The organism is Marinococcus sp. LNSP9103-4 (assembly GCF_056034345.1).
On record NZ_JBQLIA010000013.1, the window covers coordinates 1 to 57,538 of the forward strand.

Annotated in this window: 54 protein-coding genes, 7 tRNA genes and 1 riboswitch (1 of these 62 cut by a window edge); of the genes, 23 read left to right on the top strand and 38 right to left on the bottom strand. The window is 47.1% G+C overall.

Annotated elements, in window-relative coordinates:
• Window positions 1-638 precede the first annotated feature (638 nt).
• Complete coding sequence (locus ACTRXG_RS10040; protein WP_474284819.1) at window positions 639-1,631, top strand: C40 family peptidase; 993 nt, start codon at window positions 639-641, stop codon at window positions 1,629-1,631.
• 72 nt (window positions 1,632-1,703) lie between these two features.
• On the opposite strand, the gene ACTRXG_RS10045 is transcribed toward ACTRXG_RS10040, so the two are convergent.
• Entirely contained in the window at window positions 1,704-2,552 is an 849-nt protein-coding gene (locus tag ACTRXG_RS10045) for a Cof-type HAD-IIB family hydrolase (protein WP_474284820.1), read from the bottom strand.
• A gap of 181 nt (window positions 2,553-2,733) precedes the next feature.
• On the opposite strand from ACTRXG_RS10045, the gene ACTRXG_RS10050 reads away from it, so the two are divergent.
• The gene (locus ACTRXG_RS10050) at window positions 2,734-3,177 is read left to right on the top strand and encodes an ASCH domain-containing protein (RefSeq protein ID WP_474261137.1); all 444 of its coding nucleotides are present in this window, start codon (window positions 2,734-2,736) and stop codon (window positions 3,175-3,177) included.
• A 48-nt stretch (window positions 3,178-3,225) separates the two neighbouring features.
• On the opposite strand, the gene ACTRXG_RS10055 is transcribed toward ACTRXG_RS10050, so the two are convergent.
• On the bottom strand, window positions 3,226-3,513 hold the full coding sequence (locus ACTRXG_RS10055) for a putative quinol monooxygenase (protein ID WP_474284821.1): 288 nt from the start codon (window positions 3,511-3,513) through the stop codon (window positions 3,226-3,228).
• Window positions 3,514-3,686: 173 nt separating this feature from the next.
• Here ACTRXG_RS10055 and ACTRXG_RS10060 point away from each other — a divergent pair, with 173 nt between their 5' ends.
• The 3 genes from ACTRXG_RS10060 (at window position 3,687) to ACTRXG_RS10070 (ending at window position 7,015) form a co-directional block, all read left to right on the top strand.
• Window positions 3,687-5,360 carry a M20/M25/M40 family metallo-hydrolase gene (locus tag ACTRXG_RS10060; protein WP_474284822.1) on the top strand — a complete coding sequence of 558 codons (1,674 nt, stop codon included), beginning with the start codon at window positions 3,687-3,689 and terminating at the stop codon, window positions 5,358-5,360.
• 96 nt (window positions 5,361-5,456) lie between these two features.
• Window positions 5,457-6,131 (top strand): transposase, encoded by a 675-nt coding sequence (locus tag ACTRXG_RS10065; RefSeq protein WP_474284823.1) that lies wholly within the window; start codon window positions 5,457-5,459, stop codon window positions 6,129-6,131.
• 41 nt (window positions 6,132-6,172) lie between these two features.
• Window positions 6,173-7,015: an IS3 family transposase gene (locus ACTRXG_RS10070; RefSeq protein ID WP_474284868.1), complete on the top strand. Its 843-nt coding sequence runs from the start codon at window positions 6,173-6,175 to the stop codon at window positions 7,013-7,015.
• Window positions 7,016-7,077: 62 nt separating this feature from the next.
• On the opposite strand, the gene ACTRXG_RS10075 is transcribed toward ACTRXG_RS10070, so the two are convergent.
• Both ACTRXG_RS10075 and ade read right to left on the bottom strand, forming a co-directional pair.
• The gene (locus ACTRXG_RS10075; protein WP_474284824.1) at window positions 7,078-7,548 is read right to left on the bottom strand and encodes an N-acetyltransferase family protein; all 471 of its coding nucleotides are present in this window, start codon (window positions 7,546-7,548) and stop codon (window positions 7,078-7,080) included.
• A gap of 21 nt (window positions 7,549-7,569) precedes the next feature.
• A complete protein-coding gene (ade, locus tag ACTRXG_RS10080) occupies window positions 7,570-9,309 on the bottom strand; it encodes an adenine deaminase (protein WP_474284825.1) in 1,740 nt (579 codons plus the stop codon).
• Window positions 9,310-9,383: 74 nt separating this feature from the next.
• Window positions 9,384-9,483: riboswitch (purine riboswitch) on the bottom strand.
• 141 nt (window positions 9,484-9,624) lie between these two features.
• Here ade and ACTRXG_RS10085 point away from each other — a divergent pair.
• The gene (locus ACTRXG_RS10085; RefSeq protein ID WP_474284826.1) at window positions 9,625-10,128 is read left to right on the top strand and encodes a VOC family protein; all 504 of its coding nucleotides are present in this window, start codon (window positions 9,625-9,627) and stop codon (window positions 10,126-10,128) included.
• A gap of 42 nt (window positions 10,129-10,170) precedes the next feature.
• On the opposite strand, the gene ACTRXG_RS10090 is transcribed toward ACTRXG_RS10085, so the two are convergent.
• From ACTRXG_RS10090 to sigW, 11 genes are all read right to left on the bottom strand, one after another.
• Window positions 10,171-11,874 (bottom strand): methyl-accepting chemotaxis protein, encoded by a 1,704-nt coding sequence (locus ACTRXG_RS10090; protein ID WP_474284827.1) that lies wholly within the window; start codon window positions 11,872-11,874, stop codon window positions 10,171-10,173.
• Between the two features lie 131 nt (window positions 11,875-12,005).
• The gene (locus ACTRXG_RS10095) at window positions 12,006-12,533 is read right to left on the bottom strand and encodes a D-lyxose/D-mannose family sugar isomerase (protein WP_474284828.1); all 528 of its coding nucleotides are present in this window, start codon (window positions 12,531-12,533) and stop codon (window positions 12,006-12,008) included.
• A 19-nt stretch (window positions 12,534-12,552) separates the two neighbouring features.
• Complete coding sequence (locus tag ACTRXG_RS10100; RefSeq protein ID WP_474284829.1) at window positions 12,553-13,422, bottom strand: SDR family oxidoreductase; 870 nt, start codon at window positions 13,420-13,422, stop codon at window positions 12,553-12,555.
• Between the two features lie 144 nt (window positions 13,423-13,566).
• On the bottom strand, window positions 13,567-14,523 hold the full coding sequence (locus ACTRXG_RS10105) for a calcium/sodium antiporter (protein WP_474284830.1): 957 nt from the start codon (window positions 14,521-14,523) through the stop codon (window positions 13,567-13,569).
• A 79-nt stretch (window positions 14,524-14,602) separates the two neighbouring features.
• Complete coding sequence (locus tag ACTRXG_RS10110) at window positions 14,603-15,355, bottom strand: hypothetical protein (RefSeq protein WP_474284831.1); 753 nt, start codon at window positions 15,353-15,355, stop codon at window positions 14,603-14,605.
• A 275-nt stretch (window positions 15,356-15,630) separates the two neighbouring features.
• Window positions 15,631-17,433 carry a glutamine--fructose-6-phosphate transaminase (isomerizing) gene (gene glmS, locus ACTRXG_RS10115; protein WP_474284832.1) on the bottom strand — a complete coding sequence of 601 codons (1,803 nt, stop codon included), beginning with the start codon at window positions 17,431-17,433 and terminating at the stop codon, window positions 15,631-15,633.
• A gap of 542 nt (window positions 17,434-17,975) precedes the next feature.
• A complete protein-coding gene (gene glmM, locus ACTRXG_RS10120) occupies window positions 17,976-19,322 on the bottom strand; it encodes a phosphoglucosamine mutase (protein WP_474284833.1) in 1,347 nt (448 codons plus the stop codon).
• Between the two features lie 43 nt (window positions 19,323-19,365).
• On the bottom strand, window positions 19,366-20,916 hold the full coding sequence (locus ACTRXG_RS10125) for a CdaR family protein (RefSeq protein WP_474284834.1): 1,551 nt from the start codon (window positions 20,914-20,916) through the stop codon (window positions 19,366-19,368).
• Window positions 20,909-21,727, bottom strand: a complete 819-nt coding sequence (gene cdaA, locus ACTRXG_RS10130) for a diadenylate cyclase CdaA (protein WP_022794289.1) — start codon at window positions 21,725-21,727, stop codon at window positions 20,909-20,911. Before cdaA ends, ACTRXG_RS10125 begins: the two co-directional genes overlap by 8 nt.
• 187 nt (window positions 21,728-21,914) lie before the next feature.
• Window positions 21,915-22,553 carry an anti-sigma factor gene (locus ACTRXG_RS10135; RefSeq protein ID WP_474284835.1) on the bottom strand — a complete coding sequence of 213 codons (639 nt, stop codon included), beginning with the start codon at window positions 22,551-22,553 and terminating at the stop codon, window positions 21,915-21,917.
• Between the two features lie 17 nt (window positions 22,554-22,570).
• On the bottom strand, window positions 22,571-23,137 hold the full coding sequence (sigW, locus tag ACTRXG_RS10140; protein WP_474260897.1) for an RNA polymerase sigma factor SigW: 567 nt from the start codon (window positions 23,135-23,137) through the stop codon (window positions 22,571-22,573).
• Window positions 23,138-23,415: 278 nt separating this feature from the next.
• Between sigW and ACTRXG_RS10145 the strand changes: the two genes are divergently transcribed.
• Window positions 23,416-23,595, top strand: a complete 180-nt coding sequence (locus ACTRXG_RS10145; protein WP_474284836.1) for an aspartyl-phosphate phosphatase Spo0E family protein — start codon at window positions 23,416-23,418, stop codon at window positions 23,593-23,595.
• A gap of 128 nt (window positions 23,596-23,723) precedes the next feature.
• Here the strand turns inward: ACTRXG_RS10145 and ACTRXG_RS10150 are convergent.
• The 10 genes from ACTRXG_RS10150 to ACTRXG_RS10195 all read right to left on the bottom strand — a co-directional run bounded on the left by ACTRXG_RS10150 (window position 23,724) and on the right by ACTRXG_RS10195 (window position 28,194).
• Window positions 23,724-23,799, bottom strand: a tRNA-Ala gene (locus tag ACTRXG_RS10150).
• A gap of 25 nt (window positions 23,800-23,824) precedes the next feature.
• A tRNA-Gly gene (locus tag ACTRXG_RS10155) sits at window positions 23,825-23,898 on the bottom strand.
• Window positions 23,899-23,959: 61 nt separating this feature from the next.
• Window positions 23,960-24,034, bottom strand: a tRNA-Gly gene (locus tag ACTRXG_RS10160).
• Between the two features lie 24 nt (window positions 24,035-24,058).
• Window positions 24,059-24,134: transfer RNA gene (locus tag ACTRXG_RS10165), tRNA-Lys, on the bottom strand.
• Window positions 24,135-24,141: 7 nt separating this feature from the next.
• Window positions 24,142-24,226 (bottom strand) — tRNA-Tyr (locus ACTRXG_RS10170).
• Between the two features lie 3 nt (window positions 24,227-24,229).
• Window positions 24,230-24,305, bottom strand: a tRNA-Thr gene (locus ACTRXG_RS10175).
• Between the two features lie 47 nt (window positions 24,306-24,352).
• A tRNA-Glu gene (locus ACTRXG_RS10180) sits at window positions 24,353-24,427 on the bottom strand.
• Between the two features lie 163 nt (window positions 24,428-24,590).
• A complete protein-coding gene (locus ACTRXG_RS10185) occupies window positions 24,591-25,802 on the bottom strand; it encodes a D-alanine--D-alanine ligase family protein (protein ID WP_474284837.1) in 1,212 nt (403 codons plus the stop codon).
• A gap of 21 nt (window positions 25,803-25,823) precedes the next feature.
• The gene (locus ACTRXG_RS10190) at window positions 25,824-27,416 is read right to left on the bottom strand and encodes a UDP-N-acetylmuramoyl-tripeptide--D-alanyl-D-alanine ligase (protein WP_474284838.1); all 1,593 of its coding nucleotides are present in this window, start codon (window positions 27,414-27,416) and stop codon (window positions 25,824-25,826) included.
• Window positions 27,409-28,194, bottom strand: coding sequence for an alpha/beta fold hydrolase (locus tag ACTRXG_RS10195; protein ID WP_474284839.1), 786 nt, complete (start codon window positions 28,192-28,194; stop codon window positions 27,409-27,411). Before ACTRXG_RS10195 ends, ACTRXG_RS10190 begins: the two co-directional genes overlap by 8 nt.
• Before the next feature lie 320 nt (window positions 28,195-28,514).
• Here ACTRXG_RS10195 and ACTRXG_RS10200 point away from each other — a divergent pair, with 320 nt between their 5' ends.
• From ACTRXG_RS10200 to prpB, 5 genes are all read left to right on the top strand, one after another.
• A complete protein-coding gene (locus ACTRXG_RS10200) occupies window positions 28,515-29,906 on the top strand; it encodes an MFS transporter (protein ID WP_474284840.1) in 1,392 nt (463 codons plus the stop codon).
• Between the two features lie 70 nt (window positions 29,907-29,976).
• A complete protein-coding gene (locus ACTRXG_RS10205; protein WP_474284841.1) occupies window positions 29,977-30,633 on the top strand; it encodes a GntR family transcriptional regulator in 657 nt (218 codons plus the stop codon).
• A gap of 116 nt (window positions 30,634-30,749) precedes the next feature.
• Complete coding sequence (gene mmgD, locus ACTRXG_RS10210; protein ID WP_474284842.1) at window positions 30,750-31,868, top strand: citrate synthase; 1,119 nt, start codon at window positions 30,750-30,752, stop codon at window positions 31,866-31,868.
• 8 nt (window positions 31,869-31,876) lie between these two features.
• A complete protein-coding gene (locus tag ACTRXG_RS10215; protein WP_474284843.1) occupies window positions 31,877-33,310 on the top strand; it encodes a bifunctional 2-methylcitrate dehydratase/aconitate hydratase in 1,434 nt (477 codons plus the stop codon).
• Between the two features lie 14 nt (window positions 33,311-33,324).
• On the top strand, window positions 33,325-34,242 hold the full coding sequence (prpB, locus tag ACTRXG_RS10220) for a methylisocitrate lyase (RefSeq protein WP_474284844.1): 918 nt from the start codon (window positions 33,325-33,327) through the stop codon (window positions 34,240-34,242).
• Between the two features lie 29 nt (window positions 34,243-34,271).
• Here the strand turns inward: prpB and ACTRXG_RS10225 are convergent, their stop codons facing one another.
• Window positions 34,272-35,132, bottom strand: coding sequence for a M15 family metallopeptidase (locus ACTRXG_RS10225; protein WP_474284845.1), 861 nt, complete (start codon window positions 35,130-35,132; stop codon window positions 34,272-34,274).
• Window positions 35,133-35,301: 169 nt separating this feature from the next.
• Between ACTRXG_RS10225 and motA the strand changes: the two genes are divergently transcribed.
• Window positions 35,302-36,114 carry a flagellar motor stator protein MotA gene (motA, locus tag ACTRXG_RS10230; protein WP_474284846.1) on the top strand — a complete coding sequence of 271 codons (813 nt, stop codon included), beginning with the start codon at window positions 35,302-35,304 and terminating at the stop codon, window positions 36,112-36,114.
• Window positions 36,107-36,865 (top strand): flagellar motor protein MotB, encoded by a 759-nt coding sequence (gene motB / locus ACTRXG_RS10235; RefSeq protein WP_474284847.1) that lies wholly within the window; start codon window positions 36,107-36,109, stop codon window positions 36,863-36,865. The genes motA and motB overlap by 8 nt, the downstream gene beginning before the upstream one ends.
• A 49-nt stretch (window positions 36,866-36,914) precedes the next feature.
• Here motB and ACTRXG_RS10240 read toward each other — a convergent pair whose 3' ends face one another.
• The gene (locus tag ACTRXG_RS10240; protein ID WP_474284848.1) at window positions 36,915-37,730 is read right to left on the bottom strand and encodes an MBL fold metallo-hydrolase; all 816 of its coding nucleotides are present in this window, start codon (window positions 37,728-37,730) and stop codon (window positions 36,915-36,917) included.
• Between the two features lie 496 nt (window positions 37,731-38,226).
• On the opposite strand from ACTRXG_RS10240, the gene ACTRXG_RS10245 reads away from it, so the two are divergent.
• From ACTRXG_RS10245 to ACTRXG_RS10275, 7 genes are all read left to right on the top strand, one after another.
• Window positions 38,227-38,685 (top strand): MarR family winged helix-turn-helix transcriptional regulator, encoded by a 459-nt coding sequence (locus ACTRXG_RS10245; RefSeq protein ID WP_322526611.1) that lies wholly within the window; start codon window positions 38,227-38,229, stop codon window positions 38,683-38,685.
• Between the two features lie 131 nt (window positions 38,686-38,816).
• The gene (locus ACTRXG_RS10250) at window positions 38,817-40,049 is read left to right on the top strand and encodes a DNA polymerase IV (protein WP_474284849.1); all 1,233 of its coding nucleotides are present in this window, start codon (window positions 38,817-38,819) and stop codon (window positions 40,047-40,049) included.
• Window positions 40,050-40,135: 86 nt separating this feature from the next.
• Window positions 40,136-41,194, top strand: a complete 1,059-nt coding sequence (locus ACTRXG_RS10255) for a M20/M25/M40 family metallo-hydrolase (RefSeq protein ID WP_474284850.1) — start codon at window positions 40,136-40,138, stop codon at window positions 41,192-41,194.
• Between the two features lie 160 nt (window positions 41,195-41,354).
• A complete protein-coding gene (locus ACTRXG_RS10260; RefSeq protein WP_474281250.1) occupies window positions 41,355-41,717 on the top strand; it encodes a hypothetical protein in 363 nt (120 codons plus the stop codon).
• Between the two features lie 31 nt (window positions 41,718-41,748).
• Entirely contained in the window at window positions 41,749-42,726 is a 978-nt protein-coding gene (locus ACTRXG_RS10265) for a Gfo/Idh/MocA family protein (protein WP_474284851.1), read from the top strand.
• A gap of 6 nt (window positions 42,727-42,732) precedes the next feature.
• On the top strand, window positions 42,733-43,041 hold the full coding sequence (locus ACTRXG_RS10270) for a hypothetical protein (RefSeq protein ID WP_474260879.1): 309 nt from the start codon (window positions 42,733-42,735) through the stop codon (window positions 43,039-43,041).
• A gap of 108 nt (window positions 43,042-43,149) precedes the next feature.
• Window positions 43,150-44,421 carry a multidrug effflux MFS transporter gene (locus tag ACTRXG_RS10275; RefSeq protein WP_474284853.1) on the top strand — a complete coding sequence of 424 codons (1,272 nt, stop codon included), beginning with the start codon at window positions 43,150-43,152 and terminating at the stop codon, window positions 44,419-44,421.
• Window positions 44,422-44,528: 107 nt separating this feature from the next.
• Here ACTRXG_RS10275 and dhaM read toward each other — a convergent pair whose 3' ends face one another.
• From dhaM to ACTRXG_RS10295, 4 genes are read right to left on the bottom strand one after another with little or no spacing between them, the layout of a single operon-like run.
• On the bottom strand, window positions 44,529-44,930 hold the full coding sequence (gene dhaM, locus ACTRXG_RS10280; protein WP_474260876.1) for a dihydroxyacetone kinase phosphoryl donor subunit DhaM: 402 nt from the start codon (window positions 44,928-44,930) through the stop codon (window positions 44,529-44,531).
• Window positions 44,930-45,550 carry a dihydroxyacetone kinase subunit DhaL gene (gene dhaL / locus ACTRXG_RS10285; RefSeq protein ID WP_474284854.1) on the bottom strand — a complete coding sequence of 207 codons (621 nt, stop codon included), beginning with the start codon at window positions 45,548-45,550 and terminating at the stop codon, window positions 44,930-44,932. Before dhaL ends, dhaM begins: the two co-directional genes overlap by 1 nt.
• A 7-nt stretch (window positions 45,551-45,557) precedes the next feature.
• Entirely contained in the window at window positions 45,558-46,526 is a 969-nt protein-coding gene (dhaK, locus tag ACTRXG_RS10290) for a dihydroxyacetone kinase subunit DhaK (RefSeq protein ID WP_474281254.1), read from the bottom strand.
• Between the two features lie 18 nt (window positions 46,527-46,544).
• Window positions 46,545-47,027: a DinB family protein gene (locus ACTRXG_RS10295; RefSeq protein ID WP_474284855.1), complete on the bottom strand. Its 483-nt coding sequence runs from the start codon at window positions 47,025-47,027 to the stop codon at window positions 46,545-46,547.
• A 180-nt stretch (window positions 47,028-47,207) separates the two neighbouring features.
• Between ACTRXG_RS10295 and ACTRXG_RS10300 the strand changes: the two genes are divergently transcribed.
• Window positions 47,208-47,654 (top strand): DUF4385 domain-containing protein, encoded by a 447-nt coding sequence (locus tag ACTRXG_RS10300; protein WP_474260871.1) that lies wholly within the window; start codon window positions 47,208-47,210, stop codon window positions 47,652-47,654.
• Window positions 47,655-47,676: 22 nt separating this feature from the next.
• Here the strand turns inward: ACTRXG_RS10300 and ACTRXG_RS10305 are convergent, their stop codons facing one another.
• Window positions 47,677-48,852, bottom strand: a complete 1,176-nt coding sequence (locus tag ACTRXG_RS10305) for an aminotransferase class I/II-fold pyridoxal phosphate-dependent enzyme (protein WP_474284856.1) — start codon at window positions 48,850-48,852, stop codon at window positions 47,677-47,679.
• 231 nt (window positions 48,853-49,083) lie between these two features.
• Here ACTRXG_RS10305 and ACTRXG_RS10310 point away from each other — a divergent pair, with 231 nt between their 5' ends.
• Window positions 49,084-50,022: an ABC transporter substrate-binding protein gene (locus tag ACTRXG_RS10310; protein ID WP_474281260.1), complete on the top strand. Its 939-nt coding sequence runs from the start codon at window positions 49,084-49,086 to the stop codon at window positions 50,020-50,022.
• Window positions 50,023-50,066: 44 nt separating this feature from the next.
• Here the strand turns inward: ACTRXG_RS10310 and ACTRXG_RS10315 are convergent, their stop codons facing one another.
• From ACTRXG_RS10315 to ACTRXG_RS10340, 6 genes are all read right to left on the bottom strand, one after another.
• Window positions 50,067-51,245 (bottom strand): iron-containing alcohol dehydrogenase, encoded by a 1,179-nt coding sequence (locus tag ACTRXG_RS10315; RefSeq protein WP_474284857.1) that lies wholly within the window; start codon window positions 51,243-51,245, stop codon window positions 50,067-50,069.
• On the bottom strand, window positions 51,238-52,761 hold the full coding sequence (locus ACTRXG_RS10320) for a sodium:solute symporter family protein (RefSeq protein WP_474281264.1): 1,524 nt from the start codon (window positions 52,759-52,761) through the stop codon (window positions 51,238-51,240). Before ACTRXG_RS10320 ends, ACTRXG_RS10315 begins: the two co-directional genes overlap by 8 nt.
• Window positions 52,762-52,872: 111 nt before the next feature.
• Window positions 52,873-53,355 (bottom strand): hypothetical protein, encoded by a 483-nt coding sequence (locus ACTRXG_RS10325; protein ID WP_474260864.1) that lies wholly within the window; start codon window positions 53,353-53,355, stop codon window positions 52,873-52,875.
• Between the two features lie 12 nt (window positions 53,356-53,367).
• Complete coding sequence (locus tag ACTRXG_RS10330; protein ID WP_474284858.1) at window positions 53,368-54,795, bottom strand: aldehyde dehydrogenase family protein; 1,428 nt, start codon at window positions 54,793-54,795, stop codon at window positions 53,368-53,370.
• A gap of 63 nt (window positions 54,796-54,858) precedes the next feature.
• Complete coding sequence (locus ACTRXG_RS10335) at window positions 54,859-55,872, bottom strand: LacI family DNA-binding transcriptional regulator (RefSeq protein ID WP_474260861.1); 1,014 nt, start codon at window positions 55,870-55,872, stop codon at window positions 54,859-54,861.
• A gap of 136 nt (window positions 55,873-56,008) precedes the next feature.
• Window positions 56,009-57,538 carry the 3' portion of a Lon protease family protein gene (locus tag ACTRXG_RS10340; protein WP_474284859.1) on the bottom strand. The gene runs 894 nt beyond the window's last position, so 1,530 of the gene's 2,424 nt are visible here — the last part of the coding sequence; its start codon lies beyond the right edge, outside the window; the stop codon is at window positions 56,009-56,011.

Below are 57,538 nucleotides of genomic sequence, written 5' to 3' on the forward strand. Positions count from 1 at the left end.
TTTCTTTGGTCGGAAATTCATCTTGAGTGTATCACGAGTGATTTTTTTCGTTGTCTAGCTTAATTTTACAATCGGCGTTATAAAAAAGATAATTGGATAGCTACTGAATTATTGCAAAAATAAAACATGCATATTTAACACTTATTATGATTATTCATTTTATATTACAAAAACATTACAAGTATATTACTGTTCACCTTCAAAGGTTTTACTCATTTCCCTTAATAATTGCATGAAAAACGTCATATTACAGTTCGCTTCCATTTTTATACATAGTCTTTTTTACCTAAATAACAGCCTTTAGATTCATTTATTAAAAATTCAAAATATTAATAAAGCAATTGAAATTTTTTGCTTTGATTATTTCATAATTCCTTTTATGAAAGCCTTTTTATTAAAACTATATTACAAAACTTACACATTATTGAATTGTCTCTCACATTCTTATAGAATTGGGTTTATAGAAAAACACATACTAAAGACTCACAAAAATACATTTAGGAGGTGCAGCTTCACTTCGCTACATCCATTACTCTGTCTACTACTTATACTTATAAATTCCAGTATTCATATCGAAAAACTTATCATTATACTCCTACATATAAGACAGCGGATGACCAAGCAGGTGAACACACATAATGAAAAAATACTTATTCGGAACAGCAGTAACAGCAGGAGTACTATTCGCAGGCCCCCAGGCAGCGGATGCAGCAATTGACGACCACGGGTCTTTATCTTACGGCGATAGTAATTCTTCCGTAAACGATCTTCAGGAAGCTTTAAAGGAGGAAGGACACTTTGAAGGCTACACTGGTTCCCGTTTCGGTCCTAAAACACTTCAGGCCGTGAAGGACTTCCAGTCTGCAGAAGGAATTTCCTCTCCTTCCGGAAGCTATTACGGCGTAGCAGGACCTTCGACTCAGTCTGCTTTAATGGATGCCATTGGTTCCAGCTCTTCTTCGAACACATCGAGCAGCTCGAACTCCACTTCCATTGGAAGCCACGGGTCTTTATCTTACGGCGATAGTAATTCTTCCGTAAACGCTCTTCAAAAGAAATTAAAGGAGCACGGCTTCTTCGAGGGCTACACCGGATCCCGTTTCGGCCCTAAAACACTTCAGGCCGTTAAGGATTTCCAGTCCGCCACAGGTCTTTCGTCTCCTTCCGGCAGCTACTACGGAGTAGCAGGGCCATCTACGCAGAGCGCTCTGATGGATTACGACGGTTCCTCTGCGAGCAGCTCGAGCAGCAATGAACAGGTAGCCGGCGCTTCAACTGGCACTAGTTCGGACATTGTAAGCACAGCGAAGCAGTACATGGGCACTCCTTACGTATGGGGCGGCATGTCCCCAAGCGGGTTTGACTGCAGCGGTTTTATTAACTACGTATATGATAAGCACGGCAAAAGCATGCCGCGTACAGTTGCATCCATTTACAGTGCAAGCACAAAGGTTTCCAGCCCTTCTGTTGGCGACATCGTTTTCTTTGATACACGAGGCGGCGCATCACACGCAGGTATTTATATTGGAAACAACGAATTCATCCACGCTGGTGCTTCCACTGGCGTTACCATCTCAAGCATGGACAATTCCTATTGGGCACCACGCTACATGGGCGCCGGCCAAATTTAAACAGTACCAGCACAAAGAGCCAGAAGATCCCTATAGAAGGGTTCTCCTGGCTTTTTATTTTTTGCTGGATATTTACAAATAATTTTCAAGGGCGTACGCCACTCCGTTTTCCATATAGCTTTTAGTCACGTAATCCCCGGCCTCAATCACTTCTTCCACCGCATTTCCCATCGCAACACTGGTACCGGCAACTTCAAACATCGGCAGATCATTTAAGTTGTCCCCGATAGCTGCTGTGTTTTCGAGCGGCACTCCCATTTCCTCTGCCATCCGGCGCAAAGCGTAGCCTTTGCTTACGCTTGGGTGGGCGATTTCAAGCTTTGTAATTCCCGAGGACGTCAGAGAAACGTCTGTGCGCGGGGCCAGCCGGTCCCTCAGTTTTTTTAATCTTTTCCGGTCAAAGGACAATACAAATATTTTGTATATTTCTGCCGTAGCCGGGTTCACGTCCCGGTAGTCTTTCATATACCCCGTGCCGTGCTGGGCATACTGGATGCCCATCTCCTCTTCCGACCAGGCTTCTGTTACCTCTTCGTCCTCTTCCTGTACGTTTCGCACTTCTGCTCTCAGCCGCTCCTTCCCCTCTTTTAGCAGTATTACTCCCTGGTTCGTATATATCTCGTAGTACCATTTTTCATTTTCAAGCTCGGGGAGCAGCTCTTCCGTAATCCCTTCAGGCATGACCAGCTGATCAATGCTCTCCCCGTCCTGGTACGTCCACGCTCCGTTTCCAACCATCATCGGGCAGTCCAGTCCGGCGCGCTTCAAAATATCCTCAGTGTCCTGCAGCGACCTTCCTGAGCAGACAGCTACTGTATCTCCGTTTTCCTGTGCGGCCTTTATCGCCTTCACATTTTCTGCACTGATGGAACGATCTTTTTTAATGAGTGTCCCGTCTAAATCAACAGCGATTAGCTTCATTTCTGTTTTCCTCCAATGTAAGAACGATATAAATCTTTCTTATTTACTTTTATCATAAACTTTTAACGGTGTCGCGAATAAATTTACAGGAGGATTCTATTAATATGCTCTTCAAAGTTATATATTCCTGCAGAAGTATGTTTTAATGAAAGAAAGACCATCACAGAAACGGGGAGTTGCAATGAACCAGGCAGCAGATACTTATTGGAAGAATTTTTGGCAGCAGCGAAACGAAGCCCCTCCCGAACAGGTAACAGCCTGGTCCTTTGGCGTGGATCCCGATGAGCTCGCAGAGCTTGTCGTCTCCGGAATCAAAACGGCTACATGTTCTGCTTACATGTTTTATGAGATAGAAAATGAACCTCTTCCTTCGATAGGGGACTACAGCATCGTTTTAAACAGAGCCGGCGATCCGGTATGTATTATCCAAACCACCAGTGTCAAAATTATGCCGATGAACGAAGTGCCCAAAGAATTTGCTGAGGCTGAAGGGGAAGGAGATCGTTCATACGAGTATTGGTGGAATGCACATGAACAATTTTTTACCGAAGCGCTCGAAGAGGTTGGAGAAATATTCCGGGAGGATATGACGGTCGTATGTGAACGGTTCGAAGTAGTGAAATAAGGAAAAACCAGTAAAAAAGAAGCTGTCGGCAAACAGCTTCTTTTTCGTTTATTCTACAGGTTTTAATTTATACACTTCTCTTGATACGACGAGATTTTCTGTGTTTTCCCGATAGGCCTGATAATGCTCGGTCTGAATATGCTGCTGCACGGCTTCTTCATCCTTCCACTTCTCTGAAAAGATAAACACCCCGTCCTGTGCTTCTGATTCATAAAGAACATATTCTATGCAGCCCGCTTCTGCCCGCGAAGGAGCCACCACCTTTTTCAGCTCTGTTTTCAATGCTTCCTCTTTTCCCGGCTCTGCCTGCAGAAATGCTTTAATGGTTACTGTCATACTTTCTCCTCCTTTATATAGTTATTATACGGCTCTCCTGCCTGTTTCTGCACGGTTCAGGACTTGAGGCACAAAATAATCTTTCGCAGGAAAATTCACTTCTTTGCTTACTTTGGAAGATTCATACAGTAGAATAAGAGACAACAGCAATTATTGCGGCGAGGTGATCAGCAGTGTACGAAAATTTGAAATCTCTTACCACAGCAGAACAGGCGGAGTATCTTACAGAATATCTGGTGGAGTGGAACAGTGTGAACGCTTCAGATGGAGAAGTATCCATCGCCCGGGAGCTCTACCGCATCCTGCGTACGTTTCCTTATTTTCAACAGTTCCCGGAACGCGTCTGGCTGGAGCCAGTTCACGGGGACCCTCACGGACGCCAGAATGTGTTTGCCTTTATTAAAGGACTGCCTTCTTCAGCCCAGACAATTCTTTATCATTCCCACATCGATACTGTAGGCATCGAAGATTACGGAAACATTAAACACCAGGCCTGTTCGCCGAAAGAACTGCTTCCTTACTTTCAAGGCTATACAAATGATCCTGAAGTGCATGCAGACGCCCAAAGCGGGGACTGGATGTTTGGCCGGGGGTCTGTTGATATGAAAAGCGGCATCGCCGTGCATATCGTGAATCTGCTTTATTTCTCGGAGCATCCGGAAGAACTCGAAGGTAATATTCTGCTTTTACTGAATCCCGATGAAGAAAGCGAGCACTGCGGCCTCATCGGCGCGCTCCCTGTTCTTCGTGATTTAAAGCGTTCTCACGGCCTTCAGTACCTGCTCGCAATTAATAACGACTTTATCGCCCCTCTGTATGAAGGGGATACTACAAAATACATCTATACAGGAACCGCCGGAAAACTGCTGCCTGCCTTTTTCGTTTTTGGGCGCGAAGTGCACGTCGGTGATACGCTTGTCGGCGTAGACCCCAATTTCGTTGCCGCTAAACTGACGGAGCGCATTCACAACAATTATGATTTAACCGAGCATATTCCCGGGGAACTGATTCTGCCTCCGACATGTCTTTATCAGCGTGATACGAAGGAAAGCTACACTGTTCAGACTGCTTCAGGCAGCCGTGTGTATTTTAATTATTTTTTATACGAAACCACCGCAGAGCAGGTGACCGAACAAATGCTGCAGGCAGCCAGAAGGGCAGCGGAAGAATCGGAGCAGTACTTTGCTTCTCAATACGATAGATACATCGAGGTGACCGGCATGCCTCCGAAAAATATTTCCTGGGAAATAGACGTTAAGACGTATGAAAACTACCGCCTCGAGCTAGAACAAAAGGGACTCGACACGCAGGCAGCCATTCAAAAACGGCTGTCTGAAACAGCAGGCATGGACCTCCGGCTGCGAAGCTTTGAACTAGTGCACGCTCTGCGTGAACTTGACCCGGATAAAACACCGCAGATCATTTTCTTCTACGCTCCGCCGTTTCTGCCGCACAATTATTTAACAGACACCAATAGCCGGCACCGGGAAATGAAGACATTCCTCTCCTTTATTCTGCAGAACAACTCGGCCAGTACCGGAGAAATATTTGAGATGCGCAATTTCTTTCCCTATTTATCCGATGGCAGCTTTTTATCCATTCAGGAGTCGGATGCGGAGCTGGAGCCGCTGCTGAAAAACTTGCCGGAGGGAGACACTCTTTATCCGGTGCCGGTCAATGCTATAAAACAGCTGAATATCTCCTCCATCAACATGGGTGTTTACGGAAAAGATGGGCATAAATGGACCGAGAGAGTCTACAAGCCATACTCCTTTCACGTTCTCCCCGGCTTGATCCGGGAGACCACTACCCGGATTCTGCGCGAATTTGCCGCTGTAAAAGAATAAATAGCGAAAGCCGGCTCTCCGTAAAAAGTGATATGCTCCCCTTTAAGTAGACAGATGAAATAAATCATCTGTTTTGCTTAGAGGGGAGCATTTTTTATGTCTTATCGAGGGTATACGAACGAGCAGAAAATAGCGGTGATTCACGCTTTTCACCAACGGACGGAGAGGGTGGAAGATTTTTGTGATCATTGGGGTATTCGCGAAACAACGTTAAGGGATTGGATTAGTCGGTACGAACGCCATGGAGCCGAAGCACTGACGAAAGCCACCCAGTGGAAGCGATATTCCCAGGAACAGAAGCAAGAAGCCGTGGAAGCGTACCTGAACAACGGGATATCCCAGCGGGATATTATTCATCTCTACGGCATTTCAAGTAGATCCGTGCTTCGGAGGTGGATTGTGCAGTATCATGAAGGGACCCTACTATCTACGAAACGAGGAGGTTCCCCAATGACACACGCACGCTCCACCACCTTGCAGGAACGAATCACTATTGTGCAGGATTGCCTGACCCAACAGAAGAATTACCGCCGTGTCGCCGAGCAGCATCAGGTTTCCTACAATCAGGTATACCGATGGGTCCAGAAATACGAGCAGGGCGGCTGGGAGGCCCTGGAGGACCGGCGCGGCCACTCCCGGCAACCCAAAGGGTTAACCAACGAGGAGCAAGCCGAACAGGAGAAACGACGGATCGAGAAGGAAAACGAACAATTACGCATGGAGAATGCCTTTTTAAAAAAGCTCCAGGACATCGAAAGGAGGGATCGCTGACCCGGATACGTTATGCGTCCCGGTTTCGAGCCATTCAGGAGCTGCAGGAGGAACAGGGGTTTCCGGTGCAGGCGTTGTGCCGGATCGCTGGGGTTTCCCGGGCGGCCTATTACAAATGGCGGAAGCGCACCCCCACGGCGGAGGAAAAGCGCAATGAGGCATTAATGGTGCTTGTGCGGGAGGTGCAGACCCGGGTGCGGGGCATTTATGGCTATCGGCGGATGGCACAGCATTTGAGCCGGGAGCTGGGGCATTCGATCAACCGAAAACGCCTGTACCGGCTCATGAAGATCTACGATCTTCAGGCCGTGATCCGACGAAAGAAAAAGCGCTCGCCGGCCGCTTCACCTCAACACGTGGAGGCGAACAAGCTCAACCGGGACTTTCAGGCCTCCCGGCCCAATGAGAAATGGCTGACGGACATCACGGAATTCGTGGATGCCACCGGGCGAAAAGCGTTTCTCAGCGCCGTATTCGACCTGCATGATCGGTCCATTGTTCACTATGAGATCATTCCGCTTAATAATAATCCGCTGGTCTTTCAGACGATGGAACAAGCTCTTCGAGCTTGCCCGGGCGCTCAGCCGATGATTCACAGCGACCGGGGATTCCAGTACACGTCGCGCGGATTTAAGGCCATCGTAGAGGCCCACGGCCTGGACCACAGCATGTCGCGGGTGTCCCGATGTCTGGACAACGGTCCCATGGAAGGGTTTTTTGGCACGCTGAAATGCGAGGAATACTATCTGCCGGACTCGTTTTATGCCACCTATGAGAACCTCGTGGAAGCGATTCGCCGCTACATTCGGTTTTATAACCACCAACGATACCAGGAACATTTAAGCGGCTTGACCCCGATCGAATACCGGAATCAAGCCGCTTAAGAGTTTTACTTATTTTCATTGTCAACTTGACGGGGATCAGTTCAAAAGAGAGGCCGGCTGTTTTACAACTGTTTTTCAAAAAGAATGCGATCCTGCTCTTTTCCGTCGTAGTCAGTATGTACCGGAAGCCCGTTCTCCACTTTATCACCCGTCACCAGGTTAAATCCCATCGCCTGATGAAAAGCCACTGAGCCTTCATTATCAGGAGACGTCACCGCCCGGACGATGCGGCGGCCTTCATCAAGTGCGCAGTCAAAAAAAGCTTCGTACAAGCCTTCCGCGATACCTTCTCCCCGGTTATGCGGATGAACACCGGCGAAATGTATATATGCCTCTTTATCTCTTGTCTGAGATAAAAACCCGACAAGAAAACCTGTCATCCGGCCGTTCACTTCTGCAATAAAGCTTGTTTCCTGAAAATGGTCAAACAGAAACTTCGGCAGCTTACCGGCCATATCTCTTCCGCCCCACCATTCGTTAATAACCTGTTTAACCTTATAGTAATCCCTGGTCTGGGCTCTGCGTATATGCATGTATACCTCCTCCGTTTCAGTTTATGAATGCTCAGCCTCCACCTTCACGTGTGAAAATGAGCGGAAATCAAACAATCCTTTTGCCGTCATTTTCAGCTCCGGAATCACCGGGAGAGCTAAAAAGGAGAGAGTCAGAAATGGATCGAAATCCCGCGGCGCCCCGAGAGAATCAAGAGCCTGATTCAACAGGTTCAGCCGTTCATATACCTCCTCCCACGGTTCTTCCGCCATTAAGCCCGCGACAGAAAGCGGGAGCGAAGCTGATACTTGTTCTTCCTGCACTACAGCCATTCCTCCATTTGACTCTATCACATGTCTGACAGCCGCCAAAATGTCTTTATCTGACGTGCCGGCGGCAATAATATTGTGAGAATCATGGGAAATGGTGGTCGCAATCGCTCCGGATTTAAGATCGAGCCCTTTAACAATGCCAACACCGATATTTTCGCTCGCAGTGTGTCTTTCTATGACTGCTATTTTCAGCTGATCTGCCTCAGTAGAAATACAAAAATGATCGTCTTCCACAGTTACTTGTTCCTTACGCTCTTTAGTCACTATACTGTTTGGTACAATTTCGATTAAACGACAAAAATCCGAAGCAAGCGGCAGAGCGAGATGATTAGCTTTTACTTCACCTGTATTTATTCCCGGAAGCGATGCTGCAGAAGCCCCTCGCTCCGTTTCTTCCAGTGGCCGGACGTTCGCACTAACCACACGCCCTTTTTTGTATACATTATGGATATTGAATCCTTCAAGATCATCCAGCAGCACAAAGTCAGCCTGATACCCCGGTGCTACCGCTCCGAGGTGTTGAAGACCGAAGCATTCAGCGGCGTTTAATGTCACCATCTGCACAGCCGTCACAGGATCAAGCCCTTTACGGACTGCACGCCGCACAATATGGTCCACACTCCCCTCCTCCACTAAATCATCCACCAGCTTATCGTCGGTAACAAACAGGCACCTTCTCGCGTTCCTTGCCGTAATTGCTGGAAACAGCGCGTCTAAATCTTTAGCGACGGTCCCCTCCCGGATCATTAGATACATTCCAAGATCCAGACGCTTTTTTGCTTCTGCAGCTGTAACACTTTCATGGTCTGTGCGAATGCCTGCAGCCATAAAAACATTGAGGCCTTCGGCCGTAAGTCCGGCGGCGTGACCATCTATGGCCTTTCCTTCTGCAGCACCAATAAGCAGCTTCTCCATCATTGCATCCTTTCCTTCTGCCACAGCCGGGAAGTCCATAACCTCGGCCAGACCCAGCACCTCGGGGTTGTTGATAAATGGCAGGAGGTGCTCTGCTTCCAGGATCGCTCCGTTGCTTTCAAACGGTGCTGCCGGGACACATGAAGGAAGCATCACAAACATATCAAGCTCCGTGCGCGCAGCGTCTTCTATCATGTACTCAATGCCACTAGCACCAGCCACATTGGCAATTTCGTGCGGGTCGGTCACTACCGCAGTCACACCGTGGGAGAGCACGACATTTCCAAATTCCCGCGGGGTCAGAAGGGAGCTTTCAATGTGGACATGACCATCAATCATACCAGGAATCATTATTTTCCCCTTCGCATCAATTACTTCCTGTCCATCATAGGAACCGATGCCTGCAAAGTACCCGTCAACGATGGCCACGTCTCCCTCCATCATTTCACCTGTAAACACATTCACGATCAATGCGTTTCTGACGACTGTGTCTGCAGGCTTTTGTCCTCCGGCTACTGCTATACGGTTTTTCAGCATTTCTTTTGTAGTTTTCATTTTTGCTCCTCTCCATTTTGTTTTTTGAAAAAAAGTCCCGGATCCGGCAATAAAAAAATCCTGATCACAAAGACATGCCGGAGCATTTTCTTTGTAATCAGGATTTTACGGTTCCTGGTAGAGACCCCCGTACCATATTAACAGGGTTATACAGTGACTAATTATTACTTATTTTATCCAAAAGGACAGCCGCCTTCAACTCCCCTGCTATATTTTCTGACACCCCTCTTTCTGTACTGCTTTTAACAAAGCAATCGAGAAGAAATACTCCCTCGAGGGTTACGGTATGATTTACGTATAAGGAGGCGAAAGCTGATGACTCAAATCCAAAAAATCACGCCCAATCTTTGGTTCAGCAATAATGCTGAGGAAGCGGTGGACTTCTACACCGGTATTTTTCCTGATTCCAGAATAAAAAGGGTGGCGCGTTATGGAAAGGAAGGATATGACATTCACGGTATGCCCGAAGGCACCGTTCTGACAATTGAATTCGCTCTGGCAGGCCAGGAATTCATTGCTTTAAACGGCGGGGACCAGCCATTTACATTTGATGAATCAATTTCTTTTATCGTCAACTGCAGCAACCAGGAAGAAGTGGATTATTACTGGGAGCACCTTTCTGCCGGAGGTGATGAAAAGGCGCAGGTGTGCGGCTGGCTGAAAGATAAATACGGCGTTTCCTGGCAGGTTGTTCCTGAAATACTAAGCAAATATTTAACCGACACTGACCCTGCCAAAGCAGCGAACGTCATGAAGGTAATGCTCCAGATGAAAAAGTTAAATATTCGCCCTCTTGAAAGGGCTTATGAAAATGCGTAAAAGCACCGGAGCCCTGGGCTTCCGGTACTTCTTTTGCTGATCTTAAACCTTGAATGAGCGTACGGACTGCCCAAGCTCTTCTGCCATATGTGCAAGGGTGCTTGATGCAGATGATATCTCCTGCATGGAAGCGTTCTGCTCTTCAGAGGAGGCAGCAACATTCTGCGTGTGCTCCATGGACTGATCGGCGATATCAGCGACAGCCTGGACAGAATGCATCAATGCTTCTGCCCGGGCCGTCATCTGCTCTACAGCTGCTGAGGATTCCTCGAGCTGAACCGCGATGTCTTTAGTTGACACTGAAATCGACTGGAAGGCACTCTCCGCCTCTTTTACCTGACGGATTCCTCCTTCTACGGCTTCTTTCCCATCCTCCATCGATGTGACCGACTCCTGGATGTCTGCCTGGATATCTTTAATAAGCGAGCCAATTTGACTCGCGGAACTGCCGGACTGCTCCGCAAGCTTCCGCACTTCTTCAGCTACTACTGCAAACCCCTGGCCGCTTTCCCCGGCGCGTGCAGCTTCAATAGCTGCGTTCAACGCAAGTAGGTTGGTCTGATTGGCGATATTGGTGATCAGCGAAATAATATCATTTATCTGACCGGACTTGTTTTCCAATTGATGAATAAACGTCGCAGTATAGTTTGTTTTGTCCTGAATCAATGACATCTGCCCGAGCGTCTGTTGTATAACCCGCGAGCCGTTCTCCGCCGTTTCAACATTTATCGACGATGATTCATTAATTGCATGGATATTTCCTGATATACGATCCATGCCGCCGGAAATTTCGGCGACCAGTGATTTTGTTTCTCCCATGCTCCGGGCCTGGTTTTCTGCCCCGCTGGATACTTCCTGGACCGCACGGGACACTTCGTCTGCGGCCGAGCTTGTTTCCTCCGCACTCGCGCTAAACTGCTCAGAGGAAGCCGCTACCTGCTCAGAAGTATCTAAAATTTGTTTTACAAGCGCGCTTAAATTTTCCCGCATTTGATTGTATCCTGCTGTCAGCCGGCCTATTTCATCATCTGAAGGATCCGAAAGCTCTGTGGTGAAATCTCCCTGCCCCGCTGCTGTCAGGGCACCCGTCACGCGTCCAAGTCTTTTGGATACCCTGCGTGAAAATAAAAATACGCCCCCAACCGCTGCGATGCCGGTGATCATTAAAGCAATTAAAAAGGTAATGAGGGCGTTGCCGGTAATTTCATCAAGTATTTCCTGCGAAGCACCTACATACCACATGCCGATAGGCTCTCCCGCTTCATTGTAAATGGGCTCATACGCTGTTTGATAGCTCGTGCCCACTACGTCTGCTTCTCCTGTATACATTGCTTCATCCTGCAGCACCGTTTCCACCACTTCATCTGAAGCCTGCGTTCCGACAGCACGCTCTCCGTCAAGCATCACGTTTGTCGTTACACGTGTGTCATTCATGAAAATAGTTACGGTCCCCCCGGTCATTTCACCGATGAAATCAACAATATCGGTGTTTCCGCTTATGGTCGTTTCCCCTTTCATTAAATCCCCATCTTCAATACGCCACTCGCCGGGATATTCACTATTTATGTATTCATAGCCTAAATTTAAATCGGAAACCGCTTTTTCTACAGCTGTTTCTTCCACACCCTTTTTTATCTGATCAAACGTAATAAAACCAATCACAATAGAAAAACAAATCAGAACTGCAGCCATAATTATGTTCAGCTTTGTGCCAAGCTTAAGCTTTTGTATTAATCTTTTCACCATTTTCCTCCTTAAACTAATGTCTTACTATTATTATCGTAATAACCACCGCATAGTTTATAGGGAAAATGGATTTTTATGGATAATTAAAAACCTCCAGCCAATACGGCTGAAGGGGTGAATAAGGCATTCGATTAAATATCTTTATGCGTGAAAATATCATGCTCATCAGTGCTCGTCGAGGAGTACTCCGCGGTTACGGCTCCCTCTTCTCCTGCCTGGAACCAATGCTTTGTATTTGGAGGGATCGTGTATTGATCCCCTGCTGTTAGTATTACTTCGCGGGCTGCTGTAAACTGATCTCTGTCCTGTTCCGGGGGATTCGCCTTTGGATTTGGAGTCGCTTCTCCTTCTACATACAAATAAACGGTGCCAAATTTACAGCGAAATGTTTCCTGCTTTCCCGGATCTCCTGATTCTACTGGCGGGTGAAGGTGCTCCGGGCACGTCTGGCGCGGAAAGAGCACCCATTCTTTAGCGCAGTACCGGTCCGTATTAATATACACGAACAGCTGCAGACCCAGTTCGTCCAGGCGCCCGAGACCGAAATCATTAATCTGAATCTTCCGTATTTCTTCATCTTTCAGTTTAATCTCTGCCAACCGGAAGTAGTCATTTACTTTTCTCTGAACTTCAATTTCTGTTAAATCACTCAGCTTCATGCGGTTCCTCCTGGTTCTCTTAAGATGATGTGTACATTCCGCCGTTCACATGAATGCACTGGCCGGTCATATAGGAGCCTTCATTCGACGCAAGCAGCACATAAGGACCCATCAGTTCCGACGGCTGGCCCGGACGTCCCATCGGGGCTGAGGTTCCGAATTCCGCCACCGAATCTTCGTCGAACGTAGACGGGATCAGCGGCGTCCAGATTGGTCCCGGCGCTACCATGTTCACCCAGATACCTTTACCGACAAGGTTGGCTGCCATACTTCGGGTAAAGCCATTAATGGCACCTTTGGTGGCGGTGTAATCAATCAGGTTCGGGTTGCCCGTGTATGGATTAATGGAGGTAGTGTTAATGATAGAGCTTCCTTCTTTTAAATGAGGAATCGCAAACTTGGTCATATGAAAAACGGAATATACATTGGTTTTGAACGTTTTATCCCATTGTTCCAGCGAAATGTCCTGCAAATCGCTCGTTGGAAACTGAATCGCAGAATTATTTACAAGAATATCGAGTTTGCCGAATTTATCCACTGTCTTTTCAATCAACGATTTGCACGTCTCTTCCTCCGAAACATCGCCGGGCAGAAGCAAGGCCTGCACGCCTTCGTTCTCAATCAGTTTTTTCGTTTCATCGGCGTCACTCTGCTCTTCCTCCAGATAATTAATCACTACATGGGCGCCTTCCTTTGCATAGGCAATCGCCACTGCGCGGCCGATACCGCTGTCACCACCGGTGATCAATGCCACCCGGTCTGTAAGCTTTCCGCTCCCTTTGTAATCGAGAGGCTGGATTGGCAATGGGGTCATCTCTGATTCAATGCCCGGCTGTTCGGGCTGGCTTTGCTTCGGCTGTCCACCCAGCTGCTGTTTATTAATATCCATCTATATCAGTGCTCCTTTTCATTGTTAAGGTAATACTTCTTTTAGTTACCTGCTAACAGGAAATAGTAAACATGTGTAACCAGATGCACCTGGAAATGACATCAAAAAACTGCCCGGAACTTCCAGGCAGTTCAACAATTATATTTAGTTTCGAAGAATAATATAAATCAGGTAAATAATATACGCAGCTGCAAGCACCGCTCCCTCCCGGCGGCCAACCCTGAAATTGGTTCTCGAAAAAACGAGCAGCAGCACTGTCAGGATGATCATAAGCGAAATGTCTATAAAAATTTTGCTTTCTACAGCAAGTGGAGAGATCACGGAGGCAGCACCGAGTACAAAGAAAATATTAAAAATATTGCTTCCGACAATATTACCGATCGCTATGTCTGTTTCTTTTTTAAACGCCGCTGTAATCGATGTAATCAACTCCGGCAAAGAAGTCCCAATGGCAACGATCGTCAGACCGACCAGTGTTTCGCTCATACCAAACGCAAGCGCAATTTCAGTCGCGCTGTCGACCACCAGGTCCCCGCCAAAAATGATGGCTGCAAGTCCGCCGACCGTCAGCAGTATATTTTTTGTCCACGGGGCAATTGGGGAGTTCGTTTGGTCAACTGTCTGGGCAGCCCGATTTCTTCGTGCCACTTCAAATATATAGTATAGAAACACGGTAAAAAACAACAGGAATATAAAGCCATCGCTTCTTGTAATTACATTTTCACTAAGCGCCTGAAGAGCAGTGTCACTCATCAGAATAAGAAGCGCAACCCCCGCAAGCAGTGTGAAAGGAATTTCTTTTCTCACTGTTTCATTTTCGACAGCGAGCGGGGCGATTAAAGCAGTAACGCCAATCACCAGCGTAATGTTAAAGATATTGCTTCCAATTACGTTACCAAGGGCGACGCCGGCGTTTCCGTCCAAAGCAGCCAGTACACTCACCGTCGCTTCCGGAGAGCTTGTGCCAAAGGCAACAATCGTCAGCCCGATTAAAAGCGGGGACACTTTTAAATTACCGGCAATTTTCGAGGCACCGTCCACAAAAAAGTCGGCTCCTTTAATCAATAGCGCAAAACCAATAAGTAAAAACAAATACGACAACCGCTCCACCCTCATCTCGATGTACTTAATAAAAATTTACTATATCGTCCGCAGAAACTTTTAGTTTCACCAGCCGCTATTATCTTTCGGGAAAAAGAATGTCTATTTCTTCATTCAAATTCTCATGCTGAAAAACCTCTTCTTCGTCCTCTATTATATCAAATCCCTCTTTCACATTGTCGGGAAACTCCCGGTTTAACATGTAGTACTCAAGCAAATCTGCATCCTGGTCGTAATAATACTCTTCAGCTGCAAAACTCAGCTGATCTGAATAGTCCAACAGCTCTGTCAACGTATACTGATAGGCCGACTGAAATTTTTCATAGCCCTGAGGCTCGTAAACGATTTCTTGTGCTTTGTTTAAAGCTCCGTCGAGAGATAATAATTCTTCATTCGCCCGGTGCCAATAGTCTGAATTTTTATTTTGATTCAACGCTTTCAGCGCTTCCATAGTTGAAGAAAGCTGAATGCTGATGTATTCCATTTCTTTTAAGATTTCCTGTTCGTAGGCTTCATTCACCTCGGAGCTATTCAAAGCCCCTGATTCTACAGCAGCAGTTTTAACGTTTTCTTTTTCACTTCTTATTTGACGAAGATCTGCCGCCCCTGACTCAGCCGTTTCTTCTGCAGAGCCCAATGAGACCTCTTCGAGATAAACCTTACTGTCCTGCTGAATTAAGTAGTACATACTGGATCCGCCTATAAGGAGGCCGGCTGCCATCAAAGAAACGACGATTTTTCTTTGTACTGCGATCAGTAAAATAATGCAGGAGGCAACTAATATAAAGCCAAAAGCGGTACCAACAACCGGCAGTATCGAAGCTATTTCCACAGCCTTTCCCCCTGAATATGATATTTTCACAGCAGTATACTGCTTTCCCATTTTTGTACATCACTTCAATAGCAGCGGTTAAGTACAATATATCTTCCTTATTATACCTAATACCAGTAAAATTTCCTATAAATTATAGTTATTTCAGCCTAGGTTGATTCAGACTCACATTATCGTTTGTTTTTCTGTGTTATTCAGCATTTCCTTTAAAAAAGCCCATTGGATGTCGTCCAATGGGCGCTTAGTGTATATTTGCTATCCTGCCAAACTTTTAGCTATTCGACAGTTACGCTTTTTGCCAGGTTGCGCGGTTTGTCTACATCGCAGCCGCGGTGCATCGCTGCGTAGTAAGAAATAAGCTGCAGTGGAATGACCGAAACGATCGGAGTCATCACTTCATGCATATCCGGAAGCACAATATTATCGCCTTCCTGCTGATTGGTTTCCGAAGCAATAACGCACGGTTTCGCGCCGCGGGCTACCACTTCCTGCAGGTTGCCACGCGTGTTTAGGTTCACGTGGTTCTGCGTCGTTACAGCAATGACCGGCGTGCCTTCTTCAATTAACGCAATTGTGCCGTGCTTCAGCTCGCCGCCGGCAAACCCTTCAGCCTGAATATACGAAATTTCTTTCAGCTTTAATGCACCTTCAAGCACAACGTGATAGTCGAGCGCGCGGCCGATGAAGAAGCAGTTGCGCGTTTCACTCAAATATTCTTTCGCAATGCCTTCCATAACATCTTTTTGGTCACAAAGAGTCTCCATCGCGTTGGCCGCGAGCCCAAGCTGCTGAATAGCATTGAAGTCAGATTCAATACCGCGGGCACGGGCAATGTCCATAGCAAGAATCGACATTACAGCCATCTGCGCAGTGTATGCTTTCGTCGAAGCAACTGCAATTTCAGGCCCGGCGTACGTATGAAGTGTAAAATCCGCCTCCCGGGAGAGCGTCGATCCAGGAACGTTCGTAATTGTGATTGACGGGTGCCCCTGTTTTTTCACGTTTACAAGCACACCACGGCTGTCTGCGGTTTCTCCGCTTTGGGAGATAAAGATAAACAACGGCTTTTCAGAAAGAAGCGGCTGGTTATACAAAAACTCGCTCGCAATGTGTACTTCCACCGGCTTCTGCCCAATTTTCTCGATCATTTCCTTACCTACAAGCCCGGCATGATAGCTTGTACCTGCTGCCAGAATATAAATACGGTCAGAATGATTGATCGCCGCACGAATATCTTCTTCAAGCTTAATGTCTCCATCTTCATCCTGGTATTTCTGGATGATGTTGCGAATAACAAACGGCTGCTCATCAATTTCTTTTAACATAAAATGGTCGTACGTGCCCTTTTCTGTATCGGACTCATCAATGTCTGTCACAAAAGGTTCGCGTGTCTGAACGGCTCCCTCCAGGTCTTTTACCTGAACAGAATCACGTGTCACAATAACGACTTCTTCATCCATAATTTCAATAAACTGCTTCGTCGTATGAAGCATTGCCATCGCATCCGAAGCAATAACGTTTTTCCCTTCTCCTAAACCAACGAGGAGCGGGCTCTTATTTTTTCCGACATAGATGGTTTCTTCATCATCGTTGTCGATTAATGCCAAAGCGTAGGATCCTTTTAGAAGAGCCAAAGTACGCCGGAAGGCAGCTTCTGTTTTGAGCCCTTCCTGGCTGAACTTCTCTACAAGCTGCACGATAATTTCCGTATCAGTCTGGCTGCGAAGAGACACTCTGTCAAGGTAATGCTGCTGAAGCTGCTGATAGTTCTCAATGACACCGTTGTGTACAAGCGTAAAGCGGCCGCTGATGCTTTGATGCGGGTGCGCATTGTCCCGGCTCGGTGCTCCGTGTGTCGCCCAGCGCGTGTGACCGATGCCTATCGTTCCGGAAGCCTGGCCGTTTACCGTTTCTTCAAGAGCGGCAATGCGTCCTTTTTCCTTGTATACACTAACTCCGTCGTTGTCCACTACCGCTATACCTGCAGAATCATATCCCCGGTACTCTAGTTTATGAAGTCCCTTTAACAAAATGTCCGACGCCTGCTCATTTCCAATATACCCTACAATTCCACACATACGTGGATACCCTCCTATAATCGGCGGGGCATAAGCATATGTCGCGGGACATTTACTGATGCCCCACTCGTCTCGTTTAGTTTTTTATTGATGTTATCTTCACGGGTGCTCATTCACAATTCTATTTACCAGTTTTATGCCTGTGTCCTGGCCTTTAGCCACGAAGTCGCCTTCATGATTTGAGCCAGTACTTTCAGCTGAGACATGCAGCCGGGAGGCATCCGCCGATTACTCGATAAACCTCCACCTCGTCAACTGTTTTGTTATTCGTTCCAAAACAGTCCAAGCGCTTTCAATAATGAAACTTTACTCCTGCTCCTTTCTTCACTAGATTTATACATAATAATACGCTATCTGCTTGCTGTAATCAATTGTGAAATTGTGAAATTTTTTCATGCAAATATGTATATTTCCTATTTTTAAGAAACACTTAATATTAGTCGCAATCTGCATGAAAAAGTTACGCCCCCGTATCAACGTTGCCGGAATTAATTTATTTTAAACGTAAAAAAAACACCGGGGGCGGCCCCGGCGCATTATAATTATTTATCCAAGCCCATTTCTGTCTGGACTACGTCAGCAATTTCTTTTACGTAATTGTTGCACAGCTCTTCTGTTTCAGCCTCCGCCATCACCCGGACGAGCGGCTCGGTGCCGGAAGGACGCACAAGAATTCTTCCTTTGTCCCCGGTTTCAGCTTCAATCCGGTCTATCACTTCTTTAACCTTTGGATTATTTTCCACCTCGTATTTATCCGTTACGCGGACATTAACCAGCTTTTGTGGAAACCTCGGCATTTCGGCGGCAAGCTCCGATAATTTTTTGCCTGATTTCTTCACCATATCCACGAGCTGCAATGCGCTCAGCATTCCATCTCCTGTGGTGGTTAAATCAAGGAAAATCAGGTGCCCGGATTGTTCTCCGCCCAGGCTGTATCCGTTTGCCCGCATTTCTTCCATGACGTGACGGTCACCCACCTTTGTCTGTACCGTTTCAACATCAACCTCCCGAAGAGCTTTATGCAGGCCGATGTTGCTCATAATCGTCGTTACTACCGTGTTTTTATTCAGCATCAGCTCCTGCTTCAGATGCTTGCCGCAAATATACATAATCTGGTCACCATCAACAATATCGCCATTCTCATCTACAGCAATCAGCCGGTCCGCGTCGCCGTCAAAGGCAAGACCGAGGTCCGCACCTTTTTCAACAACGAAAGCAGCCAGAGCTTCCGGATGTGTGGAGCCGACGCCCTCGTTAATATTAATTCCGTCCGGGTTGTTTCCAATGGTAGAAATATCAGCCTCAAGGTCTGCCATTAAATGCGGAGCTAAAGAAGAGGCTGCCCCGTTTGCACAGTCGAGAGCAATATGCAGACTCGAGAAGTCCTCACTGACTGTATTTTTCAAAAACTGGAGATACTTCTGACGGCCTTCAAAATAGTCATTGACGCTTCCAAGCTGTCCTCCAACCGGGCGAGGCATCCGGTCGTCTCCTTCAAGATAGCGCTCGATTTCCGCTTCCTGCTCGTCATTCAGCTTGAACCCATCTGCTCCGAAAAATTTGATGCCGTTATCTGCAACCGGGTTATGCGAAGCAGAAATCATAATCCCTGCCTGAGCACTGACTGCCTTGGTTAAATAAGCTACTCCGGGAGTGGTAATGGTTCCCAGGCGCATCACTTCCACCCCAATGGAAAGAAGCCCGGCCACCATCGCCCCTTCAAGCATTTCCCCGCTGATCCTTGTATCCTTGCCTATTAGCACTTTTGGTTGTTCGTGATCTTTCGTTAACAAATAGCCGCCCGCACGCCCAAGCCGGAAAGCAAACTCCGGTGTAAGCTCTGTATTGGCAACACCCCTGACTCCATCTGTACCAAAATATTTCCCCATGGTTAAATCTCTCCTTTATTCTTACACAATTCCCTGATGGTGTTTACTGCTGTTCTTCGTCTGTTTCATTATTTTCGTCCGCAGGAGCTTCCTCTTCATCTTCTGCAGGAGGTTCTTCTGTGTCTCCGGTTCCGTCTTCTTCTGTGTCCCCAGTATCTGTTTGCGGATCTGTTTCTGTATCCTGTTCGTTTGATCCGTTTCCGTCTTCTGCACCTTCTGTCGAATCATCCTGACCGGAAGAGCCGCCGTCCCCTTCATTTTGACCAGACTCTCCGGGGTCATCTGTATTTTCGTTTTGCTGCTCTTCCGGCGCCTCATTTTCCGGCTCTGTTTCTTCTTCCGTTTCGTCTCCGCTTTCTTCCTGCTGAAGGGTTACTTCCACATTCTCCCTCGCTGGAGAAATCTGCACTCCTTGCGGTCCGCCCGCTTCCACAGGAAGAATATAGGACTCTTCATTCGAAGAGCCGCTGCCGCTCCAAAGAGCCTCCAACGTAATATCTTCAGCGCTTACACCTTCAAGTGCCCCCGCATCTCCATATATTTGTACATCCATTTGCCCTGACGAAGGGTTTACCCAGCTCGTCGATGCCCCTGAAGGCAAATTCACAATAGAAATAGGCACATCTTCAAGCGTAGCCTGTTCTTCCCCCTCTATCGTCACAGATGCACTTAAATTTTCAGGATTTGTCCGCTGGATGCCATCCGGAAGCTGTACGTCCAGTTCATACGTTCCGCTTTCACTGATTTCATTCAAGTCGAGAGCCGCATTAATGCTTTCTGTACTCTGCACTGCTTCCTCGCTGCCGTAAATAGTTACTGCTTCATCGGAAACCGTGACTTCACTAATTGCTGTATCTGCACTCAAACTTCCCGTTCGTTCGACGTTCACAGGCACCTCTTTTGAAGGAGCATCAGCAGACAACTCCACTGATGCTTCCTGCGGTTCTATATTGACGTCCAGTTCATTGCCTTCCGTATCGAGCGCCACTATCGGGAAGTTTCCATTGATGTCCCCATCTGCTTCAGATACATCCACCTGGGCAACCACCCGGTCAATTTGTTCGATAATTGTTCCGGCCCCGCTCACCGTCACTTCCTCGGGGCTGACGGTCGGGTTCCCAAAAGAAAACTCTTGATTCTGCTCTTCATTCAAAATTTGTGTTTCAAGCGGAAAGGTCGTTTCCTGCTTTTCCTCAAGCGTCACCGTCGCGTACTCCGGTGACGGAGTCACTTCCAGGTCTGTCGGAAAATCCCGGTGGCTTACCTGAACGTTGTGTGTTCCGGCGCCCAGATTCTGCATATCTAAATATAATTCATAACTGTCCGACCGGGAGAGACGAAACAGCATAATAGCCGTCTGTGAACCGGCGAGCGTAACATCTGCGTTCTCTGTCATATTTGTAACAGCATATTCTTCTTCATTGTACTCCGGGGTAATGTTCACATCTTCGATTGTATATGTTTGATCTTCCCCGTCCGGCACGACCCCGGCATTATTTACCGTAGGATCCATATTCACAATTAAGTAAAGCATCACGGCAAAAGCAAGAGAGATAAAGCGGACAAACCACTTGTTTGCAAAAAGCTTATCCATCTTTTTTCCCTCCCCACTGCCAGATACTTGATGAATTGTTTTCTGCCATCAAATCCTTTTCAAGCATTTTACGGAGTGTTTCCTCATCAACATCACGGTGAAGATCTCCGTTTTTAGTAATGGATATGCTGCCGGTTTCTTCCGACACAGCCAGCGTAAGTGCGTCCGTTACTTCACTCACCCCGAGAGCGGCACGGTGCCTCGTGCCCAGCTCTTTTGAAATAAAGGGGTTTTCTGACAAAGGAAGGTAGCAGGCAGCGGCAGCTATTTTGTTCTCTCTCATCACTACCGCCCCGTCATGAAGCGGAGTATTCGGAATAAAAGTATTAATCAGCAGCTCTGATGTAATGTTTGCATCCATGGAAATGCCGGTTTCAATATAATCATTCATTCCTGTTTCGCGTTCGATGGAAATCAGCGCCCCGATACGCCTTTTCGCCATATACTTTGTTGATTTCATAATGGCATCAATAGTTTTTAACGTTTCGTCTTCTTCTACATAAGAAGCTCTCCCGAAGAGCCTTCCCCTGCCGAGCTGTTCAAGGGCACGCCGGAGTTCCGGCTGAAATATGATAATAATTGCAAGCAGTCCGTATGTAACCGAGTTCCCCATAATCCATTGAAGCGTCCGCAGACCAAAAAAACTGCTTATAAACCAAACAGCTAAAATAACAGCAATGCCTTTTACCAGCTGGACGGCCCGAGTGCCCCGGATAATCGTGATCGCTTTGTAAATGACATACGCCACCAGCGATATGTCTACGACAATTCGTATGATGTTAAGTAAATCGAAATCTTGTCCAGCAAACATGGCACTTCCTCCAATTGATTCTATCGCGTAAGCAAAGTAACGGTTATATTATATCACAATCACTTCTATTCTCTGCGTGCTTTATTTGGATTTTCGGCAAATTTTATTATACAGTTTGTCTCCGGAATAATATGCAAACAGCAGCACGCTCTGCCGAAAGCCTGCTGCTGTTTTATAAACGCCTGTATTATGACGCTTCTTCGTCATCCATATGCCAGGCTTCCTGACTTATTCGTTTCGTATGGTACCAGATCCACTCAAGCACCTGGTCCACTTCCTCAATATTGCCGGAAACGCTGCCCGCCGAAGCCATGTACGGCTCCCCATTGATCACCGTAAGGTCCCCATTTACGTTCCCGTGCACATCAACCTCTCCGTTTCGAACGGTTAAATCACCCTGCACTGTTTCATCCTCCGGTATGATTACTGCATTGTTATCGTAATCAATATTTACGTTCGCCCGGTCGCCAGTGACCGTCATTTCAGCTCCCGCCTGATCATTCCAGGCAAAAAGCACACTTGAAGCCATCAGCACAATAAACATGGAAACTGCAACCAGCACAGGATGCTGCCTGGACCATGTTTTCCAGGCTGTCCGTTTTCTTTTCTTAGGCAGTTCTTTCATGACGCTGTCAGTAAAAGTCTCCGGAGCCCAAACGTGCGACGTTCCCTGCACTATTGTCACTGTCCGCTTCAACTCCTGGAGACGGTGCGCGCATTCCGGATTTTTTTTGATGTACGTATGGAACTTTTCTTTTTCGCGTTCATCCATATCGCCGTCAATGTAGCGCTGGATATACTCTTCCTCCCGCTCGTTTAAAGCCATGGTCCCACCCCCCTCATTCACGTGTTTCCCAAATGTTTTCTTAAAGCTTCGCGCCCCCTGTGCACATGCGTTTTCACCGTATTTTCGGGAAGATCCAGTATGTCACTGATTTCCTGAATGGAAAGATCTTCAATGTAGCGAAGGACGATAGCTGTCCGGTATTTCGGCGGCAGCTTCAATATCCCTTCCTGCACCCACTCCTGCATTTCCATTGTCACAACCTGTTCATCCGGCAGCTTGTCCGGCGAAGAAAGCTGCGAATATCCATCGAGCCCTTCCGCCCCAGGTATTTCTGCGTCCAGGGAATAGTCCGGCTTTTTCTTACGGAGACGATCGATGCAAAGATTTGTCGTAATACGGAAAAGCCAGGTGGAGAATTTTCTTTTTTCGTCATAGCTCTCAATGTTGGCATATGCTCTCAAAAATGCTTCCTGGGCCATATCCTGAGCTTCGTAGGCATTGCCCACCATCCGATAGGCGATTTGATAAACCTTGTCCTTATATAAATCAACCAATTCCCGAAAAGCTTCCTGATCTCCGTCTTTTTTCACTTCTTTCACTAGCCGTTTCACTGTTGCATCCATTTGGCGACCTCCACCTCGTGGGACTATACATACGTTCAATAAGTCTATCCGTTTCATTTATTCAACAGCCTTCGGCTGCTTAAGACATATTTACTATGGTAATTTTTTCAATTCATCCAATTGTAACACGGTTTTCATCTCCTATCTTTATCCATATTACTATTTGTGCACCCTCTAGAACCATAGTCACATTTTGGAAAATATGGCATAAATACCTTTGAAAATGAGTTAAAATGGGTAATAATGTAAACATGAACGAAATAGGAGGTGAAGAACGTTTGTCTCAACAATATTTACGGCAGGAAATAGAACAAACAAGAGACAGACTCCATCAACTGACTTCCACTCATACGGCTTCTCTGGTTTCCGATGATGTCCTGGCTTTAAGTAAAGAACTGGATGTTCTTTTAAATAAATATGAGCTTATGTCCCGTAAAACTCTTATGCACTCGTCGTAAATGCATAAGAGTTTTTCTATGCCCGCGTATTCTACCATGATTCTTTCAGACATTCACCCCCGAAGGGTTAAAAGCCTTAAAATTGACATAAAAAAACAGCCCTTCAGGCTGAATGCGTTCATGTTGTTTGGTGGAGCCTAGCGGGATCGAACCGCTGACCTCCTGCGTGCAAGGCAGGCGCTCTCCCAGCTGAGCTAAGGCCCCCTGAGTATATTTGATTTAACAAAAATGGAGCGGGTGATGGGAATCGAACCCACGACATCAGCTTGGAAGGCTGAGGTTTTACCACTAAACTACACCCGCATAATCTATATATAAATCAATACTGTTCATACTATCACTGCTTATCCTGCTCGTCAAATAATGGAGCGGAAGACGGGATTCGAACCCGCGACCCCCACCTTGGCAAGGTGGTGTTCTACCACTGAACTACTTCCGCAGTTCAAAGCATGGATAATTACAATGGTGAGCCATGGAGGATTCGAACCTCCGACCCTCTGATTAAAAGTCAGATGCTCTACCAACTGAGCTAATGGCTCGTATTAATGGTGGAGGGGGACGGATTCGAACCGCCGAACCCGAAGGAGCGGATTTACAGTCCGCCGCGTTTGGCCAACTTCGCTACCCCTCCACGTGGTGCCGGCCAGAGGACTTGAACCCCCAACCTACTGATTACAAGTCAGTTGCTCTACCAATTGAGCTAGACCGGCGCGTGGAAAACTCGCTACATGCCTTTCGGCAAAAGCAGCTTTATGTATGGTGACCCGTACGGGATTCGAACCCGTGTTACCGCCGTGAAAGGGCGGTGTCTTAACCACTTGACCAACGGGCCGTAAGCTGAATTAAAGTTTTCTTTCATTGCTACAATAAAGTATTCTAAAGCATTTTTTCCTCTCTTGCAACCAAATTACTATATTCAAAAAAGTTTGATATTTTTATATTTTGCTTTGTCAGTATATAAAAAGCCGGCCTGTCGTCACAGGCCGGCTGAACAATTATTGTCGATTGGATGCAGAGCCTGTTTTTGTGGCGCCTTTACTTCCCTGGCCGCTTTGAAGAGAAAACAGGTTGGAATCGATTGAAAACGTCAGTCTTTCTCTTTCCCGTTTCCGCTTTAATGCCAGTTGAATTAACTGGTGAATCAATTCGCTGTAGCTTTTCCCAGCCGGATCCCATAGATAGAAGGAAAGCGAGCCCGGGATCGTATTGATTTCATTTACAAATACTGTTTCGGTGCTGTCCTCAATCAGGAAATCGATTCGGGAGACGCCGCTGCAGCCGAGAATTTGGAACGTATCCTTGGCCAGCTCCCGTACTTCGCCTGCTTTTTCCTCTGTGATGGGCGCCGGGATTTCCCGGTCTGTCGCTTCCATCCCCTTGGATGAACTACCGTTTTTACCGCCCTGATATTTGTCTTTATAGCTCAATATTTCATCTGTTTTGAGCACCTTTTCAATCACTGATGCTTCTACGTCTTCATAGTCGCCAACAACAGAGCAGTTCACCTCTGTCATACCTTCAAGCATTTTTTCCACGAGAATTTTCCCTGCGAATTCAGTGGCTTCTTCCACCGCCTGCTCCAGTTCTTCCCGATTTTTTGCTGTGCCGATACCGACGCTTGAACCAAGGTTAGCCGGTTTTACAATTACCGGATAGTGCACACTTTCTTCAATCATAGCGATGACACTTTCGGTATCCTCTGCCCAGTGGTTGCTGTAGAACCAGACATCATTTAGTACTGGCAGACGGGAGTCTCTTAAAATCTGTTTCATCATCACCTTATCCATGCCTACGGCCGAAGAGGCTACGTCGCAGCCGACGTAAGGCAGGCCGTAAAGCTCAAACAGCCCCTGAAGCGCTCCGTCTTCGCCGAACGTTCCGTGAACAATTGGAAAAGCAACATCAATGGCTGCCACTTCTTTTTTACCAAATTTAGGTGCGGGCTTTTTCTGAAGGACAACATTGTCTTCTTCTCCGTACGTAATCAGCACCTGCTGAGCCTCGTTCAATAATTTCGGCATGTCTTTGTAGGCTTCAATGTCCCTTAAAATATCGCCGGTATACCATTTTCGTTCTTTATTGATATAAATCGGAACAATTTCGTAACGGTCTTCATCCATGGATTCCATAGCCTGTACAGCTGAAATGACAGAAACCTCGTGTTCGACAGAAATGCCGCCGAAAAATACTCCTATTCTCGTTTTCATATTATTCCACTCCCTATGTCTTTACTCGTTGAATGAATCCGGAAGGTCATTTTCAAGCAGTACCACAGATGGCCGGGTGGCAATTTCGTTCATTTTTGCCAAAGCGTCCTGAAGATCTGAGGCAACGTACAGCTGCTCTTCCGGATAATTTTTTTCTTTTAATCCGTCCTGAAGCGGTACAGTCTGTTTCTTCCCGACCAAAATAATGAAATCACACGCATCTGCCATGTAAGTACCGAGCGCTTTATTTAATTCGTATTCTTTTTCCCCAAGCTCAACCATTCCCGGTGTTATGGCAATTTTGTATTCCGGCATATGACTCAATACTTCCATAGCCATCTTAGAGCCAACCGGATTGGAGTTAAAGCTGTCATCAACAATCGTAATGTTCCCGTTCGTTTTCTTAAGCTCCAGACGGTGTTCCACCGGCTGTGCCTTCCGCAGCGCTCTCGCTATTTTTTCAAACGAGATGCCCTTCTCAGATCCAATAGCCACAGCAGCTAAAATATTATAAATATTATGGCGGCCGAGCAGTTTAGTCTGAATCTCTGCAGTGGTGCCGTCGTATTTTACCACGGTAAACGACGTTCCTTTGGAAGAGTATCCAATATTTTTGGCCCGGTAGTGCAGATCTTCGGCATCGATGCCGTAGTAAATCGTACGGCATTGATTCTGCTGCTCGTAGCTCATAATGTTTTCATCGTCTTTGTTTACAAAGGCAGTACCTTCCTGCGGAAGCGTTTCGACAATTTCAAATTTGGTTTTTTTGATATTATCGAGCGTTTTGAATGTTTCGAGGTGCTGCTCGCCTACCGCCGTTAAAACGCCGTACCGCTGGTGCACAATGTCACAGATTTCTTCGATGTCTCCCGGCCTTTTCGCGCCCATTTCAGCAATAAAGATTTCATGGTAGGGCTTCAGCATCGTACGGATCGTTTTCGTCACACCCATCGGTGTATTGTAGCTTTCCGGTGTCATGAGCGTATTAAATTCAGAGGAAAGAACTGTTTCAAGCATATGCTTCGTGCTTGTTTTCCCGTAGCTTCCCGTGATGCCTATAACTTCAAGATCCGGCATCGATTTAATAATTCGTTCTGCATCATTGACGTAGTGCTGACTGATTTTCCGTTCCATTGGATAATTAATATAGTTTGCGCCCATTGTAATAAAATACGTAAGAATCGTCGCAATGACTGTTAAAAACACGAGCCACCCAAACGTATAAAATAAAGCCGTGTTACCCAGGAGAAGCCCTGCTGCAGTAAACAGCGCAAAAAGAACACTGATGGTGATAAACAACCGCTTCACCCGCGCCGTGATTACCAGTGCCTTTTTCTCCTGCAGCTGCGGCATGGTCAGGGCCATAAAAAGAAAATAAAGAAAGCCAATAATCAGCCCTAATGCTTCTGCTCCGAAAAGAAACGGCACGACAGCTACAAGGCCGATCGTGTTCCGGAGCGGAAATGCTCTCGAAGCGTGCCCTTTAATCCATCCCCAGAAGCGCTCGTTCTTGTAGGAATTCTGCTGAAGCATATGTGTGCTCCGTTTCGTAAAGCGCACCGTGTAAAACGCCCAAGCCGCAAGGTATAGAATTGCTAATATAGTGTTAATCATGCTGTGCGGCCTCCTGATTTTCGTTTCTTAAAAAGTGATCAATGATGATTAAAAACTCATTTAAATTGTCAATGTACGAATAATGGCCGGCCCCGCGCAGCACGACAAGGCCCGCATTTGGCATTTTCTGCTCCATGATCCTGGCGTCCGATACAGGAGTTGCCTCGTCATTTTCTCCCCATACGAGCAGTACTGGAGGCGTAACATGCTCAAAATGGTGCTGCAGGTCTTCATTGACGACCTTCACCATAGTCTGCTGCATCACCCCGGAAACATTTTGGTAATCTGCCGATCCGACCCGGCCTTTGACTTTGTTTAGAATTTCCTGCTCACGATTTTTTAATCCCGGCAGCTTCAGCAGCTTTTTAAAGGTTTTATACGTATATACTTTTACGTAATATTTCAGCTTTCGTTTTGGCTTAACACCCGCGCTGTCCACCAAAATAATTTTTTTCACCGGATTGCCCGCCGCTGCGTACTTAATAGAAACCCGGCCTCCGAAGGAGTGACCGATGAGAATCGGGTTCTCTATACCGGTTTTCTGCAGCCATTTTTTCAGCATTTCAGTGTAGTCACCGACCGTCCAGGATTCGGGCGGCTCTCCGCTTTGACCAAAGCCTGGAAAATCAATAGACCAGACCCGGAAGTTCTTTTCCAGCAATTGATGCACCGGGGCAAATGCTTGAATGTTTGCGCCCCATCCATGTAATAAGACGACATCCTCCCCTTCGCCAGAAACATGGTAGTTCACGTTAATCCCATCTATATCTATATACACAGTGAGACTCTCCTATTCTAATTTTTCTATATTCTGCTCGGTGCAGACCTGCCATTTATAGCCGTACTCTATGTAATAAGTCTTCATAACACAGTAAAAGTCAGCTGAGATACACTTCCCAGTAATTTTTCATATACACAAATCCACCACTTTATATTATCACATAATCTTAAAGACGAGAATGACGACTTTGTGATTCGTCGAAGTGTCTGGACATCCTCGTTCATTATATTTGTTTCCAGGTTTTGTTTCAGTTAATATATGATAGTTCCATACAAAAACAACTTCCCTGAAACTAATAATAGAAAGCGTGAAATTTTATGACGAATGAGTCTTTACACGTCGGCCCGGCTCAGAAAAAGAAGCTTATTTTTCTGGTAGCTTTGATTTTAACCATTGCAGTTATGAACGGCACCATGTTTAACGTAGCCATTCCGGATATCCAGTCGTATTTCGGCATTCCTTCCTCCCAGGTCAGCTGGGTGCTTACCTCGTACATTATGGTCTACGCTATCGGGGCCTTGATGTATGGAAAATTAGCAGACTTTTATTCCATTAAAGCTCTGCTTACCTTTGGCATCATCCTTTTTGCCGCCGGTGCAACGCTCGGCCTTTTTTCTCAAAGCTTTGCCATGCTTCTCGTCGCCCGGGTGCTTCAGGCGGCAGGCGGAGCAACCATTCCCGCACTCGGTTTTGTGATACCTGCCCGCTTTTTCCCGGAGGATAAAGGCCGCGTCTTTGGTCTGATTTCTTCTACAGTAGCCTTCGCTTCCGGCGTGGGACCAATTGTTGGAGGGCTGCTCGGAGGATGGCTCAGCTGGCGTTATTTGTTTTTATTCTCTATTCTATCGCTTTTAGCCCTGCCTTTTCTCAGAAAATGGCTGCCGGATGAAGAAAAACGCTCCGGGTTTATCGATTATTTAGGAGCCGCGCTTTTCGGAGCAGCCATCGCCGGAATTTTACTGTTTGTGACTACTCTTCAATGGATCTTTCTATTTATGTTTATTGTCTTTATGGCTGTTTTCTCTGTTCGGACGGCGAAAGCGGATGATCCGTTTATCCGCCCGTCTCTTTTGAAAAACAAATATTATACCGTCACCATTTTGACGAGCTTTCTCGGAGTGTGCAGCATGTTCGGACTTTTGTTTATCATTCCGCTTATGACCAGAGAGCTGTATGAACTTTCCACTACGCAGATCGGCCTTGTTATCTTTCCGGGAGCAATACTTGCCGGCTTTCTCGGACGCACTGGGGGCGACCTTGCAGACCGCCACGGCCCAAAAGTAGTCGTTATCGCCGCCCTGGTTTTCATTGCTTTTGGAACAATGCTGCTTTCCGGGTTTGCCGGCGTTTCCGCGGTCGCTGTCTCTGTTGTTCTAATCATCGCCTATATAGGCTTTCCTCTTATCCAGAGCTCGACCGCCAATATTTTGTCTTCTGTTCTTAAAGAAAATGAAACAGGCGTCGGCATTGGCATGTTCAACCTGATGAACTTTATGGCTGGAGCCTTCAGCAGCGCAATCTTTGGAGCTGTGCTGGAAATTCAGGGCGTAACCACTTCGTTGAACCCGTTTGCTTCCGGAGGCAGCAGTGCCATTTATTCTAACGTTTATCTCGCCCTGACCCTGATTTCTCTGTTCGCCCTTGCCATGTTTATGTACACCTTCCGTGCCTTCCGGGTCGCACCACAGTCGGAGAAAAATACTGAATAAAGAGATCGGCCCAGTGCCGGTCTCTTTTTTGCTATAATAGACAAAATCAAACCGAAGGGAGCGGTGACTTGTGCAGAGACGCCGTGTATCCGTAAGCGATTTAGCTTACGAGGCTTTAAAGCAAAACATTATTGAATTTCATTATTCTCCAGGGCAGGCGCTTCGCGAGGAACAGTTAACTGAAGAAATCGCAGTAAGCCGTACGCCGCTCCGTCAGGCGCTCTACCGTCTCGAGCTCGAAGGATTAATTGTAAAAAAAGCGAATGGACGTATGGAAGTCCAGGCGCTCAGCATTGAAGAAGCCGTCGATATTTTTGCCGTCCGGGAAGCGCTCGAAGGACTTGTGGCCTCAGAAGCTGCCATGCGGGCATCCTCTGAGGCTGTAGCAGCTATGAAAGAAGCACTTCTGCATATGGCTGAAGCAGATGAACGATTCACTTCCATTACGTATGGCAGCCGCTTCCATCATTTATTATATGAACACGCTTCGCCTACGGCGGTTCAGTTTTTAAACCAGCTGAACAGCCGCCTTGAAAGATACCGGCGACTCAGCGGGTACCGGCACCCTGATTATACAATCGACACTCCAGTATCTGAACACGAAAAAATCCTGTCTGCTATCGAACAAAAAGATGGCCCGGCGGCCGAGCATTACATGCGTGCCCATATTCGCAGAAGCTTAGCCTCTACGAAAGAAACGCTTGAATTTCATATTTCTTCTTTCTAGCAATGTGTCGAAAAGGGCTTTGCCTTTTTCCAAATAATTGTATACAATTATACAAAGAAACAGCTCATATTTTTAACCGTTTATGAAAACGCTTTAAAAATAAAGGAGGCACCACTATGTCTGCAGAGAACGAGTACAGCCCCGGACTCGAAGGTATTATTGCCGCCGAGACGTCGATTTCCTATCTTGATGTCGATCAGGAACAAATTGTTATACGCGGATACGACCTGATTGAATTAGCAGAAAACCGTCATTTTTTGGATGTTGCTTATTTGCTGCTTTACGGCTCTCTTCCAAACGCAGCAGAGAAGGAGTCGTTCCAGGACCGCCTTTATCAACAGCTCGAACTGCCCGAATCTCTGACTTCTTCCTTTTCAGTATTTCCTGCTTCGATGAGCGCCATGGATATGCTCCGTACCGGCATTTCCCTGCTTGCCGGCTCCGAGAAGCATATGCATGACCATTCCCCGGAAGCAAACCAGGAAAAAGCAGTTAAACTGCTCGGTGCTATACCTGCCATTGTGGCGGGCAGCTATCGTACACAGCAGCATGAACCGCTAATTTCTCCAGACCCTTCAATGTCTTTTAGTGCCAATATGCTTCACATGCTCACCGGGAAAACGCCTACAGCATTGGAAACCGAAGTGTTTGATCAGTCTCTTGTGGCTTACATTGAGCATGAAATGCCGAACTCTACCTTTGCAGCCCGGGTGATTGCTTCCACCCAGGCCGATATGTATGGTGCCTTCACGGGGGCGGTAGCTTCTCTGAAAGGTCCTTTGCATGGGGGAGCCAACGAAGCCGTTATGCATCTATTGCTGGAAGCCGGCACCCCGGATGGAGTCGAGCGACTCTTCCGGGAAAAACTGTCCAACAAAGAACGGATCATGGGATTTGGCCACAGGGTATATATGAAAAAAATGGACCCGCGCGCCCAGTTGATGAAAAAATCGCTGCACCGACTCGCCGAAAAGCAGGATCGCATGGACCTGTATGATATGTGCGTACGCGGTGAAGAGCTTATTGCAGAAGAAAAAGGACTGCATCCAAACCTGGACTATTATGCAGCGCCGGTGTATTATCTGCTCGGCATCCCCATTGACCTGTATACGCCTATCTTTTTTGCATCGCGGGCAGCCGGACTCGGGGCCCACGTGATCGAGCAGCACAGCAATAACCGTTTGTTCCGTCCGAGAGTCAATTACACCGGGCCGCGGGACATTACGTTAACCTAAAGGAGGAAATGAGGATGAACCAGACGATGCAGCAGACAGATGCTTTACTGACCGATATTGCCCACTATGTATACGATCAGGAAATCTCAAGCGGCGAGGCGTATGACACTGCCCGCTATGTATTAATGGATACGTTAGGGGCAGGGATTCTGGCATTAAGATATCCAGAGTGCACTAAGCATCTGGGTCCTATTGTTCCAGGCACAATCGTCCCAAACGGTGCCCGCATGCCAGGCACCCAGTTTGAACTCGACCCGGTACATGCTGCCTTTAATATTGGCTGCGCGATCCGCTGGCTCGATTATAACGATACCTGGCTTGCCAAAGAATGGGGTCACCCTTCAGATAATCTCGGGGGCATCCTTGCCACCGCAGACTATCTAAGCCGGCAGCGCGTGGCAGAAGGCAGGGAGCCTCTAACGATGAACGACGTTTTAACCGCCATGGTGAAAGCCCATGAAATTCAAGGATGCATCGCTTTAAATCACAGCTTTAACCGGGTCGGGCTCGACCACGTGCTTCTCGTTAAAGTAGCTACGACAGCAGTGGTCACCCATATGCTTGGCGGCAGTAAACAGGAGATGATCAACGCGGTTTCCAACGCCTGGGTGGATAACTCCAGTCTTCGTACGTACCGCCATTATCCTAACGCCGGCTCCCGTAAATCCTGGGCCGCCGGTGATGCCACGAGCCGCGGAGTCCGCCTCGCTTTAATGGCTGTCAAAGGCGAAATGGGATATGCTACAGCTCTTTCTGCCAAAGGCTGGGGCTTTCAGGATGTAATGATGAATGGAGAAGAGCTGTCTGTGCCAAAAATGGATGCCTACGTGATGGAGCACGTCCTGTTCAAAGTCTCCTTCCCGGCTGAATTCCACGCCCAAACCGCTGTGGAAGCCGCTATTGAACTGCACCGGGATGTAAAAGAACGGCTGCAGGATATTGAACGCATCGACATTGTTACTCACGAAGCTGCTATCCGTATTATCGATAAAACCGGCCCGCTGCAAAACCCTGCAGACCGGGATCACTGCCTGCAGTATATGACAGCCGTCGGCTTGATCTTCGGCCGGCTTGACGCTGATCACTATGAGGATTCCGCTGCTGCAAATCCGGTGATTGACCAGCTCCGGAACAAAATGATCGTGAAAGAAAACAAACAGTACACTGAAGATTACCTGGATCCATCTAAGCGTTCCATTCCCAATCAGGTGCAGGTTCATTTTATGGACGGCACGAGCACCGCTCCAGCAGAGGTGGAATACCCGCTTGGCCACCAGCGCCGCCGGGAAGAGGCCAAGCCGCAGATTATCGAAAAATGCCGGCAGAATCTGAATGCTCACTTTCCGCCGAAACAGGCCTCCCTGCTTCTGGAACAAATGCTCGACCATGACCGGCTGGCAGAAACTCCTGTTCATCACTTTATGTCAGACTGGGTTTACTAAAAGGAGGAAATACATTGAGTTGGTTAACTGAAGAACCTGTTTCCCAAAAAGAACTCGCCCAATTATTTCGTGACCGTATTACGCAGAAGCCGGCAGTGAAGATTCCCGGTGTTCATGACAGCATGTCTGCACTGATCGCCAGAAACACCGGCTTTGACATTTTATATCTATCCGGCGCTGCCTATACAGCGAGCCGTGGCCTGCCGGATCTTGGCATCATTCATTCCCATGAAGTTGCTGAACGGGCCCGGGATATTGTCCGCGCAGCAAAGCTCCCGCTGCTCGTTGATATTGATACCGGCTTTGGGGGAGTGCTTGATGTGGCACGCACCGCCCGGGAAATGACCGAAGCCGGTGTGGCCGCCGTCCAGATTGAAGATCAGGACCTCCCGAAAAAATGCGGGCATTTAAACGGCAAAAAACTGGTATCGGCTGAAGAAATGGTTCAAAAGATTAAAGTTATTAAAGAAGTAGCTCCGACGCTAGCCGTTATTGCCCGTACCGACGCCAAAGGTGTGGAGGGAATGGAAGCAGCTATGGAGCGGGCAGCCCTGTACCGGGAAGCGGGCGCAGACGGTATTTTTCCGGAAGCTCTCTCCGCAGAGGAGGATTTCCGACTGGCCGGAAAAAGCCTCTCCAGCACGCCGCTGCTTGCTAACATGACCGAGTTTGGCCGCACCCCGTATTATCATGCTGATCAGTTTGAATCCTGGGGATTTAATATGATCATCTATCCGGTTACTTCCCTGCGGGCCGCTGCCAAGGCAGTCGAACGGGTTTTTCAGGAAATTCATGACAAAGGCACCCAAAAGGATATGCTTGAGGATATGCAGACACGCGAAGAGCTGTACCGTACTATTTCGTACTACGATTACGAAGCGTTGGATGAAAAAATCGCAAAAACCGAACTGCCGACAATTGATGAAGATTAAAAAATAAAGCCTGGGGGCACACCCCGGCTTTATTTTTCTTCTTCGCTGTTTGATGACTCTTCTTCAAGCTCTTCTCCGTAATACTCTTCCAGCACCCAGTCATTTTCGTGAAGCGTTTCGGCCAAATCCTCTCCTACATATCGCACGTGCCAGGGTTCATACTGATAGCCGGTAATATCCGTTTTATCTTCCGGATAGCGTATTACAAAGCCATACTCATGCGCATTTTCTTCAAGCCACTCCCCTTCTTTTGTGTCACCTAGATCTGTCGTTAACGAATAGCCGACGGATGAAGTGCTCACGTCCATAGCCAGCCCGCTTTGATGCTCACTTTCTCCGGCCCTTGCGCTATATTTGTTCGCTTCCTCCTCCCCGTCTTCTTCCGCGTTGGCCGCAAATATACTTTCCTGGCGGTCATACGAACGGTATCCCGACACAGCCGAAAGCTCAATTTCCTCTTCTTCAGCCTCCGCGAACATGCTTTCAAGCTGCGCTGCGGCTTCCTCTCTCATATACTTTTTCTGGGGTTCTCCCTCAAATGGAAAAGCCACATCCGGTATTACTAAGTTTTCCGGCTCATAATCTGACGGCAGGTGGTATTCCCGGTTAATTAATGCGTCTGTAGCCGAGGGATTCTCCAAATCCCCCTCTTCTCCTCTCTCAGGTGGCTCCTCTCCTACATCTGACTGTTCGTCATTCTCTGCCTGCTCTGTCTCCTCTTCTGCATCGCTCTCTGTTTCTTCCTGACTCTCTTCGTTACTTTCCTCAGGAGCGTCCGAAGAATTTTCTTCAGCTTCGTCACTCCCGCTGTCTCCGTTCCCGTTATTTGCACAGCCAGCGCTGACCAAAAGCCCTGACATTCCTGCAACGATCATCCATTTTTTCATCATGCGCATCCTTTCTCTGCCATTCAAGGCGGTCTTCATGCTTTCGTATTTACGAGACCGTCTGCCTAGTTAATTATTCCTTACTTCCTTAAGAATTTTTCCATCCGTCTTTATGTTAGCATCTCAAGCGCCGATATAAACAATAGAATCAAACATAAAAGGATTGATACGTATGGATAAGGCATCAATCATCGGTATTATAATAGCATTCGCAGCTATCATGAGCGGTATCGCCATAAAAGGGATGGAGCTTATCTCTTTGCTGAACCCGGCCGCTCTATTAATTATTTTTGGAGGCACGATCGCCACTGTAGTAATTGCTTTCCCTGGTAACGAATTAAAAAACGTCCCGAAGCTTTTCGGTGTTTTATTTAAAAACCAAAATGAATGGAGCGTCGCGCAGCTTGTTCCCATGTTCTCCAGCTGGGCACAGACGGCAAGAAAGGAAGGCCTTCTGGCTCTTGAAGGCGACGTACAGGACATTCAGGATCCCTTTCTCCGCAATGGTATGACAATGGCGGTGGACGGACAGAATTCGGACTTTATCCGTGACATTATGAGCGAAGAGCTCGAAGCCATTGAATCCCGTCATCAAACAGGCGTTTCTATTTTTACCCAGGCAGGAACCTACGCCCCTACACTCGGTGTCCTGGGCGCTGTGGTCGGTCTCATTGCGGCGCTTGCCGACATGTCTGACATTGATAAACTCGGAGAAGCAATCAGTGCTGCCTTCGTAGCCACCCTTCTGGGTATTTTCACCGGCTACGTACTCTGGCATCCTTTTGCCAATAAACTCAAGCGCAAATCCAAGCACGAAATCCATGTCCGCAGTGTCATGATTGAAGGTGTATTATCGGTTCAGGAGGGCCAGCCCCCAAAAACGATTGAACAAAAGCTTCTAATGTACGTTCCGGCGAAGGATCGCGAAAAGATTATGGAGGAAGCCCAGGAAACCGAATGGAAAGAAGGTACCGAAAATGGCTAGGCGGCGGCAGCGGAAAAAAGACGAGGAAGAGCACGTCAGTGAAGCGTGGCTACTCCCATACGCAGACCTCTTAACCCTGCTGCTTGCGCTGTTTATTGTGTTGTTTGCATCAAGTGAAGTGGATGCCCGGAAATTTGATCAGATCTCCGATTCCTTTAACTCGGTTTTCACTGGCGGAAGCGGCATTAATGAATCCGGAAGCTCTGTCGAAGAGCTGAATGCCGAAGATAATATCGATGAAAGCCCTCCGACAGCAATCGAAGAGGCTGAAGACCAAAACGAACTTGCCGAGCTTCAGGAAAGAGTGGAAGGCTTTATTGATGAACGGGGACTTGAAGGCCAGTTTACGACCCGCCTCTCCGATGATGGCCTGCTCCTTTCCATCAAAGACAATATTTTATTCAATGTTGGTGAAGCTGAAATACGCGAAGAAGCTCTTGAAACGGCTGAGGATATGTCCGAGCTGCTTGTATTAAACCCCCCTCGCAACATTATTATCAGCGGCCATACGGATGACACCCCTATCGCGAATGCGGACTTCAGCACAAACTGGGAGCTCAGTGTCATGCGGGCGGTCCATTTCATGGAAATTGTGCTCGAAAATCCTGACCTCGATCCAAGAGATTTCAGTGCCAAAGGGTTCGGCGAGTTTGAGCCGGTTGCTTCGAATGATACCGAAGAGGGCCGTGCCCAGAACAGACGCGTGGAGGTTTTAATTCTTCCGCGTAACCAAACCGAATCCTCCGAATGAGAAATATGAAATCAAAAACTGGCTGCCCTTCTACAGAGCAGCCAGTTTTCTATCTTTCCGTTTTTAATTGTTCTTTATTCTCTTCGTGGACATGCTTTAACGGTGCTTCAAATTTATGACGGTCAATAAATGCAAAAATGGCGCTCTCCACATATGGATCTTCCAACGATTTTTTCGTATTTTCAATATACCATTCTGAATCCCGGAGACGCTTCTCTATTTCTTCCGGCTTCGAAGCAACCAGGCCATGTCCCGGGACCACGGTATTGTATTTGCCGTCTTTCCATAGCTCATCCAGCTTCTTTAACGTAAACTGGTAGGACTCGCTGTTATATTCAATAATCGGGATCTCTACATTGCTTAAATAGTCCCCGGCGATACAAAGACCGAGCGGCTCTACGACCGCCGCCAGTCCATCCACGGTATGACCCGGCGCCAGGTAGAACGTAATTTTAGTTTCTCCTTCTGTAAGCACCTGCTCATCCGAGTCAACAATGATATCCGGTTTCGGATACATGGCTTCATAGCTGCGTTGAATATAGTATGCACTGTCAAATTCTTTCATTTCCTGCACAATTTCTTCTTTATCCGACCTGGCATTAAATCCACGGGAAGCAATGATAGTTGCTTCCGGGAAAGCGCCGGCTCCGATAATGTGATCGAAATCCGAATGAGTCAGCAGCAGATATACCGGCTGGCCCTTTTTTCGTTCTTCGACAAAATTCCTTATTTCCTCAATTTCGGCTGGAAGCCATGTAGGATCTGTGATTAATATTAAATCATCTGTCACTACGACAGTCGTATTCGTCTGATAGAGCTCGCTTTGAAATACGCTCCATTGTTCACGGTCTAATCTTTTTGCCACACTGATCACCTTCTTATTAGTCTTCATTTACAGTTTCTTTCCCGAAAATGAAAGTTTTCATTCATAAATTAAAGTATTATTTTATTGAATAATTATATAAATTCATATAAAAGCAGAGTGGCCGCTTTTTGCTTTTTATAAGCAAATCGTTCGCATTCACCTTCCCTTTCTCTTATCGTAAACATACATCCTAATACAAAAGGAGGGAATTTTATTGCTGAAGCAATGGATAAAAAGCCTCTCTTTCTCAAAACGCTGCTACTACTGCAGATCAAAAACTTCTTACATGCGCCCGTACTTCACAAAACAGGATGAAAAAGTCTTTGTCTGCGAAAAATGCCTTGAATACGCTGAAAGAAGGGCTATGCAGCGAGCGGACTAGGAAAAAACGTACGTCATTTTCGTTATATATATATCGTTTTACGCTTATCTCTTTTTTCGGTCCTGATCTATATTACAATAGAGAAAAAGAACGATTGGAATTGGAGGGGCCCCGATGAACGAACATGATAAGGAAATGCTCGAACTAATTGAAACTGGCGTGGTAACGTTAATGCGCCGGGCGGATTTTAAACGGACGCTTGACAGTCAGGCAAGCAGCCTGGACCGTTCCGCATATTTGATCCTTCAGGTACTGCACCAGCAGAGCCCCCGTTCTGCACGTGAGCTAGCTGATCACTTTCTCCTCGATATTTCGACGCTCAGTCGTCAGATTCACTCGCTGGAGAAAAAAGGTTTTGTCTCCCGCCGCCCGGATCATCACGACAAACGGGTCAACCAGATTTTTATTACGAACGAAGGGATTGAGGCAATCAATACGCTGAAGCAGGAACGGATTCATATGTATGACAGCCTGTTGGCTGACTGGGACAAGGAAGAGCGCGACCAATTTGCCCAGCTGCTCGAGCGATTTAATAACACCCTCGTACAAAAAAGGGGGCTTCCTTCTTCATAATGCATATGCCGGGCCCTGGACCAGGGCCTGATTTTTTTATCAAAAACAAGAACGTTTGTTCGTTTAAAATATTTATTTTGAGGTATACCCTATAGAAAGAAACAATTGTTTCACCAAAGGAGGGCTGGGCCGTGGAGCGTGTTATTTTCCTTATCGACATGCAGTCGTTCTACGCCAACGTTGAAAAGCTGTATTATTCCAGCCTTCAGCATAAACCAACAGCTGTAGCCGGAGATCCGTCCATCCGGAGCGGGGTGATTCTGGCTGCCTGCCCTATTGCTAAACGCGAAGGAGTGAAAACAGCCGAAACACTTGGAGAAGCACAGCAAAAGTGCCCAGGGCTTGTTGTCATCCCTCCGCGCATGGAGCTTTATTTAAGAATTTCTGTACAAATTGCCACAGCGCTTGAAGCTTACACTGATAAAATAGAACCCTACAGCGTGGACGAGCTGTTTGCAGATATGACGCATACATACAAACATACGGCTTCCACGCCGGAGAAGGCGGCTCTGTTCATCAACAGGCATCTTCTTCGGGCGTTCGGCGTCTATCCCCGGACCGGCATTGGAGCAACCAAGGTTCTCGCCAAAATGGCCTGTGACCATTTTGCCAAAAAATCGGCCGATGGGATTTTCACTCTGAAGCAGGAACAGCTGGCTTCCACCCTTTGGCCTCTGCCTGTAAATCATCTGTTCGGAGTCGGGCGCCGGATGGAAAAGCACCTGCGGCAGATGGGGATTCGAAAAGCCGGCCACCTCGCTGCCTACCCTGTGGAAGAGCTGCGGCACCGCTTTGGGCTGAACGGAGAGCTTCTATGGCAGACAGCGCACGGCATTGACCCTTCTCCTGTCTCTCCCGGCACTCATACGCATCGAAAGGCTGTCGGCCACCATATGACCCTCCCCCGTGATTATTCGAGCTGGGATGATATCAGCGTCGTGCTTCGCGAATTGAGCGAAGAGGTCGGACGCCGGGCCCGGGCGGAGGGCTACAGCGGCTGGACAGTCACCGTAGGAGCCGAAGGACATGATAACGGAAATTCTGTTCATTTTCAGCGGCAGGCCTCCCAGGCCGAGCCGATTAATGACGGCAAAGCCATCTACGAAGCCGCCGCCTCCCTGTTTCGTAAACATTGGACACACTACCCGGTCCGGGGACTGAGCGTCAGCCTGCAGCAGCTTGAAAGCAATCAATTTATGCAGTTGGATTTGTTTTCCGAAAAAGAGCACCGGGAAGATTTAAACAAAACGATCGATGCCCTCAAAGACCGGTACGGACCGGCAGCTGTGCTCCAGGCCTCATCGCTTCTTCCCGGCGGCCAGGCCCTTGCCCGCGCAGAAAAAATCGGTGGTCACTACAAGTAGGTCCCGACTCCTTCAGGAACAGGAGTTGACGGCAAAGCCGAAAAACGGGATGCTGTAATAAATTGTATTTTCAAGGAGGAGAACTTATGAAGGAAACATCTGAACAGTTTTTATACGACCTGCTCCAAACTCCCTCTCCATCCGGCCACGAAATGGCTATTCAGCGTAAGTGGCTTCAGTACGTCTCTCCGTATGCGGATGAAGTTCACACAGACACGATAGGCAATGCCTGGGGCACCATCAATCCGGAAGCCCCGTTTCATGTGCTTTTAGCCGGTCACTGTGACGAAATCGGCTTTCTTGTAAAGTCTATCGACAGCAGCGGCTTCGTAAGGGTGGAAAAGCTCGGCGGCATCAGCCAGGCCCCTGCACTGGGAATGAAAGTGACCTTTCAGGGCAGGCAGGGACCTATCACCGGCGTTACGGGCGTCAATGCGGAACACAAGGGCGGCAGTAAAAAAGATTTCGCCTTTTCCGATTTGTACATAGATTTTGGAGCTAATAGCAAAGAAGAAATGGAGAAGTATCTTTCCATCGGCGATGCCGGCGTTTATGAGCGCACGCCCGAAAAGCTGTTAAACAACCGTTTCAGCGGACGGGGACTCGACAACCGGACAGGTGCCTTTATTACTGCAGAAGTTCTGCGCCGGCTGCAGAACAAACGCCCGGCGGTGGGCGTCTATGGCGTGAGCACGGTGAACGAAGAAACAAACATGGGCGGGGCTCATTTTGCCGGCGCCGGCCTCCGTCCAGATTTAGCAATTGCCCTCGACGTTACATTTGCTTATGATTACCCCGGGTCCAATCCGAATCAGGAAACAGAAGTAACACTCGGCGGCGGACCCGTCCTTGCCAAAGGGGCTCCGATTCACCCGCCAGCTAATGAAGGACTGGAGCAGGCAGCCAAAAAAGCCGGCCTCTCCGTGCAATACGAGCTCACTCCGCGGGTGACCGGTACTGACGCTGACCGGCTTCGTCTCGCTGGCAACGGTATTCCAAGCGTTAATGTATCTCTTCCACTACGGTACATGCACGCCCCTGTGGAGACAGCCAGCATGGACGATATCGAAAATGTTATCGAGCTGTTGGTGGAATACATTTGTTCCCTGCAGGAAAATGAAGACCTGAGGCCTATCCGTCCGTAATTTACTTTTATGTATCTTTGATTTCACGCTCTCTTCTTTTTCAGGAAGAGAGCTTTTATCATTTGTACTTTTTTGATTCAAGGCTGTTCATTTGAAGCTAAAACCGCTACGATACAGTTATGAATATTTGTATCTACATCACTTAAAGGAGCTGCAGCCAATGGAAGAACGCTTAGCAGAATTCGGACAAATCATCGATCAAATTATTTCCCGGGTGCCAGGCACCTTCAGCGAAAATATCGCTGTATTTGTTCTCGCTATTTTATTGTATCTTTTACTGCGTCCTATCTTTTTTTTATGGAAGCCGGCAGCGGCCCGGCTGTTAAAAATGCTGTGGTACGCAGCTCTCGGTTATGTTCTGCTGCAGGAAGCCGGATCCATTTTCTTCATTCTTGGCTTTGCAGCTGCTGTGGAGGCATACGACCAGTTTTTTCTCTTTTTTGAAGAACGAAAACGGCGGGCTTCCATCCCAAAGGCGGAAGCAAAAACACGGACGAACCGGAAAAGAAAAGGAAGCTCTTAGGATCAGCTGACATTTAAGGAGGTTTAACATAATGAATTTTGCCACCGTGGGAACAAACTGGATCACCGAAGCGTTCATTCAGGCCGGCAGTTCGCTTGAAGAATTTCAGCTGCAGGCGGTATATTCGCGGAATATGGAGCGTGCCCAAACGCTTGCGGATCAGTACGATGCGCCTTCGGCTTACGATGATTTAGAAGAGCTTTGCCGGGACACAAACGTTGAAGCGCTGTATATTGCAAGCCCTACGAGATATCACTTTTCCATAGCTATGGCTGGTATCCAGCACGGCAAGCACATCATCTGTGAAAAGCCGATGTGCTCTAATGCGGAAGAGGCAAAGCGGCTTCTTGCCGCTGCTTCAGAATACGGTGTCACTATTATGGAAGCGATCAAAAACATGTATTTCCCGGCCTGGGAGACTGTTTTGAACCACCTTGACGAAATCGGAAAACTCCGCCGGGCATCGATCTCCTATTGTCAGTATTCAAGCCGTTACGACGCCTACCGCGAAGGCACTGTGCTCAACGCTTTTAAGCCTGAGCTTTCCAACGGGGCCTCAATGGATATTGGCACCTACTGCCTCCACCCCGCCCTTGAACTCCTAGGCATGCCGCATACAGTACAGGCGCACGGCTATCTGCTTGAAACCGGAGCCGACGGTCAGGCTGCCGCTCTTTTAGGCTATCCCGAAGCCCAGGCTGTTGTCAGCTATTCAAAAATTTCTGCTTCCACCCAGCCGGTGGAGCTGCAGGGCGAAGACGGCACGATCACCATCGACCATATTAACCATATGCACCGGGTGACCCTTACAAAAAAAGATGAAACGACTATCCTCTGGGAAAACAATCAGGAGGACTCCATGGTTCACGAAATACAGGCCTTTATTCAGCTGTGCGCCGATGAAGATGTGCGGCACATTCCTATCGAACGCTCCATTCAAGTACTGCAGGTGCTTGATGAAATACGTGCACAGATCGGCGTCCGCTTTCCTGCAGATACTGAGGAGTAGCGGAAGGTGATGAATCTTTCCTTTTTTTCCTTAATAAATGAAGGGTTAAGTGCTGTATTTGCCGTAGACTTGACTCAGGAATATGTATTTTTCCTGTTCAGCTTTGCATTTTTTCTTCTCTTCCGGCCGCTGTGCTTTTTATGGATGCCTCCGCTTCAGCACCTGCTTCGATGCTCGTGGTACGTAATTATTGCTGTAGCCTTTTTTCAGGAATGGGCCGGAGCGCTTATTATTATTTTTTTCGCTCTTGCTGCAGAATGCTGGCATCTGCTGTTTGCGGCTATGGAAACAAAATCCGGGAAAAGTCCGTCTTAAAAACGGGCTTTTCTTTTTATATGCCCTATGTTAGAATCCTCTCTTGTGTGCAAAAAACAGACGTGTCCTATAATACATAAATCATTTAACAAGGGAGTAGATTTTATCATGAGTTCCACACAGGCGGTATCGTCTAAAAAACGGCTCGGCCTGGCTATTCTGCTGGGCTCACTGGCTGCATTTGGTGCTTTGACTATTGACATGTATTTACCCAGCTTCCCTTCTATAGCACAGGATCTTGATACAAGTGCGTCACTTGTGCAGCTTAGTTTAACAGCCTGCCTGCTCGGCCTCGCCTTTGGCCAATTAATCGTCGGTCCTATGAGCGACGTGAATGGAAGAAAAAAACCGCTATCCGTTTTCTTATTTATTTATATTGCCGCTTCTATTTTATGTATATTTGCCCCGACCATCTGGATTCTGATTGCCTGCCGTTTTCTGCAGGGATTTTCAGCTTCGGCCGGCATCGTTATTTCCCGGGCAATTGTCCGGGACATGTATTCCGGGAAAGAAATGACAAAATTCTTTTCCCTGTTGATGCTTGTAAACGGCCTTGCGCCAATACTTGCTCCAGTGCTTGGCGGAGCCATTCTTAACTTTACGACATGGAACGGCGTCTTTGCCGTACTAAGCGGGATAGGGATTATTATCTTTATTATTGTTTTATCCCTGCTTCCGGAAACCCTCCCGGAAACTAATCGTTCCGACAGCGATATAAAAGAAACCGTACGTACCTTTGGGAGCTTATTAAAGGACCGTTCGTTTATGGGCTTCGCCCTTGCCCAGGGATTGAAAATGGCCGGCATCTTTGCATATGTTTCCGGCACGCCGTTTGTTTATCAAGGCATTTACGGAGCTTCGCCGCAAACATTCGGCTTTTTATTCGCGCTTAACGGAATCGGCATTATTATCGGATCGCAGACTACCGGCCGGCTCGCCGGCATTGTACCGGAACGAAAAATACTCACCTTCGGACTCGGGCTGACCCTCATTTCAAGCTCCGTCCTATTAACAATGACCGTGATTCAGGCACCGCTTGCCGCTATCGTCATTCCAATGTTTTTCGTCGTTTCAAGCCTCGGGCTTGTAAATACAGCTTCGTTCTCTCTTGCGATGGAAGAACAGGGCCACCGGGCCGGCAGCGCTGCTGCATTAATCGGGCTGCTTCCATTTTTATTCGGAGCGGCTTCGGCCCCGCTGGTTGGCATCGCCGGAGAGCATACAGCGGTCCCAATGGGAATTGTGATTTTTGGAGCAGACGCTGCAGCAGTACTCAGCTACGTGTTACTAGCTCGCGCGTCGAAAACACCTTCTGCCGAAAAAGAAAAAACCTCGCAGGGCTCCTATTATAAAAATGCAAGACCAAAAACAAGCTCATAAATGGAAATGCCCGGAGTCCTGGAGCCTCCGGGCATTTCAAATTTTTGTATAAAACTCTATATCAACGAAAACCCTGCAGCCAGGCTTACGGCTGCAGGGTTTATTCATTAATTCTCGATTTTTTTCCATTCCTTTGCCGATTCTGCTGCTTTTTTTACTTCTTCAAGCGTTTTTCCCATCCCTGCTTCGACCGCAGCGATGTACGCTCCTTCCACAAGCGGGGCATCAGCTATTGTAATACGGCCTTCGAGCTCCGGCAGCATTTCAAGAGCCATTTCCGCATTCATTAGTGCACTGCCAATGTCAAACAAAAGCAGCACGCCCTCTTCTGTCGTAACCGATTCCACAGCGCCGGTGATCCGGTCTACACTTGTGCCGATTTCTCCGTCTTCAGTTCCTCCGGCTGCAGCGATTGCAACATCCTCCTGCTTCGTCTGAGATACGAGATCCACGATGCCGTCGGCGAGCTCTTTACTGTGCGAAATAACAATGATGCTGACTTTAGCCATTAAGAGGCCCCCTCTTTGCACACTTCTGCCAACGCTTCAAAAACGAGCTGCGAGGAAAAGGCTCCAGGGTCCATATGCCCCTTCGAACGCTCGCCTAAATAGGAAGCCCTTCCTTTTTTAGCAATTCGGTCGATGGTAGCTTCTGCTTCGTTTGCAGCCGTTTTGGCAGCCTTCTCTGCGTCTGCGCCGTGCTCCTTCATTTCATCCCGCACAGGAATCCATACGTCGAGCATTGTCTTATCCCCGAGGGAAGCCTTGCCTCTCGTTTCGATACCGCCGACGGCGGCCTCGATGCCTTCGACCAACGCTGCGCTGTCAAGCACGTCTTTACCCTTCCATGCATTGGCGGCTTTAAGAAATGCCGTACCATATAATGGCCCCGACGCTCCTCCCACCTTCGAAATGAGTGTAGAAGCCACATCTTTATACAATGCGCCAATGTCCTCGTAGGAAGCGTCTTCCACTTTCTTGGCTACTTCCTGAAAGCCGCGGGCCATATTATGCCCGTGATCTCCGTCTCCGATGGCCTGATCCAGCTCGGAAAGCTTGTCCTTATGCTCCTGCATTTTTGCATTGATTCGTAGTGCCCATTGCTTCATTACTGCTGCGCTTAGTTCCATGAAAGCTTCACTCCCTGCCGGATAGTAACAGTTGTTTCCGTTCTTCATCCAGGTTTAAAATCGTTACCGAGCATCCTGTCATTTCAAGCGACGTCATATATTCTCCTACAAAGGTTTTCTTTACGTGAATACCACGGTCTTTCAACAGCTGAATAGCCTTTCTTGCCACAATATAAAGCTCCATTAAAGGCGTCGCTCCTTGGCCGTTGATCATTAACGCTACTTCGCTGCCATCATTTAGGTGCATATCATCGAGCACGTGCTGAACCAGTTCTTCCGTTACGGCGTCTGCCTGCATCAGTTCGCGCCGCTCTACGCCCTGCTCGCCGTGAATGCCGGTCCCGATTTCCATCTCGTTCTCATCGAGTGTGAAGCCGGGTTTGCCGGAGGCCGGAACGGTACACGGAGAAAGGGAGACTCCCATCGAACGCACATTGTCAGCCACGCCCTGGGCAATTGCTTCCACCTCGTCCAGGCTTTTTCCCTCAGCCGCTGCTGCCCCTGCAATCATATGCACAAGGGTCGTTCCTGCTACACCGCGGCGGTCCTCCGGATTGGCAATCGCTACGTCGTCCCGTATAACGACCTGTTTGACCGTAATATCTTCTGCTTCTGCGAGATCGGCCGCCATATCAAAGTTCATGACATCCCCGCTGTAGTTCTTGACGATCAAAAGAACTCCGGAGCCGCTGTCGACAGCTTTAATCGCTTCAAGCACCTGGTCAGGTGTCGGAGAGGTGAATACTTCCCCGCTCACTGCCGCATCGAGGAGCCCTTCCCCGACGTATCCGGCATGAGCAGGCTCGTGTCCGCTGCCCCCGCCGCTGATCAGCGCCACCTTGCCCTTGACCGGAGCATCTGCCCGCACAATGACATTTGTGTTTTCAATCGCCCGGAGTTTATCAGGATGAGCGGCCACCAATCCTTCCACCATTTCAGAAACAATCTGATCCACACCATTAATGAGCTTCTTCATTTCTTTTCCTCCCTCAGTCTATAATCTTGCTTTTATATCTTGGATTTGAGCAATATGACGCTCTTCGTGGAGACCGGTCATTTCCAGCCACTGATGAAGAGGCATAGGCCCAAAATTGGGATGCGAAATGGAACGTGCTGCTAATTCCTCACTGGTATGTTTTTCCTCCAGGTGACGGATATAGTCTCTTGTTTCTTTCAATTCCTCCAGCAGGCTCTGCTTGCCATATTCCATGTCCTCCGGCTGGAGCTCCTTCGGGGCTTCTGCCGGACGGCGCCGGTATTTCATCATTTGAATCGGCTTTTCTTCCGCCCTAGTGGTAGGTTCTGTTTCCAGGGCACTTTTCATACTTCTTCCTACAAAGGCTTCAAACAGCCGGAGGTGTTCGACCACCTGGGCCACGCTCCAATCAGTGGCGTCTGTTTTTATGTTCCAATCTGCTTCCGGCACTGGTTCGATTTCTTCCAGAAGCTGGCTGCGTACATTTTCAATATATTCCATCTTAAAACCTCCATCTAACACAAGGATTCGATGTGTATGTTCAAAAATCCTTCTTTCTTCCATGCATACTGTTTATTCCCCTTTTCAAGAAAAATAAATCCTGAACAAAGGTGCAGTTTCACACATAATTATCATCATTTTCGGGCAAAGAAAACAAAGGCAAAAAAGGAGAGAATGCTTATGAGTTTTAACTATGAAGAAGATTTTGACCGTATTAATTTTCGTGAAAAGCCAGAAAAGTACCGTGTAGGACGCGGGGAACAGGGCGTTTTAATGGTGGAACCGTACAAAAGCGAAATTCTGCCGTACTGGAGGTTTAAAACCCCGGACATTGCCGAGGAATCTTCCCGGCAGATTTACGAATTATTTTTGGAGTATAAAAAGCAAAAGGATTTCGTCGGAATGGATATGGCAAGAAAATTTCTGCAGATGGGTTACACGCGCTCACGCCGGTACGCCAATTATAAAGGAGGCAAAAAATACGACAAAGACGGTAACGTGAATGAACGTCAGATCAATGAAGAAAAAGCCGAATCCGCCCGGATTTTTGAAGAAAAATGGATCAAAGCCCGGGAGGACGAAACCTATTTATCATGGAAAAAAGACCATCAGCAAAAGTATGGATAAATAAAAAAGTTAAACTGCTTCTTTATTTCACCTTTGCGGCTACACCCGCGATCCGCTCAGCTGCTTCTTTTAATCGCTCTTCCTCTTCGAGCAGACCAATGCGGACGTACCCTTCCCCCATGCTGCCAAAGCCGTGGCCCGGGGCGACTACTACACCCGCTTCTTCGAGCAGCTCTTCGGTAAACGAAGCGGAGGTATAGCCTCCTGGCACTTCCATCCATACAAAAAAAGAGCCCCCTGGTGTCTGCACCGCTACGCCGTGATCATGAAGCGCCTGAATAAATACATTTCTTCTGTTTTCATAAACAGCTAGTATATCTTCAGCCATCTTTGCCCCGTGATCAAACGCATACGCTGCTGTTTCCTGAACCGCGCCAAACAAACTTACATACAAATGATCCTGAATTTTATTGATCATCTCTATAATTGAAGCATTCCCCACCGCCACAGCTGCACGCCATCCGGCCATGTTAAACGTTTTCGAAAGGGTGTACATTTCCACACCGACTTCCTTGGCCCCGGGGGTCTGAAGAAAGCTGGGTGGTTTTTCGCTGTCGTAGCCAAGCGACCCATAGGCAAAATCGTGAACGACACAAATGTGGTGCTGTACAGCAGTCCGGACCGTTTCTTCAAAAAATTCTGCCGTAGCGGTACCGGCAGTCGGGTTGTTAGGATAATTTAAAAACATCATTTTTGCCCGGTTCAGCACATCTGCTTCAATCTGCCGAAAATCAGGGCGAAAACTATTTTCTTTTTTAAGCGGCATAAAAGCCGTTTCTGCATTGGCCAGAGCTGTTCCCGAAAGATAGTCAGGATAACCCGGGTCCGGCAGTAAAGCAGTGTCCCCCGGGTTGAGGAGACACTGGCTGATCTCCACAAGCCCTGTTTTTGCACCGAATAAAACCGCCACTTCCGTTTTTGGATCCAACGTCACACCGTATTCCCGCTGATAAAAATCAGCCGCGGACTGCTTCAAAAAATCGTAGCCCCGAAATGGGGAATATTTATGATATTCCGGCTTTTCAGCAGCACTCCTCATTTTTTCCACAATAGGTGCCGGAGTCGGCTGATCAGGGTTTCCCTGTCCCAGATTGATTAAATCCCTGCCTTCTTCTTTCAGTGTCTGGACTTTTCTTGAAAGCGAAGCAAAAAACTGTTCCGGCAGTCGTTCGATTTGTTCAGACGGTTCAAATCGCATAAAATTTCCTCCTGTACGCAGAGTTTCCCTCGTATGTTTTACAATCGTAAAAACAAAGTACCCTCAGTTTAACGTTAAATAAATAAAAGCACACCCCCTTCCATTTTCATAAAAAAAATATATGAACAACATTTTTTGCTTAGTTCCAAAGGTTTACATTGTAATTATAAAATGAATACCATATAATAGTTATGCAAATGATTATTATTATCAACTGGGAGGATTTACATATTGGTTAAAAAGTGGATTTCTTTATTTGCAGTAGGTTTCGCCTTTTTGTTTGTGCTTGCCGCCTGCGGCAACGGATCATCCGGAGATTCTGGAGAAAGTGAAGACAGCGGGGAAAATGCAGAAGCAGAAACAAGAACAGTCACGGACCCGACCGGCCGGGAAGTAGAGATTCCGGCAGATCCGCAAAACGTCGTAGCCCTGCAGAATGTGGCAGACATGCTGATACTTGATGAACAGCCGATAGGCACCTCTGAGTATTACCTCGATACGTACGGCGATCAGCTTGAAGGAGTGGAAAGCGTTGGCGGGGATACGCCAAACGTAGAGCAGATCAACGAGCTTGACCCGGACATGATTCTTTTGTCGGATTATCAGTCTGACTCTCTCGACCAGCTCGAACAAATTGCTCCGGTATATATGACTTCTTTTGATGATACACCGGAAGAACAGCTTCAGAATACTGCTGATGCATTAAATGAAGAAGACGCAAGCGAAGAATGGCTGACCCAATATGAACAACAGGCCGAAGAAGCCAAACAGACACTTGCAGACAATGACGTGCCGGAAGATGCAACTGCAGCTGTCGTCCAATTTATCGGTAAGGAAGTGTACGTGCACGACCAATCCGTCTTCGCCGGTTTGTATGAAGGCGCCGGGCTTGAACCAACAGAAGGTGTCGAAGAAAATACAGAAACCCAGGCCATTTCTCTTGAAACTGTGCCTGATTACGTAGAAGGGGCAGACTATCTGTTTGTCCTGACCGATCAGGGAGAGCCGACAGAACAGTCCCAGGAGCTTGTGGATGATCTGCTTGCTGATACACAAGCCGTTCAAAACGAACAATTTTATTACGTAAATAATACAAAATGGAGTGACTTTACACTGCTTGGCCGTGAGTACCAGCTCAACGATTCAGTAGAAAAAATTACCGGCGAATAAAACAGAGGCCCGTTCTTTTATAAGAACAGGGCCTTTTTTGTGACTTACTTGTTAATTTCTAAAGTACCTGCGTAAGCTGCTTCATACCTTTCTAAAATATCCTGATAAGAATACGGCTTCGGACTTCTTGCTAAAAGTCTTGTCTGCTTTTCTCCACTTTCAGCCAGCTTCACGAGATCACTTTCTTTAATCCCGAATTGCTCCAATGTAGAAGGAATTCCTACATCTTCAACAATACTTTTCAGCTCCCGCACACCCGCTATTGCGGCTTCCCTTTTTGATAATCCTTCAGTATTCGCCCCTATCCGCTCTGCTATTACTCCCATTTTTTCCATGCAGGAAGGCCAGATGTAATCAAAGATGTAGGGAAGAAGTACAGCATTCGATTCACCGTGAGGGATTTTAAATAACCCCCCTAACGGATAAGCTAAAGCATGTACACCAGCAACACCTGCGTTATAAAAGCTTAATCCTGCAGTCATACTCCCCCAGCTCATTTGTGCACGCGCCTCTTCATTACTGCCGTTCCATACAGCTGTACGAATGTTTTTCGCTATTCTTTCCATTGCGTCCAAAGCGAGAGCATCTGTCAGCGGAGTGCTGTTAACAGAAATATATGCTTCCACCGCATGAGTAAGAGCATCTACTCCTGTAGCAGCAGTAATCTTAGGCGGCACCGTCATCGTTAGATCCGGATCTACCACAGCAACGTCTGCCAGTAAAAATTCATGGGTGATAACGTCTTTAGTACCTTCGAGCGAAAATACGCTTATATCTGTTACTTCTGCCCCCGTACCGGCAGTTGTTGGTATTAAAAGCTTTGGCAGCCCTCGGCTTGTAAGAGTTTTATCTCCTGAAAGGTTTAAATAATTCTCAATGGACCCTTCGTTACCATGCAGTACAGAAACTGCCTTTGCGATATCAAGGGAGCTTCCTCCTCCGATTCCGATAACAAAATCTGCATCAAATGATTTTAATGCCTGCAGGGCATTCTTCCCAATTTCTACAGGTGGCTCCGGCTTTAGATCGGAATATATTTCATATATCACCCCAGCCTCTTTTAACTGTTCTTCCAGAGGGGATGCGATGCCGGCATCCAGGACCCCCGGGTCGGCAAATACCATCACCCGCTCTGCCTGATAAGACTTCAGTAAAGCTGGTATTTCATTTACTGCTCCTTTACCTGAAACAATTCTGATTGGTGAAACAAACGATTTATACATTTTTCCCACTCCTTGTATTTGGTTTTTGTTTTATATCTAAACCACTTTCCTTCGGGGATTCGGTAGTAGCTATAGTTACAATAAACATCGTGAGCATACCGACGATGACTCCAATACCAGCAGCCCCAAACGGATTAGAGAAATTAAGTCCAATTGGCAGATACACAAACCAGTATACAACTGTTGCTGCTATTAAAGATGAAATAGCCGCTGTTTTATTTGCGCGGTCCCATATACCGCCAACGACGATAGGTCCCGCCGTAGCTGCCATGATTCCGCCGATACCGATCCACATGAAGACTGCGAGGAACTCCGGTGGAGACCAGGCGAAAAATATTGCTGCAATTATCACTAAAAATGTACTGTAGCGACTGATGATTAATTCATACCGTTCCGCTTTTGCTTTTGAAATATTAATTCTGGGTACAATCGTTTTACGATACAAGTCGTTAGCGAGCAGCTGGGTCAGTGATACTATCAGACCGTCCGAAGTCGACATTACAGCAGACAGCACAGCAATTGCCAGAAATGCTGCAATTACTGGCGGAAATATTTCACTAAAAAGGACCGGGATTATCTGGTCGGGACTAATACCTGCGTCTGCACCGACTACGGCCACTCCAAGCATTCCGCCCAACGCCATTAAAGGCAGGATTGTAGCAAAAATAGTACAATACATAATCAGCTTTCTAATATCTTTACTGCCTTTGACAGCCATAAACTTGTTACCAAGGTGTGGCTGCACGGAAAAAGGCAAGTGAGCTACAAATAGTAAAGCCACCAGCCAAAAGGCTCCGTACGTATTATCCCCGGGAAGAAACAATTGATTAAAGCCGCCCTGGGGATTTTCATTACTCACTGTGTTCAGCATATCAGTAAAGCCACCATTAACTCCTACGCTCGTCATAAAGCAAACAAATACTGTAATGGCTACTATCAGCATTAAAAGTCCCTGTACAGCATCGGTAATAATATCTGAGTGCGATCCTCCCATAAATACATACACAGCAAGTACTGCTGCTGTGATAATTAAACCAACCCCGTAATCAACACCCATCATAGTTTGAAACATTGTCGCAGCAGCAACAAATTGAGAAACGACGTAAAAAATAAGCAGAATGGAAATAATCGTCAGTGCTATTCTCAAAAAATCACTTTTGTATCTTTCGCCAATAAATTCCGGAATCGTTCTTGTACCGAATTCATCGCCATATTTCTTTATAACCTTAGCTACAAAAAGCATGCCAATGACAGTAGCTATAGGGTAAAGTAGCGGATACCAGAGACTCGGGGTCCCGATACTGTAAGCAAGTCCCGGCATCCCCATAAATGTGGAGCCGCTGGATATGCCCGCTGCAATTACTAACGCGATTACTAATGGACTATAGCTTGACCTTGCGGTAGCAAAATCCTCTGACGTTTTCGTTCTTTTCATTCCAACCCAGCCGAAATAAAGCATCATTAGTATAAATAAGGCCATAAAAATCCAGGAATAGGTTACAATTTGTGTATTCATAGAATCCCCCCCTATTCTTTTTCTTTTAGAATATTTGTTTTCCAAAGTGTCAGGGCCATTCCGACCCAGGTGCCAACTATACAAACGGCCATAATTATCAGGAAGTTCATTTTATTCTCTCCTTTCTTGATAAAATTGCTGAATAATAGGAAATTTTTCTAATTTATCGTACGATTCTGAACTTACCTCGTATAACATTACTTTCACTTTATCGCTGTTAAGTTTTTTTGCACTTTCAACCTGGTAAGGGGCATAAAAAGTATACGTCTTCTCCCGCTTTACCACAGGAACTTTCCAGGAACGGCGTTGATATAAAAAGTATTTTCTTAATGTCTCTTCTCCCTGCTCCTGAAATTTTTGCTTTTCGATTTCATATGGAATAATTTCTTCGTTCTGCACCTCGATGGTTTCACAGACCGGCAGGCCGTCTATAATTCCCTGCTGATTTGTTATCCCGTCTCCCGCGGTAACAATTTTTTCTGTTCGTTCGCCGAACAGGGTCTGAAACGTCACAATCCATTCGGCTGCGTATTTAGGATAATAACAAGTAAACAAATACTCTTTTTTCTTTCCTTTCATTGTCTGTATTTGCATACTACTCTCTCCTTAACGGTATTTTATACTTATCATTTTTAGTTCCGTCATTTCTTCGACAGCATATTTTACCCCTTCCCTTCCATAGCCGGAATCCTTCACTCCCCCGTAAGGCATATGGTCGAAACGGAGAGTGGGTACATCGTTAATGAGAACCTGCCCGGCTTCTATGCGATGCGCCATATCAACAGCCTGTTTCAGATCATTTGTAAACACCCCCGCATTCAAGCCGAACCGGCTGTTATTCATTTGCTCCAGAGCATCTTCAGAGTTTTTCACTTTGTTGATGATCACCACCGGCCCAAAGGCTTCTTTGCAGGATATAGAGGATGCAGAAGAAACATTGAATAAAATCGTTGGCTCTAAGCCATTACCAATTTTCTCTCCTCCTGTCAGAACCTCCGCTCCCTCTGCTTCCGCTTCTTTAATCCATTCATACAGACGCTGCTGTGATTTTTTATTAATCAGGCTTGAGACCTCCGTACTTTCTTCCAAAGGGTCTCCGAATTGAAGCAGAGCAGTTTTTGCTGAGCATTCCTGTATAAAATCATCAAAAATTTCTTCATGAACATAAATACGCTGAGTACTTAAACAAACCTGTCCATTATAAGCGAATGCTCCCTTTACTGATTTCTCAGCCACTTCACTGATTTCCCCGCGGCATGATTGATCCACATACATCGGCGAATTACTTCCTAATTCAAGAGTCATTTTTTTCAGGCCGGCTTCTGCTTTCAACAGCTTTCCTATTTCCGGGCTGCCGGTAAAAGATATTTTTTTAATCCGTTCATCCTTAAGCATTACCTCTCCTAATGTTTTTCCATCTCCAGGAACTACGGCTATTGCTCCTGCAGGAAGACCTGCTTCACTTAATATCTCTGCCAGCAGCAGGCTTGAAAATGGCGTCTGCTCCGCTGGTTTAACCACTATAGTGTTCCCTGCCGCTATTGCCGGTCCGACCTTGTGAGTAACAAGATTTAATGGAAAATTAAAAGGGGTAATTGCTCCTACCACTCCGATTGATTCATGAAGTGTATAGGCATCCCGTCCTTCGCCGCCTTCTGCAGCGTCTAATTGTAAGTATTCTCCGTTCATTCTTTTTGTTTCTTCACCCGAGAACTGCAGTGTCTGAATCGTCCGCTGGACTTCTGTGCGGGCAGCGGTGACCGGTTTACAGGCTTCCCGAGAGATAATCCTCGCAGCTTCTTCCTTTCTACCCTGCAGGATCGTTGCAGCACGGAATAAAATCCCAGCTTTTTCGTTTGATGTTAACGCTTTCATTTTTTTGTAGGCTTCATCTGCTTTTTCTATTGCTTCGCTCATCTCGGAGGGCATGCCGTCAGCTGCTTCTCCAATCAAATCTTCTGTGTGGGGATTAAAAACTGGATAGTAATTTGCAGCCGCCTTATCCTGTGCTAATAAAAATAAACCTTTTTTCATCCTTCACCCTCCTAACAATATTTGTGAATACGTATTCTCGAAAGCGGAATTAAACCGCTCAGTTTATACTGAGCCTGGTTTAAGAGGTCCCGTCGTCTTTCTTTGATACAGAGCAGGCTCCAGGGTAACCTGGATTGGGGACATATTTTCTTTTCCGGCTTCAATGGAATTAATAAGGTGTTCAATTCCAAGCCTTCCTAAATTTTTATTGGACTGGGCACCGATAGTGGTTAATTCAAATCCGTGATGCCGGGCCATCCGTACATTATCCACCCCGCAAATACTAATATCTTCAGGGATCCGGTAGCCGAGCTCCATGAGTGTATCCATGGCAGTAATAGCTATAGCATCAGTAGCAGCAAATATTGCTGTAGGACGTTCTTTTCGTCCCATCATTTTAAAAATGGCATCTGCTATTGCTTCTTCACTGGTGTCAGTTTCGTTTAAAAATACTTTACCAGTCTTCATGGTTTGTTCTGCTATGCCCTCTGTAAACCCTAAATATCTGCCGTAAAAAGTGGATGTATACATCGGCCCTCCAATAAAGCCGATATACTCGTGCCCGAGCTGATACAAATGATCCGCAGCCATCTTTCCAGCCTGATAATTATTTAATTCAACAAAATTCCCACCTTCATTATGCTTACGGTTAAACATTACATAAGGTATTTGAGACGCCTGCAGTTCTTGAAGGATAGGGTCATTCATGAACACTGAAGACAAAATAATACCGTCCACCTGCATGGAGAGCACCGTTTCATATACAGCCATATTGTCTCCGTTATTTTCAAAAAAAACGTTTGTGTTGTACCCCTTCTCTTTCGCGTAGTTCACAATGGACGAAGTTGTTTCTACAAAGAAGGGATTATGCAATGGGCCCGATATAAGCGCTATTGTTTTGGAACGCTTACTAACCAGAGATCTGGCTATAGCGTTCGGCCTGTAGTTTAACTTTCTCATTGCTTCTGTAACTTTCTCTACGTTTTCCTTGCTTACCTTGTTTGAATTATTCAGTACCCTGGACACTGTCGATTGGGATACTCCTGCTTCTCTGGCAACTTCTTTGGAAGAAATCATTTTTTAACTCCTGGTGAATACGTATTCATGGACAACTTGTTTTTTATTATGAAACCGCATACATAAAAAGTCAAGAATAATTTCCCTCATTTCTATAAAAAACACAGCCATGCTTCCAGGCTGTGCTCTCCGCTTATTATTCCATGCCCTGCTGCCTGAACTCCATCTCATACATCCGGTTAAAACGGGCTTCTGTGCGGGCAAATACCGATCCTTCCGGATAGGTTCCATCCTCGCGGCGTACGGCCCCCGCCCGTTCACCGGTCAGGATTTCCATACCTTCAGAAATATGGCCGACTGCCCATACATGGAAGCTTCCTGCTTCCGCCGCTTCCACAACCTCTGGATCGAGCATCAAATTGCGGGCATTCTGCTTCGGGATAATTACACCCTGCCTGCCGTTCAGCCCTTTTTCCCGGCAAATTTGAAAAAATCCTTCGATCTTTTCATTCACACCTCCGATCGGCTGAATCTCTCCCCACTGATTGACCGAGCCGGTTACTGCTATGCCCTGGTAAATAGGCACTTCTGCCAAAGAGGAAAGCAGTACGTACAACTCTGTGCTTGAAGCGCTGTCGCCGTCGATCAAACTATAGGTCTGCTCGAAAGTAATACTCGCTGATAAAGGAATAGGACGGTTTTTAGCAAACTGGCCGGAAAGAAACCCGGTCAAAATCATCATGCCCTTGTGATGAATCTGACCGCTGAGAGACGTTTCCCGCTCAATGTTCATCAACCCGCTTTTTCCGACGTACGTCTGAGCCGTAATTTTCGTTGGAATGCCAAACATGGAGTCTCTTGTGCCCATAACGGCCAGTCCGTTAATCTGCCCGACCCGGTAGCCTTCCGTTTGAATCATAATCGTTTCATCGTGAATTTTCTCCCGGTACTGTTCAGGGATGTGACTTGAACGCCTGTATTTTTCTTCTAGTGCCCGGAAAATGTGCTCCGATCTGACATAAGCGTTTCCCTCCTGCAGCGCGTAATGGCTGGATTCTACGAGCAGCTTTGTAATATCCTGAAACCTGGTGGTCATCTTCCCCTGTTCATCTATTAACCGGGAGCTGTAGTCAATCACTCTGGCTACAGCTTCCCGGTGGAACGGCAGCAGGCCCTCTTCCTGAACGTAGTTTTTAACGAACTTGGCCATTTTCCAGCTGTTTTCATCGTTTTTAGCCATGACTGTGTCGAACTCTACTTTGACTTTAAACAGCTTATCAAACTCCTCATCAAGTCTCGAGAGCAGGTCGTAAACATAATAGGAACCGATGATGATAACCTTTGTCCGGAAGGGAATAGGTTCCGGCTTAAGTGCACTAGTTGGCAGCAGTCCCCGCTCTTCATAGGAATTTTCGATATGCACGTGTCCGGTCTGAAGCATCCGTTTTAACCCTGGCCATGCGCCTGGGTGCTGCAGCAAATCTGCGGCCTGAAGAATCAAGTAGCCGCCGTTCGCCAGATGCACCGCTCCTGGTTTAATGAAAGTAAAATTTGTCACCAGGCTGCCAATCTGTCCCTGGTATTCCACCTTGCCAAACAGATTGTGATACGTCGGATTGGATTCGTAAATTACCGGGGCCCCGTTTAAATGTTTGTTGTTGACGAGCAGATTCACCACGTACCGCTGATACTGTTTTTCCCTCATTCCTTCAAGCGCCCCTGATGA

What these genes read in the sequence shown, in the direction of transcription:
- ACTRXG_RS10040 (WP_474284819.1), top strand. Translation starts at nt 639, where the DNA reads ATGAAAAAATACTTATTCGGAACAGCAGTAACAGCAGGAGTACTATTC.
- ACTRXG_RS10045 (WP_474284820.1), bottom strand. Translation starts at nt 2,552, where the DNA reads ATGAAGCTAATCGCTGTTGATTTAGACGGGACACTCATTAAAAAAGAT.
- ACTRXG_RS10050 (WP_474261137.1), top strand. Translation starts at nt 2,734, where the DNA reads ATGAACCAGGCAGCAGATACTTATTGGAAGAATTTTTGGCAGCAGCGA.
- ACTRXG_RS10055 (WP_474284821.1), bottom strand. Translation starts at nt 3,513, where the DNA reads ATGACAGTAACCATTAAAGCATTTCTGCAGGCAGAGCCGGGAAAAGAG.
- ACTRXG_RS10065 (WP_474284823.1), top strand. Translation starts at nt 5,457, where the DNA reads ATGTCTTATCGAGGGTATACGAACGAGCAGAAAATAGCGGTGATTCAC.
- ACTRXG_RS10075 (WP_474284824.1), bottom strand. Translation starts at nt 7,548, where the DNA reads ATGCATATACGCAGAGCCCAGACCAGGGATTACTATAAGGTTAAACAG.
- ade (WP_474284825.1), bottom strand. Translation starts at nt 9,309, where the DNA reads ATGAAAACTACAAAAGAAATGCTGAAAAACCGTATAGCAGTAGCCGGA.
- ACTRXG_RS10085 (WP_474284826.1), top strand. Translation starts at nt 9,625, where the DNA reads ATGACTCAAATCCAAAAAATCACGCCCAATCTTTGGTTCAGCAATAAT.
- ACTRXG_RS10090 (WP_474284827.1), bottom strand. Translation starts at nt 11,874, where the DNA reads ATGGTGAAAAGATTAATACAAAAGCTTAAGCTTGGCACAAAGCTGAAC.
- ACTRXG_RS10095 (WP_474284828.1), bottom strand. Translation starts at nt 12,533, where the DNA reads ATGAAGCTGAGTGATTTAACAGAAATTGAAGTTCAGAGAAAAGTAAAT.
- ACTRXG_RS10100 (WP_474284829.1), bottom strand. Translation starts at nt 13,422, where the DNA reads ATGGATATTAATAAACAGCAGCTGGGTGGACAGCCGAAGCAAAGCCAG.
- glmS (WP_474284832.1), bottom strand. Translation starts at nt 17,433, where the DNA reads ATGTGTGGAATTGTAGGGTATATTGGAAATGAGCAGGCGTCGGACATT.
- glmM (WP_474284833.1), bottom strand. Translation starts at nt 19,322, where the DNA reads ATGGGGAAATATTTTGGTACAGATGGAGTCAGGGGTGTTGCCAATACA.
- ACTRXG_RS10125 (WP_474284834.1), bottom strand. Translation starts at nt 20,916, where the DNA reads ATGGATAAGCTTTTTGCAAACAAGTGGTTTGTCCGCTTTATCTCTCTT.
- cdaA (WP_022794289.1), bottom strand. Translation starts at nt 21,727, where the DNA reads ATGTTTGCTGGACAAGATTTCGATTTACTTAACATCATACGAATTGTC.
- ACTRXG_RS10135 (WP_474284835.1), bottom strand. Translation starts at nt 22,553, where the DNA reads ATGGCTTTAAACGAGCGGGAGGAAGAGTATATCCAGCGCTACATTGAC.
- sigW (WP_474260897.1), bottom strand. Translation starts at nt 23,137, where the DNA reads ATGGATGCAACAGTGAAACGGCTAGTGAAAGAAGTGAAAAAAGACGGA.
- ACTRXG_RS10185 (WP_474284837.1), bottom strand. Translation starts at nt 25,802, where the DNA reads ATGAAAACGAGAATAGGAGTATTTTTCGGCGGCATTTCTGTCGAACAC.
- ACTRXG_RS10190 (WP_474284838.1), bottom strand. Translation starts at nt 27,416, where the DNA reads ATGATTAACACTATATTAGCAATTCTATACCTTGCGGCTTGGGCGTTT.
- ACTRXG_RS10200 (WP_474284840.1), top strand. Translation starts at nt 28,515, where the DNA reads ATGACGAATGAGTCTTTACACGTCGGCCCGGCTCAGAAAAAGAAGCTT.
- mmgD (WP_474284842.1), top strand. Translation starts at nt 30,750, where the DNA reads ATGTCTGCAGAGAACGAGTACAGCCCCGGACTCGAAGGTATTATTGCC.
- ACTRXG_RS10215 (WP_474284843.1), top strand. Translation starts at nt 31,877, where the DNA reads ATGAGGATGAACCAGACGATGCAGCAGACAGATGCTTTACTGACCGAT.
- ACTRXG_RS10225 (WP_474284845.1), bottom strand. Translation starts at nt 35,132, where the DNA reads ATGATGAAAAAATGGATGATCGTTGCAGGAATGTCAGGGCTTTTGGTC.
- motA (WP_474284846.1), top strand. Translation starts at nt 35,302, where the DNA reads ATGGATAAGGCATCAATCATCGGTATTATAATAGCATTCGCAGCTATC.
- motB (WP_474284847.1), top strand. Translation starts at nt 36,107, where the DNA reads ATGGCTAGGCGGCGGCAGCGGAAAAAAGACGAGGAAGAGCACGTCAGT.
- ACTRXG_RS10245 (WP_322526611.1), top strand. Translation starts at nt 38,227, where the DNA reads ATGAACGAACATGATAAGGAAATGCTCGAACTAATTGAAACTGGCGTG.
- ACTRXG_RS10255 (WP_474284850.1), top strand. Translation starts at nt 40,136, where the DNA reads ATGAAGGAAACATCTGAACAGTTTTTATACGACCTGCTCCAAACTCCC.
- ACTRXG_RS10260 (WP_474281250.1), top strand. Translation starts at nt 41,355, where the DNA reads ATGGAAGAACGCTTAGCAGAATTCGGACAAATCATCGATCAAATTATT.
- ACTRXG_RS10265 (WP_474284851.1), top strand. Translation starts at nt 41,749, where the DNA reads ATGAATTTTGCCACCGTGGGAACAAACTGGATCACCGAAGCGTTCATT.
- ACTRXG_RS10275 (WP_474284853.1), top strand. Translation starts at nt 43,150, where the DNA reads ATGAGTTCCACACAGGCGGTATCGTCTAAAAAACGGCTCGGCCTGGCT.
- dhaM (WP_474260876.1), bottom strand. Translation starts at nt 44,930, where the DNA reads ATGGCTAAAGTCAGCATCATTGTTATTTCGCACAGTAAAGAGCTCGCC.
- dhaL (WP_474284854.1), bottom strand. Translation starts at nt 45,550, where the DNA reads ATGGAACTAAGCGCAGCAGTAATGAAGCAATGGGCACTACGAATCAAT.
- dhaK (WP_474281254.1), bottom strand. Translation starts at nt 46,526, where the DNA reads ATGAAGAAGCTCATTAATGGTGTGGATCAGATTGTTTCTGAAATGGTG.
- ACTRXG_RS10295 (WP_474284855.1), bottom strand. Translation starts at nt 47,027, where the DNA reads ATGGAATATATTGAAAATGTACGCAGCCAGCTTCTGGAAGAAATCGAA.
- ACTRXG_RS10300 (WP_474260871.1), top strand. Translation starts at nt 47,208, where the DNA reads ATGAGTTTTAACTATGAAGAAGATTTTGACCGTATTAATTTTCGTGAA.
- ACTRXG_RS10305 (WP_474284856.1), bottom strand. Translation starts at nt 48,852, where the DNA reads ATGCGATTTGAACCGTCTGAACAAATCGAACGACTGCCGGAACAGTTT.
- ACTRXG_RS10315 (WP_474284857.1), bottom strand. Translation starts at nt 51,245, where the DNA reads ATGTATAAATCGTTTGTTTCACCAATCAGAATTGTTTCAGGTAAAGGA.
- ACTRXG_RS10320 (WP_474281264.1), bottom strand. Translation starts at nt 52,761, where the DNA reads ATGAATACACAAATTGTAACCTATTCCTGGATTTTTATGGCCTTATTT.
- ACTRXG_RS10325 (WP_474260864.1), bottom strand. Translation starts at nt 53,355, where the DNA reads ATGCAAATACAGACAATGAAAGGAAAGAAAAAAGAGTATTTGTTTACT.
- ACTRXG_RS10330 (WP_474284858.1), bottom strand. Translation starts at nt 54,795, where the DNA reads ATGAAAAAAGGTTTATTTTTATTAGCACAGGATAAGGCGGCTGCAAAT.
- ACTRXG_RS10335 (WP_474260861.1), bottom strand. Translation starts at nt 55,872, where the DNA reads ATGATTTCTTCCAAAGAAGTTGCCAGAGAAGCAGGAGTATCCCAATCG.